This is a genomic window from Pseudanabaena cinerea FACHB-1277 (assembly GCF_014696345.1).
Taxonomy (GTDB): Bacteria; Cyanobacteriota; Cyanobacteriia; order Pseudanabaenales; family Pseudanabaenaceae; genus Pseudanabaena; species Pseudanabaena cinerea.
In genome coordinates, this window is the sequence record NZ_JACJPY010000009.1 from 1 (window position 1) to 56,277 (window position 56,277).

At 42.8% G+C, this 56,277-nt stretch carries 66 protein-coding genes (1 of these 66 only partly in view); 24 read left to right on the forward strand and 42 right to left on the reverse strand.

All coding sequences use genetic code 11. The features are described from left to right. Positions 1-33 precede the first annotated feature (33 nt). From H6F44_RS04765 to H6F44_RS04780, 4 genes are read right to left on the reverse strand one after another with little or no spacing between them, the layout of a single operon-like run. Positions 34-774, reverse strand: coding sequence for a hypothetical protein (locus H6F44_RS04765; RefSeq protein ID WP_190349816.1), 741 nt, complete (start codon positions 772-774; stop codon positions 34-36). Between the two features lie 34 nt (positions 775-808). Beyond that, positions 809-1,207 carry a type II toxin-antitoxin system VapC family toxin gene (locus tag H6F44_RS04770; protein ID WP_190349817.1) on the reverse strand — a complete coding sequence of 133 codons (399 nt, stop codon included), beginning with the start codon at positions 1,205-1,207 and terminating at the stop codon, positions 809-811. After that, complete coding sequence (locus H6F44_RS04775; protein WP_190349818.1) at positions 1,195-1,416, reverse strand: hypothetical protein; 222 nt, start codon at positions 1,414-1,416, stop codon at positions 1,195-1,197. The genes H6F44_RS04770 and H6F44_RS04775 overlap by 13 nt, the downstream gene beginning before the upstream one ends. Positions 1,417-1,422: 6 nt before the next feature. Next, positions 1,423-3,945, reverse strand: coding sequence for a dynamin family protein (locus H6F44_RS04780; RefSeq protein ID WP_190349819.1), 2,523 nt, complete (start codon positions 3,943-3,945; stop codon positions 1,423-1,425). A gap of 130 nt (positions 3,946-4,075) precedes the next feature. Here H6F44_RS04780 and H6F44_RS04785 point away from each other — a divergent pair, with 130 nt between their 5' ends. Continuing rightward, on the forward strand, positions 4,076-5,482 hold the full coding sequence (locus H6F44_RS04785; protein ID WP_199301992.1) for a hypothetical protein: 1,407 nt from the start codon (positions 4,076-4,078) through the stop codon (positions 5,480-5,482). On the opposite strand, the gene H6F44_RS04790 is transcribed toward H6F44_RS04785, so the two are convergent. The 8 genes from H6F44_RS04790 to H6F44_RS04820 all read right to left on the reverse strand — a co-directional run bounded on the left by H6F44_RS04790 (position 5,483) and on the right by H6F44_RS04820 (position 11,726). Beyond that, on the reverse strand, positions 5,483-5,908 hold the full coding sequence (locus tag H6F44_RS04790; protein ID WP_190349820.1) for a hypothetical protein: 426 nt from the start codon (positions 5,906-5,908) through the stop codon (positions 5,483-5,485). Then, positions 5,908-6,243 carry a DUF5674 family protein gene (locus H6F44_RS04795; RefSeq protein ID WP_190349821.1) on the reverse strand — a complete coding sequence of 112 codons (336 nt, stop codon included), beginning with the start codon at positions 6,241-6,243 and terminating at the stop codon, positions 5,908-5,910. Before H6F44_RS04795 ends, H6F44_RS04790 begins: the two co-directional genes overlap by 1 nt. Before the next feature lie 110 nt (positions 6,244-6,353). After that, positions 6,354-6,473 carry a hypothetical protein gene (locus tag H6F44_RS23920; RefSeq protein ID WP_407681861.1) on the reverse strand — a complete coding sequence of 40 codons (120 nt, stop codon included), beginning with the start codon at positions 6,471-6,473 and terminating at the stop codon, positions 6,354-6,356. 327 nt (positions 6,474-6,800) lie between these two features. Then, positions 6,801-7,289, reverse strand: coding sequence for a hypothetical protein (locus tag H6F44_RS04800; RefSeq protein WP_190349822.1), 489 nt, complete (start codon positions 7,287-7,289; stop codon positions 6,801-6,803). A gap of 3 nt (positions 7,290-7,292) precedes the next feature. Continuing rightward, entirely contained in the window at positions 7,293-8,669 is a 1,377-nt protein-coding gene (locus tag H6F44_RS04805; protein ID WP_190349823.1) for an AAA family ATPase, read from the reverse strand. A 10-nt stretch (positions 8,670-8,679) separates the two neighbouring features. Further along, positions 8,680-9,162, reverse strand: coding sequence for a CRR6 family NdhI maturation factor (locus tag H6F44_RS04810; RefSeq protein ID WP_190349824.1), 483 nt, complete (start codon positions 9,160-9,162; stop codon positions 8,680-8,682). Between the two features lie 72 nt (positions 9,163-9,234). After that, positions 9,235-10,200 carry a DnaJ C-terminal domain-containing protein gene (locus H6F44_RS04815; RefSeq protein ID WP_190349825.1) on the reverse strand — a complete coding sequence of 322 codons (966 nt, stop codon included), beginning with the start codon at positions 10,198-10,200 and terminating at the stop codon, positions 9,235-9,237. 62 nt (positions 10,201-10,262) lie between these two features. Continuing rightward, on the reverse strand, positions 10,263-11,726 hold the full coding sequence (locus tag H6F44_RS04820) for a phospholipid carrier-dependent glycosyltransferase (RefSeq protein ID WP_190349826.1): 1,464 nt from the start codon (positions 11,724-11,726) through the stop codon (positions 10,263-10,265). 233 nt (positions 11,727-11,959) lie between these two features. Here H6F44_RS04820 and argH point away from each other — a divergent pair, with 233 nt between their 5' ends. Together argH and H6F44_RS04830 are read left to right on the forward strand one after the other, a co-directional pair. Then, positions 11,960-13,351 (forward strand): argininosuccinate lyase, encoded by a 1,392-nt coding sequence (gene argH / locus H6F44_RS04825; RefSeq protein WP_190349827.1) that lies wholly within the window; start codon positions 11,960-11,962, stop codon positions 13,349-13,351. Positions 13,352-13,545: 194 nt separating this feature from the next. After that, a complete protein-coding gene (locus H6F44_RS04830; RefSeq protein WP_190349897.1) occupies positions 13,546-13,743 on the forward strand; it encodes a type II toxin-antitoxin system HicA family toxin in 198 nt (65 codons plus the stop codon). A gap of 282 nt (positions 13,744-14,025) precedes the next feature. Here the strand turns inward: H6F44_RS04830 and H6F44_RS04835 are convergent, their stop codons facing one another. The 4 genes from H6F44_RS04835 to H6F44_RS04850 form a co-directional block, all read right to left on the reverse strand. Then, complete coding sequence (locus H6F44_RS04835) at positions 14,026-15,066, reverse strand: hypothetical protein (RefSeq protein WP_190349828.1); 1,041 nt, start codon at positions 15,064-15,066, stop codon at positions 14,026-14,028. Positions 15,067-15,129: 63 nt separating this feature from the next. Then, positions 15,130-15,561, reverse strand: a complete 432-nt coding sequence (locus H6F44_RS04840) for a pepsin/retropepsin-like aspartic protease family protein (RefSeq protein WP_190349829.1) — start codon at positions 15,559-15,561, stop codon at positions 15,130-15,132. After that, positions 15,554-15,811, reverse strand: a complete 258-nt coding sequence (locus H6F44_RS04845) for a hypothetical protein (protein ID WP_190349830.1) — start codon at positions 15,809-15,811, stop codon at positions 15,554-15,556. Before H6F44_RS04845 ends, H6F44_RS04840 begins: the two co-directional genes overlap by 8 nt. 90 nt (positions 15,812-15,901) lie before the next feature. Continuing rightward, on the reverse strand, positions 15,902-16,102 hold the full coding sequence (locus H6F44_RS04850; protein ID WP_190349831.1) for a hypothetical protein: 201 nt from the start codon (positions 16,100-16,102) through the stop codon (positions 15,902-15,904). Positions 16,103-16,122: 20 nt separating this feature from the next. Between H6F44_RS04850 and H6F44_RS04855 the strand changes: the two genes are divergently transcribed. Both H6F44_RS04855 and H6F44_RS04860 read left to right on the forward strand, forming a co-directional pair. Beyond that, entirely contained in the window at positions 16,123-16,461 is a 339-nt protein-coding gene (locus H6F44_RS04855) for a DUF6883 domain-containing protein (protein WP_190349832.1), read from the forward strand. Beyond that, positions 16,461-16,721: a DUF4926 domain-containing protein gene (locus H6F44_RS04860; protein WP_190349833.1), complete on the forward strand. Its 261-nt coding sequence runs from the start codon at positions 16,461-16,463 to the stop codon at positions 16,719-16,721. The genes H6F44_RS04855 and H6F44_RS04860 overlap by 1 nt, the downstream gene beginning before the upstream one ends. Positions 16,722-16,907: 186 nt before the next feature. Here H6F44_RS04860 and H6F44_RS04865 read toward each other — a convergent pair whose 3' ends face one another. Beyond that, entirely contained in the window at positions 16,908-17,096 is a 189-nt protein-coding gene (locus H6F44_RS04865) for a hypothetical protein (RefSeq protein WP_190349834.1), read from the reverse strand. Between the two features lie 187 nt (positions 17,097-17,283). Between H6F44_RS04865 and H6F44_RS04870 the strand changes: the two genes are divergently transcribed. Next, positions 17,284-19,461 carry an IPT/TIG domain-containing protein gene (locus H6F44_RS04870; protein WP_190349835.1) on the forward strand — a complete coding sequence of 726 codons (2,178 nt, stop codon included), beginning with the start codon at positions 17,284-17,286 and terminating at the stop codon, positions 19,459-19,461. Positions 19,462-19,519: 58 nt separating this feature from the next. Next, positions 19,520-20,089, forward strand: coding sequence for a glycoside hydrolase family 19 protein (locus tag H6F44_RS04875; RefSeq protein ID WP_199301993.1), 570 nt, complete (start codon positions 19,520-19,522; stop codon positions 20,087-20,089). Here the strand turns inward: H6F44_RS04875 and H6F44_RS04880 are convergent. From H6F44_RS04880 to H6F44_RS04950, 15 genes are all read right to left on the reverse strand, one after another. Then, positions 20,086-20,355, reverse strand: coding sequence for a hypothetical protein (locus H6F44_RS04880; RefSeq protein ID WP_190349836.1), 270 nt, complete (start codon positions 20,353-20,355; stop codon positions 20,086-20,088). The two genes, H6F44_RS04875 and H6F44_RS04880, sit on opposite strands and share 4 nt — an antisense overlap. Before the next feature lie 30 nt (positions 20,356-20,385). Continuing rightward, positions 20,386-20,679, reverse strand: a complete 294-nt coding sequence (locus H6F44_RS04885) for a DUF2442 domain-containing protein (protein ID WP_199301994.1) — start codon at positions 20,677-20,679, stop codon at positions 20,386-20,388. Then, positions 20,669-20,947 carry a hypothetical protein gene (locus H6F44_RS04890; protein ID WP_190349838.1) on the reverse strand — a complete coding sequence of 93 codons (279 nt, stop codon included), beginning with the start codon at positions 20,945-20,947 and terminating at the stop codon, positions 20,669-20,671. The genes H6F44_RS04885 and H6F44_RS04890 overlap by 11 nt, the downstream gene beginning before the upstream one ends. Next, positions 20,937-21,233, reverse strand: coding sequence for a BrnT family toxin (locus tag H6F44_RS04895; protein WP_190349839.1), 297 nt, complete (start codon positions 21,231-21,233; stop codon positions 20,937-20,939). Before H6F44_RS04895 ends, H6F44_RS04890 begins: the two co-directional genes overlap by 11 nt. Before the next feature lie 109 nt (positions 21,234-21,342). After that, positions 21,343-25,347 carry a magnesium chelatase subunit H gene (locus H6F44_RS04900; RefSeq protein WP_190349840.1) on the reverse strand — a complete coding sequence of 1,335 codons (4,005 nt, stop codon included), beginning with the start codon at positions 25,345-25,347 and terminating at the stop codon, positions 21,343-21,345. 610 nt (positions 25,348-25,957) lie between these two features. Next, the gene (locus H6F44_RS04905; RefSeq protein ID WP_190349841.1) at positions 25,958-27,094 is read right to left on the reverse strand and encodes a hypothetical protein; all 1,137 of its coding nucleotides are present in this window, start codon (positions 27,092-27,094) and stop codon (positions 25,958-25,960) included. Positions 27,095-27,198: 104 nt separating this feature from the next. Next, positions 27,199-27,543 carry a hypothetical protein gene (locus H6F44_RS04910; RefSeq protein ID WP_190349842.1) on the reverse strand — a complete coding sequence of 115 codons (345 nt, stop codon included), beginning with the start codon at positions 27,541-27,543 and terminating at the stop codon, positions 27,199-27,201. A 127-nt stretch (positions 27,544-27,670) separates the two neighbouring features. Continuing rightward, positions 27,671-28,249 (reverse strand): hypothetical protein, encoded by a 579-nt coding sequence (locus H6F44_RS04915; protein ID WP_190349843.1) that lies wholly within the window; start codon positions 28,247-28,249, stop codon positions 27,671-27,673. Between the two features lie 21 nt (positions 28,250-28,270). Continuing rightward, positions 28,271-28,873, reverse strand: a complete 603-nt coding sequence (locus tag H6F44_RS04920) for a hypothetical protein (RefSeq protein WP_190349844.1) — start codon at positions 28,871-28,873, stop codon at positions 28,271-28,273. Between the two features lie 117 nt (positions 28,874-28,990). Beyond that, a complete protein-coding gene (locus tag H6F44_RS04925) occupies positions 28,991-29,377 on the reverse strand; it encodes an SH3 domain-containing protein (RefSeq protein ID WP_242016443.1) in 387 nt (128 codons plus the stop codon). Positions 29,378-29,592: 215 nt separating this feature from the next. Beyond that, complete coding sequence (locus H6F44_RS04930; protein WP_190349845.1) at positions 29,593-30,054, reverse strand: DUF6636 domain-containing protein; 462 nt, start codon at positions 30,052-30,054, stop codon at positions 29,593-29,595. Positions 30,055-30,343: 289 nt separating this feature from the next. Next, positions 30,344-30,718, reverse strand: a complete 375-nt coding sequence (locus H6F44_RS04935) for a HEPN domain-containing protein (RefSeq protein ID WP_190349846.1) — start codon at positions 30,716-30,718, stop codon at positions 30,344-30,346. Then, positions 30,715-31,053, reverse strand: a complete 339-nt coding sequence (locus H6F44_RS04940) for a nucleotidyltransferase domain-containing protein (protein WP_190349847.1) — start codon at positions 31,051-31,053, stop codon at positions 30,715-30,717. Before H6F44_RS04940 ends, H6F44_RS04935 begins: the two co-directional genes overlap by 4 nt. 112 nt (positions 31,054-31,165) lie before the next feature. Continuing rightward, positions 31,166-31,552 (reverse strand): hypothetical protein, encoded by a 387-nt coding sequence (locus H6F44_RS04945; RefSeq protein ID WP_190349848.1) that lies wholly within the window; start codon positions 31,550-31,552, stop codon positions 31,166-31,168. A 96-nt stretch (positions 31,553-31,648) separates the two neighbouring features. Beyond that, the gene (locus tag H6F44_RS04950; RefSeq protein ID WP_190349900.1) at positions 31,649-33,235 is read right to left on the reverse strand and encodes a glucose-6-phosphate isomerase; all 1,587 of its coding nucleotides are present in this window, start codon (positions 33,233-33,235) and stop codon (positions 31,649-31,651) included. A gap of 322 nt (positions 33,236-33,557) precedes the next feature. On the opposite strand from H6F44_RS04950, the gene hpf reads away from it, so the two are divergent. The 7 genes from hpf to H6F44_RS04985 all read left to right on the forward strand — a co-directional run bounded on the left by hpf (position 33,558) and on the right by H6F44_RS04985 (position 39,692). Beyond that, entirely contained in the window at positions 33,558-34,133 is a 576-nt protein-coding gene (hpf, locus tag H6F44_RS04955; protein ID WP_190349849.1) for a ribosome hibernation-promoting factor, HPF/YfiA family, read from the forward strand. Between the two features lie 251 nt (positions 34,134-34,384). Beyond that, the gene (queF, locus tag H6F44_RS04960; RefSeq protein WP_190349850.1) at positions 34,385-34,774 is read left to right on the forward strand and encodes a preQ(1) synthase; all 390 of its coding nucleotides are present in this window, start codon (positions 34,385-34,387) and stop codon (positions 34,772-34,774) included. 33 nt (positions 34,775-34,807) lie between these two features. Further along, positions 34,808-35,242, forward strand: a complete 435-nt coding sequence (locus tag H6F44_RS04965) for an ExbD/TolR family protein (RefSeq protein WP_190349851.1) — start codon at positions 34,808-34,810, stop codon at positions 35,240-35,242. A gap of 35 nt (positions 35,243-35,277) precedes the next feature. Next, on the forward strand, positions 35,278-36,510 hold the full coding sequence (locus tag H6F44_RS04970; protein WP_190349852.1) for a hypothetical protein: 1,233 nt from the start codon (positions 35,278-35,280) through the stop codon (positions 36,508-36,510). A gap of 581 nt (positions 36,511-37,091) precedes the next feature. Further along, a complete protein-coding gene (locus H6F44_RS04975; RefSeq protein ID WP_190349853.1) occupies positions 37,092-37,484 on the forward strand; it encodes an AbrB family transcriptional regulator in 393 nt (130 codons plus the stop codon). A 239-nt stretch (positions 37,485-37,723) separates the two neighbouring features. Further along, a complete protein-coding gene (locus tag H6F44_RS04980) occupies positions 37,724-38,515 on the forward strand; it encodes a TatD family hydrolase (RefSeq protein WP_190349901.1) in 792 nt (263 codons plus the stop codon). A gap of 19 nt (positions 38,516-38,534) precedes the next feature. Next, positions 38,535-39,692 carry a cysteine desulfurase family protein gene (locus H6F44_RS04985; protein ID WP_190349854.1) on the forward strand — a complete coding sequence of 386 codons (1,158 nt, stop codon included), beginning with the start codon at positions 38,535-38,537 and terminating at the stop codon, positions 39,690-39,692. Positions 39,693-40,227: 535 nt separating this feature from the next. Here the strand turns inward: H6F44_RS04985 and H6F44_RS04990 are convergent. After that, positions 40,228-40,476, reverse strand: a complete 249-nt coding sequence (locus tag H6F44_RS04990; RefSeq protein ID WP_242016444.1) for a hypothetical protein — start codon at positions 40,474-40,476, stop codon at positions 40,228-40,230. 159 nt (positions 40,477-40,635) lie between these two features. Continuing rightward, entirely contained in the window at positions 40,636-41,025 is a 390-nt protein-coding gene (locus H6F44_RS04995) for a universal stress protein (RefSeq protein WP_190349855.1), read from the reverse strand. 274 nt (positions 41,026-41,299) lie between these two features. On the opposite strand from H6F44_RS04995, the gene H6F44_RS05000 reads away from it, so the two are divergent. The 3 genes from H6F44_RS05000 (at position 41,300) to H6F44_RS05010 (ending at position 42,850) form a co-directional block, all read left to right on the forward strand. Continuing rightward, a complete protein-coding gene (locus H6F44_RS05000) occupies positions 41,300-41,692 on the forward strand; it encodes a Rid family detoxifying hydrolase (RefSeq protein ID WP_190349856.1) in 393 nt (130 codons plus the stop codon). Between the two features lie 108 nt (positions 41,693-41,800). Next, positions 41,801-41,929, forward strand: coding sequence for a hypothetical protein (locus tag H6F44_RS23495; protein ID WP_277874105.1), 129 nt, complete (start codon positions 41,801-41,803; stop codon positions 41,927-41,929). Positions 41,930-41,974: 45 nt separating this feature from the next. Then, positions 41,975-42,850: a M23 family metallopeptidase gene (locus tag H6F44_RS05010; protein ID WP_190349858.1), complete on the forward strand. Its 876-nt coding sequence runs from the start codon at positions 41,975-41,977 to the stop codon at positions 42,848-42,850. Position 42,851: 1 nt separating this feature from the next. On the opposite strand, the gene H6F44_RS23925 is transcribed toward H6F44_RS05010, so the two are convergent. After that, on the reverse strand, positions 42,852-43,148 hold the full coding sequence (locus H6F44_RS23925; RefSeq protein ID WP_199302000.1) for an ISAzo13-like element transposase-related protein: 297 nt from the start codon (positions 43,146-43,148) through the stop codon (positions 42,852-42,854). A 218-nt stretch (positions 43,149-43,366) separates the two neighbouring features. Between H6F44_RS23925 and H6F44_RS05020 the strand changes: the two genes are divergently transcribed. Continuing rightward, positions 43,367-44,218, forward strand: a complete 852-nt coding sequence (locus H6F44_RS05020; protein ID WP_190349859.1) for a M28 family peptidase — start codon at positions 43,367-43,369, stop codon at positions 44,216-44,218. A gap of 53 nt (positions 44,219-44,271) precedes the next feature. Then, positions 44,272-44,628, forward strand: a complete 357-nt coding sequence (locus tag H6F44_RS05025) for a DUF6464 family protein (RefSeq protein WP_190349860.1) — start codon at positions 44,272-44,274, stop codon at positions 44,626-44,628. A gap of 4 nt (positions 44,629-44,632) precedes the next feature. On the opposite strand, the gene H6F44_RS05030 is transcribed toward H6F44_RS05025, so the two are convergent. Next, entirely contained in the window at positions 44,633-46,018 is a 1,386-nt protein-coding gene (locus tag H6F44_RS05030) for a tetratricopeptide repeat protein (protein ID WP_190349861.1), read from the reverse strand. A gap of 423 nt (positions 46,019-46,441) precedes the next feature. Here H6F44_RS05030 and rpsU point away from each other — a divergent pair, with 423 nt between their 5' ends. Beyond that, a complete protein-coding gene (rpsU, locus tag H6F44_RS05035; protein WP_009628553.1) occupies positions 46,442-46,633 on the forward strand; it encodes a 30S ribosomal protein S21 in 192 nt (63 codons plus the stop codon). Positions 46,634-46,671: 38 nt separating this feature from the next. Here the strand turns inward: rpsU and bioU are convergent, their stop codons facing one another. Further along, on the reverse strand, positions 46,672-47,655 hold the full coding sequence (bioU, locus tag H6F44_RS05040) for a (S)-8-amino-7-oxononanoate synthase BioU (RefSeq protein WP_190349862.1): 984 nt from the start codon (positions 47,653-47,655) through the stop codon (positions 46,672-46,674). A gap of 395 nt (positions 47,656-48,050) precedes the next feature. On the opposite strand from bioU, the gene H6F44_RS05045 reads away from it, so the two are divergent. Beyond that, positions 48,051-49,136, forward strand: coding sequence for an ABC transporter permease (locus H6F44_RS05045; protein ID WP_190349863.1), 1,086 nt, complete (start codon positions 48,051-48,053; stop codon positions 49,134-49,136). A gap of 85 nt (positions 49,137-49,221) precedes the next feature. Beyond that, positions 49,222-49,869, forward strand: a complete 648-nt coding sequence (locus H6F44_RS05050; RefSeq protein ID WP_190349864.1) for a rhomboid family intramembrane serine protease — start codon at positions 49,222-49,224, stop codon at positions 49,867-49,869. 59 nt (positions 49,870-49,928) lie between these two features. On the opposite strand, the gene upp is transcribed toward H6F44_RS05050, so the two are convergent. The 5 genes from upp to H6F44_RS05075 form a co-directional block, all read right to left on the reverse strand. Further along, on the reverse strand, positions 49,929-50,579 hold the full coding sequence (gene upp, locus H6F44_RS05055) for a uracil phosphoribosyltransferase (RefSeq protein ID WP_190349865.1): 651 nt from the start codon (positions 50,577-50,579) through the stop codon (positions 49,929-49,931). Positions 50,580-50,695: 116 nt separating this feature from the next. After that, entirely contained in the window at positions 50,696-51,139 is a 444-nt protein-coding gene (locus H6F44_RS05060; RefSeq protein WP_190349866.1) for an NfeD family protein, read from the reverse strand. A gap of 13 nt (positions 51,140-51,152) precedes the next feature. Next, complete coding sequence (locus H6F44_RS05065) at positions 51,153-52,415, reverse strand: MlaD family protein (protein ID WP_190349867.1); 1,263 nt, start codon at positions 52,413-52,415, stop codon at positions 51,153-51,155. A gap of 5 nt (positions 52,416-52,420) precedes the next feature. After that, positions 52,421-53,224, reverse strand: a complete 804-nt coding sequence (locus tag H6F44_RS05070; RefSeq protein ID WP_190349868.1) for an ABC transporter ATP-binding protein — start codon at positions 53,222-53,224, stop codon at positions 52,421-52,423. 201 nt (positions 53,225-53,425) lie between these two features. Beyond that, complete coding sequence (locus H6F44_RS05075) at positions 53,426-53,950, reverse strand: hypothetical protein (protein ID WP_190349869.1); 525 nt, start codon at positions 53,948-53,950, stop codon at positions 53,426-53,428. A 274-nt stretch (positions 53,951-54,224) separates the two neighbouring features. Between H6F44_RS05075 and H6F44_RS05080 the strand changes: the two genes are divergently transcribed. Together H6F44_RS05080 and psaA are read left to right on the forward strand one after the other, a co-directional pair. Then, on the forward strand, positions 54,225-54,542 hold the full coding sequence (locus tag H6F44_RS05080; protein ID WP_190349870.1) for an RNA recognition motif domain-containing protein: 318 nt from the start codon (positions 54,225-54,227) through the stop codon (positions 54,540-54,542). Between the two features lie 554 nt (positions 54,543-55,096). Further along, positions 55,097-56,277, forward strand: partial view of a photosystem I core protein PsaA gene (gene psaA, locus H6F44_RS05085; protein WP_190349871.1) — the 5' portion only. It continues 1,072 nt past the right edge of the window; the window shows 1,181 of its 2,253 coding nt (coding positions 1-1,181); it begins with the start codon at positions 55,097-55,099; the stop codon falls past the right edge of the window.

Consider the following 56,277-nt stretch of genomic DNA (forward strand, 5'->3'; position numbering starts at 1 on the left):
TCCCTGTTAGATTTAGACCTTACTTCGATTAAATTACACCCTAATTTCCACAAGCTTTGCTCTTACGGCTCTATCTCTGACCAATTTTGTCCGTAGTATTGCTAGAGGATAGGCGATTAAATCTGAAGCATGGATAATATTCAGCCAAGTGAGAGCATTACAGCTTGTGGCAACAAAATCATCGACTGCGGAAAAGTCTATATTTTGCTTGAGGCGCATGAACAAGAGAGGTGATCCCATTGTCACAAGTCCGCGTAGTTTGTACTCAGAGTCACTTGAGTTAAATAATTTGCGAAATTCGTAAGCAGGATCGTTTTCGGGTAAATCTTTGGTGAATAACAGATCCCATAAAACTAATGTACCGAGAGAATGGGAGGCGATCGCTATTTCTTTGTCCTCGGGATGGTTATCAACAAAGTCTTGGAATTGATGCAAGATTTGTTTGCGAATTGATGCGCCTTTGTCATTGTTCAGATAGGTCAAAAATTCACCAAAAAATTTGGCTATAAAGTCTTCTCGGTGTTCTTGGTAACGATAAATGTCTTGTTCACTGCCGCGTAGTTCTTTACATTTTTCTGATAGTTCCTTCACATCGGAGCGAACCCAGTTAAAGAGTTGATCGGTTTTGCTTTTAAAGGAATGTCCCCAAAAGCTAGAGTAAAAAATTGGTGATTGGGCGTTTTTCTTACTCAGAATTTCTTTGACTTTTTTCTTGAATTGATCGCCGTAACCTGCGTCTTGAGTGGCGACACCATGAATGAGAAAGATTAGCATAAGTTAATTGTGTGATGTTTGGGTAAGATAAATTTTACATGAGATAATTTTCTAATTCAGGATATTTAGAAAATACGCTGTCAACACTAGCAAGTTTGGCTTCATATTCTAAGGCTGTGGCAATAATTAGGCGATCGAAGGGATCTTTGTGAATGGGCGATAGGTTTACGGCTCTGACTGCAATCTCTGTGGTCAATGGCAATAACTCGATTTTGGCAGGCGCTAATGCTCTGCTAAACCATTCTCTAGAAGAACAGGTTAGCTCTAATCTGCCTCGACTTTGGGCTAAGGCGATTTCATAGCAAGATAGAGGAGATACTGCTAGTATCTCGGCTAACTCAAAGCGTTCAAGCCAAGATGTGGGAAATCTATCAAAGTCTGAGTTGATTAGCCATAGCCAAATGTGGGTATCGAGTACAATTATTTCAGACATTCCCAGTCCTCTTCATCAACAATGGGGCTAACGATATCACCTAAGATTTTCACTTTGCCAGCCATGTCAGGGATGGGAAAACGGCGTTTTATTTGAGGTTTAGTTTCTTCTAGAATGGTCACGATAATTTTAGCTGAGGTGATTTCTGGTTGTTCAGAAAGCCATTTGATTTGCCCGTTCTCGTAGGTAGCTTCGTAACTTTTAAGCATGGTTGTTTATCTCCTTAAAGTGTTTTCAAATTCTTGTTTTTTGCTAGAGATTAGAGAGCGTAAGCGATCGCCTTCTTCCTGCTGTTTCCTCTCCTCAAGTTCTAACCGATTTTCACATTCAGAAATAACTTGCTTGATCAAAGCATCAACTGATTGAATACGGTTATCGAATAAAGTATCAATGAACTCACCAATTTTTTCTTTGATACTGTTCTCTGATTTTTCAAACTCTTTAAACCCAGAATCACAGACTTGTTTACCAATTTGATAGTAAGCATCTGACATTGAAGCAAATAAACCACCTCCTCCCAATAGAGCTGCCGCCGCAATACCTATGATAATCGCAGGACCTAATGCTAAAGCTGGAATCATGAAAAAAGCTGCTGCCGCGCCAGCACCGCCACCAACTACTCCGCCAGCAGTCCATGCTGCTACATAACTCGCATCAAAATTATTAAGAGCTAGGCTAAAATTATCGTCAAAGTTTGTGCCAATTTTTTTGTCAAGACCAGAAAAACTAGAATTAAGCGCTGTCAACTCTTCTTTTATTCCCCTGTCTAGCAGATTGAGTTTAGGGTCGATAATCTCATTGTTTAAGTGTAGCAATACCCATAGATTAATTTGGGCTTGTAAGTCCTTCCCAAATTGATCTATATAATCTTGTATAAGCTGATCTCTGCTAAATAGAGGGTTATGATCAGTTTTCCATAACTTGCTTCCTTGCATAATTGCGTCTTTAAATTCAGCGCTATACTTGATCCAAGATTCCAGAGCCATTTGCATAGTCTGTTTTCTCAGATAATCAACCATTTTACGGATAGTTACAAATCTTCCGCTTGCTTCACCAATACGTTCTAAGATTTCTTCTTTATAGGAAGCTTCCAAGTTTGTGTCAAGGCTCTCAGTTGCATTATTTAAATCGTTGACGCAATTTTGGGTAAGCTCATTCAGCTTTTGCGTAGTGGATTGCAAAATTACAGATCCGCGTTCATCAGTGAGAAAAGCTTCTAAAGTACGAGTAAAATTTTGAAAACTGACTAGATACTCATTCGATATATTGCTAAGAGTAGCTTTTAAAGCAGACTTAGCAGAAATAAAATGGATTCTATCTTTGCCAGTGATAGAGCCATCCTTAATAATGCTATTAGCAGCAATCTGAACATCTTCGCGATCTTCATCACTATCCAAATTGTCCATAAAATTGACAACTAGAAATAGATTTTCTAAGGGGCGATCACCTTCACGTTCCTTGATTTTGGTGATAATATCTCTTTCACCCTGAGTTAACAACTTATTCGCATTAGTCATAAATAGAATTGCATCAGTCTCTTTCAGCAACTCCTCCGTAACTCTAGTACGATCTGGATGCTCATTTAGCCCAGGGGAATCCACAATTTCTACACCATTACGGCATAGCAATAGATTGGGATGCTCAAAAACAATTTCGGCAATATTGGATTTAAACAATTCTTCACTACGGTTGTTTAGAGCCGCTTCCTTAGAAATAGCCGCTTTTTTCTGATAATCTTCAACTGCAATTTCTTGTTCATTGCCATCCCGATAACGACAAACTACCCGCTTGCGATCGCCATATTTCAAAACCGACAAAGTACCACTACAAGGAATCGCCCTCACAGGTTGAATCTCTTCACCTAGCAAAGCATTGAGCAAAGTCGATTTACCCTGACTAAAATCACCAATCACCGCCACCCGAAAACGTTGTGATTCCAATTTGTCTTTAATAGATTGAACCTCATCTCGAAAAGTGACAGGTAAAAGGCTCTCATTAATACCATCATCAATCAGTTGAGATAAATGATTAATCCGTTTAAGCAAAGACTGTTTCTGTAGTTGAAAACCTTGTAGCTTTTGATATTCGCCACTTACTGAATCTGTCGAACTGGTTACATTTTGAGGTTCTTTAATCTCAATTTTAACAAGCTGATTTAAAGCAGCCAATAAATCATCTGCTGCATTCACAAACACAGTCCCCAAATCATGAAAACGCGCAGGATCTACTAGATCGCATACCTCTTGAAAATCTTGATTGTTGTATGGCTTGCCAGCAAAACTAGACTCTAAAACATCAAGGTAACGCGATTCTATTTCTAAACGTTTGCCTAAATCCCGTAAATACTTACTCTCACTTGCATCTAGGCTAGAGTCCGCCATTGCCATTCTGTAACCCAAACCAAACAACAGCAATTTTTCAGATTCACTCAATGGCACTAGCAAAATCAAAAAATCATCTATTTCACTATGCAATTTATATTTCTGAACACCTGACAGCAAAAGCTTGGCAACTTCCACAGTTTGCTTACTGGTCAGCTTGAGCTTGGCAAGTGTCGCTTTAAACTGAGCAACCTCATCCTCACTAACTTTTGCATCGGCATAAATCACCCCTTTCAACAGCGCGATCAAGTCAGCCATAAACACCACTTGGGGCGTAATGTCATGTACCGTCAAATCTTGACCAGTCAACTTTGATAAGAGTTTGACCGCTTGGCTACCGATAAGTTGAGTCTTCATGCTTGAGTTAAAAATCGATTTACCTATAATTTATCAGAAAAGTAGCTCAAAAAAATTATTTACACAATAAAATCTGATAATATTTAACTAAATAAAGCTTTTAAAGAGCTTTTTCTATGATTTATATACTATGGATTACATTTTTTCTACTGCAACTCAAGCATTGATGCTTTCTGGTAAAGCCGTACAAGTCGCGCATAAAACAGGAGTATTGTTGCCAATCGCTAGATGTCTTGTCACAGGTAGATTTTTAGAAGTTGCAAAACCACCTTCTTCTACAAATCCTCTAATTTTTCCTACACAGTTAATATTTGGCGCACTGCAAGGTTATCAAACCTATCAAACTCATACAGGCTTTAAAAATGTCAGGTCTGATATTCAAGATACTCAAAACTCCATCAATACAGGTGTAGCCAATATTCGAGAAGATATTGGCATGGTCAGAGAAGACATAAAAAATGTCCAAATTGGAGTTGATACGGTCATAGATCAAGTTGCAAGTATTCAATTTGATATCAAGGGTATGAGTGATGGAATTACTGCAATTCAACAAAATTTAGGAGTTTTGCAAGCCACAACAGCATTAATCGGCGTAGGAACGATCGCCAATATAGCAATTTCCGCAGCAAGCTTACATCAAATCCTGAAACTACGCGAAGACGTTCGCCAAATGCGAGTTGAGATCAAAGATGGCTTTATCGATCTCAAAAAAGCACTTAAAGATCAAGGTGCTGAAATCTTAAATCACATTGATGAAGTCGCCGCAGACATCAAATTTGAACAGCATAGAGTCGTTCTTATTCGTGCCTATGGTCAATTTTTGCAAGCCCTTGAGCTAATCAAGTCCGCTTTAGCTTGTGATGATCCTAAAATCAAAGATCACGACTTAGCTAATGCCCGACAAATGCTATCTGTTGCCCTCGGTGACTACCGTAATCCTCAATTACTTTCCGAGCTATCAGCGATCGGTCAACTCAGAAGAAAAGAATGTGCTTGGGCGATCGAGCAAACGATCATCATGACCTACCAAATTCAAAAGCAATCGGGCGCAGTCTCCCATAGGCTGCAAAATTTACAAACTAGTATTCGTCAAGATATTTTAAATGTGAGCGATGCTGTCCAGTCCGAAGAAGAAATAGACTTACTCTATCCAGAAATCAGCCGTATTTGTACCCAAGATCTAGTAGTTCTATCATCTTGGCAAGAACAATCAGAATGGATTCAATCTTTACCCACTTCTGACCTAAAGTTATTAGAAAGCTCTGAACTAAGCCCAGTTCCTCAAGCAATGACTTCTGCACTTAGCAACTTTGAAGTTCCAGAACAAAAAGTTTATGAGGAGTTAAAGCCAAAATCTCATTTTGAGTCTCTACGAGATCAACTCAAATTAATGGCTTCACCAGACTTGCGCTCAAAGTATGAATATGAAGTGGTCGAAAAAGGTCAAGCTTCGGGACATAAAGCTCTAAAGGCAGATGTAGTTAAACAATCGTCTGATATGGCGATCGCTAATTTATACCATTACTTCCAATTCTAACTAAGCAGAAACAAGGGTTTCTTTTACAACTGAAATATCAACACTATGTAATCCGTTAGCTTCAGACACCACATCGATAGATTGCAAATCGCTATCCACACCCATCAATCCCGCCATCACCAATAAACGATCCGACTGATGACGAGTATGCAAAGCTAAAAGCGATCGCGGCTCCACAGGAAAAACTTGCCACCATGCTAACAACTCCCTATGCATCATCGCTAGATCTAGCAGAAACTGCTGTGGAACATTTGGCACACACCAATCAATAGCTAAAGCCGCCTCACGTAGAGAAAGCTTAGTGAGTTCATCATAAGCAGAAGAATCTGCATAGCGCGAGATATTAGCAAGAGTTGAAGCGATATTGCCGATCTGCTGCTGCCAACTTAGAAGTTTAAATCTTTCATACAGACTTTGACGTTCCATTACATCACCTCCAAAAGATAACGAACTATTTTTTCAATTCTCGCTTTGAGTTGTAAATCCCTGACTTCCATAGTCATATTTTGTTGACGAGGACGGATATTAATAATTGACTCAAACCCAACCTCTTTCGTTTGAGGATACCAATCCGCACCCCAAATATTTTCTTGTTGACTACCATCATCTAGCAATAGCTGCTCACAATCAAAATGAAGTTCACCACCACCAGCCAGAATTCCTCTAGCTACATCGACTGCAAGTTTAATTCTCAGACCAAAGAATGGTTCCGCCATTTCTCTGATTTTTTCTGAAGTAGTAGGTTCTAGAATGATAATCATGAAAATATCATTGGCTTGGGTTGATTGGTTGAATATTGCTTAGCTATTAGAATTATAACAAAACATTTAAAATTCAGATGTAGTTAAACGATCGCCTGATATGGCGATCGCTAATTTATACCATTACTTTCAAGAAAAGCGATCGCATCTTGAATGACCATAGCTAAACTTGGCTGATCGGAAGAAATTACGCGATCTGCCAAATGCTTGTGGTGAGGGAAACTCAACAAATTAGGGAAATGGGGCGGATTGTCATAGCCTCACTGATAGAAAGTAAATATTTAAAATAAAAACGCAATCGAAGTTTGAGATTAGCACGCTCACTAGATAGAATTGTGGCGTTATAATTGTCCACATAAACGTTAGGGCAAGCTTCCAGAAGTCGATCTCAAGATTTTCTGTGGAGGTAAGTGTATCTGATTTTTTCTTATCGAGTAGAGTTTGGAGGCGATCGCCTAGTTCATCGGTAAATTTAAAGAGCGGGAGATGGTTGATTTGCTGGATTCGCATTCCTTTTGGGAGAAGGGATGATGGTTTTAGCGATGTACTCATAATGATTAGATACGATCGCGCTCAAGTTGTACTGAACCATACGCAAAGTCTCCACCAAATTTTTTAAGCAACTTTCTCAGGGTGATCACTCTTGAATCTACTTCGATGGATTTGGGATCGGCAACTTTGCTCAAAACTACCCTAGCAAAGACTTTTCCAGTAAATTTATATTTTTCAGCTTGAAAATATGTGATTGTCTGAGTTAGCTGCTCAACAGCAGAAATCAAGTCTCGCCCCTTCAGTTCGATAAAGTATATATCCGCTTCTTGTTCATTCGCAGATTTAGACTCACAAACGATCATGAGATAGTCACATTTTCTTTGGCTTTGACTAGGAATTACGCAGCCATCAATTTTTACTTTACATACTTTCTTTTTGGAGGGATTCTGAAGAATATATTTTCTTTTATTCTCTTCTGCAACAATGAGCTTTCCTTCGGAACAATTGATACAGTCTCGATAATTTTCTTGAAAATCTTGGCAATTAAACTTCATGCCTCAATCCTCAAGATCAAAGAGTTGATTAAAGGTATCAACAATAATGTTTGAGGCTCTATCGATCTCGGCTGATTGAATTAGTCCCATTTCGCGATCGACTATAGTTCGAGCAGTACCATCTTCTAAAATATAAGAATTTAATCTATCTGGATTAATCCAGAATCGATGATCTATAATATCTAATACCTTATCACCTTTCTTTGATTTGTAACTTAGATTATGTGCATAAAGAAGATTATTAAATGATGAAAGAATATAAGGACTATGTGTAGTCAAAACAACTTGATTATCACGTTGATAGTCTAAGTTATTTTCTTGATTAACTATAATTGCAATTAAATCGATTATTTGCTTTTGTGCTACGGGAAAAAGATGGGCTTCAGGCTCTTCTATGACTAAAAATACTTTACGCTGATTAAGAATAAAAAGGAAAATAATTAATAATATCCAAACGACTTCCTGTTGTCCTGAAGAGGCAAAATTAATTAAAGTACTTTTGTCTTCTGTAAAAGCAATTTTTTCGATTCCATTAATAGAAGTATAAGATCCTTTCAAAATTGAATTGACTATATCTCTAGCAATAATAATAGTTTTTACTGTTTCAGGACTATTAAAGCTGTCAAAACAGTCTCCAATTAGATTATTAAGACCTTCCTCAAAAATTGGTTTTATTTGATCAATACGAGAGATAAAGTTTTGCATCAGATAATCTAGTTTAGGCAAGCTATTCACACCTGTATCTGCATTAGATAGCCTTTCATTACCCATATCAATATTATATCTTTGCTGAGATAGAGTAGTAATCAGGCTACGCCCAGCAGGTAAAAATACAATATCTCTATCATCACAAAATAGCCAATTAAGTTCATTTTCAATTTCTTTTAATAGCGCTGATTCTTTTGATTTAATAGCACTTATTTCTATTGAAGAATGAAAACTGGAAGATTTAGGATGTAGCTCACCATATAAACTATGAGCCTTATCCATTATTTTTCTAAATGTTTGTATGAAGTCGTTACTAAATTCGATAGTTATAGAATGATTATCTTGAGATAGATATGCGTATGCCTCAACTTCATCACGATATCTATACTCTAACTTCATGTTTGGAGATTGAAGTGTAGAGCCGTATATCTTTATGAATTTTTGTCTTGCTAATTTAGCAAAGTTAGAAATAGAGTTATCAAATTTATTTTGGTTATAGCAATCAAGGTAATATCTATATAAGTCATCCCTTAAAGATTTAAAAAAAAAGATTGCTTTACTGACAGTACTTTTTCCACTAGCTTGAGAACCAATAAATACAAGAATATCATCTATATCAATTTCGAGATCAGAAATTGGTCCAAATTGATGAATAGTTAGCTTTTGTTTCATAAGGTTTTATTTACAATAGATTAAAGAATGCTGCGTCGATTTCGTAACCTAAACTTTGAGTCATTTGCTGTAACTTTGCGGTGCTTTCAATACCGCGTGACTTGAGCCAGAGGGAAATGGCGAAAACCTTCTGCATCACAAAAAGCTCCAAGGCTTCAGGATTGTATTGCAACACATAGCCATCACCTTCGCGCTTGAACTCGTGGGGAACTAGCATCGCGGCATAGCGACTGAGTTCGGCACGCCAATCGAGGAGATAGCTAAACCAAGGATAAGTGGCATCAAGACGCACAAACCAGAGACGGACTTCGGAGATTTCTGATAGTTCTCGAGGGTCGCCATCTTCTTTGTCCCACACAAGTTCGATTTGAAAGGCGCGATCGCTTTCAGGTGTTTCATCCCAATTCGCTAACAGCTTCTCGATCGCAATCTTGGCAGGACTAATATCCAACGACTCAATACAAGCCTGACTCACATAAATTACAGCAGCCATATTTTCACTTTTTAATTCTTCAGTAAGTTTTAAAGAAATAAGCTAAAGGCAGCGCGAAGCGTTGCCTTTAGCTTACTTCTTGAGCAGGTTTTCGCGAGGGTCAAAGGATTGCACCTTTAGCAACTGTTCGTATAGTTCGCGCTCACGGTTACTAGGAGTCTTGGGAACTACAATCTGAATCTCCACATATTGATCGCCAAAGGTGCGGGCATCCTTGGGGAATCCTTTACCAGAGAGGCGCAATTGTTGCCCAGACTTAACCCCTGGGGGAATGGTTAATTTCACTAATCCGCTTAGGGTTGGTACTTCTACCTGCACACCCAAGACTGATTCGCTAGGGGATATGGGTAACTGACAGCGAATATCTGAACCTTCGAGACTAAAGAAGGGATGGGGCTTGAGGGTAATTTTGAGGTAAAGGTCGCCGCCCGATGTGCCTTGTCCTTTGAGGCGGATGCGTTGTCCCGACAGTACACCTGCGGGCATATTTACCTCCAGGGATCGCCCATCTTCGAGACGAATACGTTCGCGGCCACCCACATAGGCACGTTCGAGGGGCAGTTCTAGTAATGCTTCAGAATCGCGACGTGGTGAGGGGCGTGGGGGGGCTTGGGTGTTACTGCGATAGGAGGAGCCGCCTGTATCTTGAGTGCGATCGCTGGCGCGAAACTTGCCTAATAACTGATCGACAAATTCTTGGAAGTCGTTGTACTGGCTAAAGTCAACATCGCCACTGTAGTTGCCCTTCTCAAAGTCGGGAGTATATTGTTCGCGTGGTCTTGCTGCCCCGCCGCCACCTTGAAATCCGCCCTGTTTCCAATATTGCCCAAAGCGATCGTATTGCTGGCGCTTGGTGGTGTCAGCGAGAACTTCGTAAGCTTCACCGATGTCTTTGAAACGTTCTTCGGCTGCCTTGTCATTGGGATTGAGGTCGGGATGATATTTCCGCGCTAACCTACGATAGGAGCGCTTAATTTCGTCAGCCGTGGCGGTTTTTGGTACGCCAAGAATTTCATAATAATTGCGAAAGTTTTGCATATTTCCCGAACTGCAAACAAGGAGGTTACTTAGCTTAGCCTATCGCCGCATCGTGCAATTGACTAGATCCAGCTACGCAACCACATTAGCACGGGCAAATAACTAGAGGAGATCGGTAAACCGATATAGAGGGGTAGCCAAAATATAAAGCCGATCGCCACTAATATAAATAAACCCGAACCGATCGCCTGCATATTTGCCATAGATGATTGCCAGAGTTGGGAGATGATCAGGGCGAGGGCGGCAAAGGCAAACACCGAAGCGGGCATATAGTGATACAGAAATATACAGCGCCGACTCAAGCCCCAAGGCAACCAATGGGCGGCAAAGCTGACGATCACATACAAAATAAACCAAAACAGCGATCGCCATTGGCTATAAATTTCTGCCAGTAGCACCGCAGAGGGCTGAATATGACAGGGTAAGTTTATGCTGAATTTAGAATGATTTATTGTATTGACACCAAGGTTTGCCAATAACTGGGGAAGGAAGCCCAATCTGGAAATAATTAATTTTCCTATTAATAATCCTAAGCAAATTAGCAAAGCGATCGCACTAAGCCAGTATAAAAAGGGATTTCCCATCCCATGTACAAATTCCACCATGTCATTGGGGCGTTTTTCAAAAAAGTAAGCGATCGGGCGAATCAGTAAAATCCAACTCCACCAAGGCGAACAGTAAGGATGGATCGGTTCGGTTTTGCCTAGTCCTAGGTTTTGATGAAAACCAAAAATTTGACGGTGTAGCTCGGCAAGGTCGCGCTCAGGATTAATTTGTAAATGGGGAAGCCATTGCAAAATATAAAAATTGAACGGTAGGATCACCAATCCAAAAACTATTTGAGGAATACTCAGGTACTGCCCATAGCGTGACCATGCGTAAGCAGCGATCGCGATCAGTCCAGCAATATAGGCTAAGCCTGTCCACTTCACGCTTACCGCCGCACCGAGCATAATTCCTGTAGCGATCGCCCAAAACCATCTTTGCCGCGATCGCCTCAGCGCCAGCACCATACATAACTGGCTCAGCATTCCAAAAAATAAAATATAGATATTGATCAAGCCAAAGCGCGACTCCACCAATAGCAAGCCATCCATCGCCACAAACCACCCCGTCAGCCATGCCCAACTGCGGCGATCGCTCAATTGCCAGATCAATTCGTAGGTAATTAGGGGTAATAGCGCCCCTGCCAAGGCGGTCATGCAGCGATAGCCCCAAGGGGCATAGCCAAACATTTTGATACCTAGCGCAATAATATATTTGGCAAGGGGCGGATGGGCATCAAATAGGGGCTGACCCAGTAAATAATTTTGAGCAAATTTTGGATAATAAACTTCATCAAATACAATGTCAGCAGTGCCGCCCAAATTCCAAAATCTAGTGGCAAAGGCAACGAGGGCGATCGCCAGCACTCCATATACAGGCTGATTTGCTAGCCAAATCAGGCGATCAGATAGGCGACCGTATAGACGACCGTATAAACGCGCAAGGGCAGTAATGGTTAAGCGATCGCTCCAATTGCTCATTTAAAATTCTTGTCGAGAAAATTCTTAGCTGTATTACAACTTACGCATTATACGTTTTCTATAGGAATGGGCTTCCCAAATTAGGCGATCGCTGTCATTGGGATTGCTTCAGCATTGTTTGTACTGCACGGAAATAACTCAAAAAACCAAGTTAGATCTTGAACCTATGACAAAAAAGCGCAAAATCGCCTGTCAAAAAGTAAACTAAACTTTCAAATATTACAGTTTTTTGTATGAGCCAGACCACAGCCCCTCAACCTTGGAGTCAGCGTTTTGAGACAGCACTGCACCCAGCGATCGCCAGATTTAATGCCAGCATTAGCTTTGACATCAACTTAATCGAATATGACATCACAGGCTCACAGGCACACTCGCGGATGTTAGCCAAAGTTGGCATTATTAGCGATGCAGAAGGGGAAATGCTGGTCAATGGACTAGAGCAGATCCGCCAAGAATATCGCTCTGGTAATTTCAATCCTGGGATTGACGCGGAAGATGTGCATTTTGCGGTAGAACGGCGACTGACGGAGTTGATCGGCGATGTCGGCAAAAAAGTACATACGGCGCGATCGCGCAATGACCAAGTGGCAACCGATGTGCGGCTATATCTGCGCGATCAAATTCGCAAAATCCAAACCGATCTCAGGCTATGGCAGCAAACATTGGTCAAAAAAGCCGATCAATATGTGGAAACCTTCATCCCTGGTTATACGCACCTGCAACGCGCCCAGCCCATCAGCCTCGCTCACCATTTGCTCGCCTATTTCGAGATGGCACAACGCGACTGGACAAGACTCAATGAAATCTATGAACGGGTGAATGTTTGCCCCCTTGGTTCAGGTGCATTAGCAGGTACGCCCCACCCCATTGATCGCCACTACAGCGCTGAATTGCTAGATTTTGGCTCAGTGGGACGCAATAGCCTTGATGGGGTATCCGATCGCGACTTTGCTGTGGAATTTCTCTGTGCTGCTAGTTTGATCATGGCGCACCTCAGCCGCCTTTCGGAAGAAGTGATCCTGTGGTCATCGCAGGAATTTAGCTTTGTCAAACTCAGCGATCGTGTCAGCACTGGCTCTAGCATCATGCCCCAAAAGAAAAACCCCGATGTGCCTGAATTAGTACGTGGTAAAACTGGGCGCGTCTTTGGACATTTGCAAGGTTTATTGACCATTATTAAAGGTCTGCCCCTTGCCTATAACAAAGATATGCAGGAGGACAAGGAGGGCATTTTTGATGCCGTAGTGACGGTGCGAGCTTGTTTAGAGGCGATGACTATTCTCATTGAAGAAGGAATCGAGTTTCAGCCTAAACGTTTAGCGGAAGCGGTTGCGGAAGATTTCTCTAATGCCACCGATGTTGCCGATTATTTAGCCGCCAAGGGTGTTCCCTTTCGCGAAGCTTATCAACTGGTGGGCAAGCTAGTCAAAACCTGCACTAGCGAAGGAATCCTGCTCAAGGATTTATCAGTGGAACGCTGGCAAACCTTCCATCCTCAATTTGCGGCAGATATCATTGAGGCGATCGCCCCTGCCCAAGTGGTGAAGGTCAGAAATAGCTATGGTGGTACTGGGTTTGAGCAGGTCAGAAGCCAAATTGAAAGTGCCAAAAAGTTAATTGCTTAAAGCTTGCAATTCCAAAAGGTGTTAATACACCTTTTGGAACTATAGCTGTGCATCAATGTTGTTAGGACACAAAACCGAAAGGCGATCGCACTACCGAGAAGCAGTCAAATGACACGAGAAGATCAGATTTGAAAATAGGCGCAAAAAAGTTCGAGAAAGTACTAAATGAGAAAGAGAAAGCGCTTAAAAGCTTAATGGATAAAAGCTTTGCCTGTGAAGCTGAGAGACTGTATCGCCAAAAAGGGAGTCATGCTATTTACAAAAATATTCAGGGAAAAAGAGTTGTTGTTCCAATTGATTCTGGAAAAGATATCAAACAGGGTACTTTGATGGGAATGATTCAAGATATTGATGTTGACAAGGAGACTTTTTTCAAATTACTACAAGAATAAAGCGATCGCCCAATCATCGCCCACAAACCTGATCGCCTTTTTCTCCATCAATCAGCGATCGCCCCTCACCACCAAAACCTGATCGCCTATCCCCTCAAATCAAACAGCGATCTCTTCCCAAAAAACATAAAACTGGATCGCTAATTATCAATGCTAAAAATCAATGGAGATCTGGAGATCATTATTTATTATCTGGTTCACAAAATACTTTTTACTCTAGAGTGGATTCAATATTCACCTTTAAATTAGGCTAAGAATTTCACTAACATAACCCTAATTTTATTATTTTCGCAAATCACTAATAGCAAGAATAATTGATTTTTCGTGATCATAAATCTTTTTATTCATCTGAACAACCTGCGGAATAGTATTTTCGTGAAGCCACTTAATTGAGGAAAAGTCTCCTGTCTCTAAGAGAGATTTTGCATCTTGCTTTGTAATTTCTTGAAATAGTGATTTTCTCTCATTATCAGGTAAATCTAAGTTTAAGATGCACTCATATTCTGGTGTTTTCGAGTAACCAGGAAATAATAACGTCTTAGCCACAGCGAAATTACCTTCAAAAGCTAAAGGGCAATACCCAACTCGAAAATAAGGACTACCTTTTCCTAAAATTAGATTTTTCTTGCCAAAGACCTTATCAACATATTGGTAGTGCCAGAAACCCTTACCTCCACATTGATCATAAAAAGTTATAGCAGGACTGCCATCTCGCAGTTTACAGAATTCAAAGTATAGATTCTCTTCTAAATATGCGTAAACATCACCAAGTGCCGAATGAGTTTTCCAATTAGGGTGGATACGATCACAAATTCGTTCAATAGAATGTCTAGTAAATGTGACCACATATTTAACGCCATCTCGGTCAATAGTTGGTTCTTGAGTAGAATAATAGCAAGTCCCTTTACTACTACGAAATCTTTTTGCAGAACGACATTGCACAATAATCTCTCTATCTAGGGGTAAAAGTCGAAAATCATTAAAGGGGAAATATCTATTGAATTTATCTTTCGGAAATTTGCTGAAAACTAATTCACTAAGAAAATCAATTACTAAATAAGATCCCATATCTTCGCCAAATTTAAAGTTCTTTTTTACTGGTTCAATTGCTTTCCAATACCCAAGTTCTTTGATGTTTTTACAAATAGGTTTTAATTCATCGGGGATATCATTAAAATCGAATTTTTGAATTATCTCCTTGATTATTTGAGAGAAGTCTGGATCAGATCCTTCATTCTTAAAAATAAATTTAGGATATTTATTCCGTTCTTCTCTTTTTTCTTTAGATTGCCAGTAGGGATTAAATCCTCGATGTTTTTTCATGATTCAATTTTGTATCGATATAGTTTTAAAAATTTTTATCTCAGCACTCTATAGTTTCAATCACTAACTACCTAGTGATTTCAATCTTGGGCAAACCTCAAAAGCTAACTCATGGCGATAGAAACAAACATTGAACTCATTAAAGAAGTTCATATGTCCAAGGATTACAGGTGAATCATTTGATTTAGTCCAAGCAAAAGCAAATAAAGTGCTTGAGAAAGATCCAACAGTGCCATCCAAAACTAGACCTTTGGCTTCACTCCGAGAAAGATTGCCACTTAACGGAATTATTACTGTCTGTTCTTCCCAAACTGCTCCTAGATGTAAGCCCATATCATAAGGTAATACGTTTACACTTGCCCCTGTATCCAATAAAGCCATAACCTCTATAGATTTACTGCCATTAGTAAGCCGCAAAGGTAAATAGGGCATAATGACTGATCGCCCAGAGCTATCAATTTTCTCGATAAAATTAAAACGCTGTCCGTTAAGCATTTGCTTTTTCCTTTGCATCCCTCAAAAGATTTGACAATGCTGTGACCGCTTGAGTGTCTGCTTGAGGCGACCACACGACTGCATCAGTTGAGGCTAATTGATTGAGTAGATTTTGTTCTGGATTAACATTTGCTGTTTCCAAATTACAACCTTCTTCTTTCGCCACAGCAAGCAATAGAAAATGGATTAACCGTAGTTTATCCTCATGGGTTAATTGACTAACAGTTGATAAAAGCTCCGTGAGAGGCATAATTGCGATTAGGTTGGGTTGGTCTTAGATAATGCTGGTAATTGTTCCTGTGCTTCAGCGATCGCCGAATAATTAAGCATAGTGTTTTACCTAAGTTATTAAGATTATACGATATCCAGCCCAGCGATCGCCTATTTCCCAAACCAAACAGCGATCGCCCCTCACCCCCCACAAAACCCGATCGCCTATTTCCCAAACCAAACAGCGATCACCTCTCACCACCCACAAAACCCGATCGCCTATTTCCCAAACCAAATAGCGATCGCTTGAGATTAGATATACTAAAATCAATTTACTATTTATTCCTGCCTATGAAATTACCAAATGGCGATTGCCCAGAAATTTCTATGCAAAAGATTTTAGGGTATTGCTTAAACTTCAACCATGATAAGGGTAAAGATAAGGCGAGAGTCTTTCAATCTAGGCTCGGTATTACAGTGAAAAATGCTGATCGCTTGGTTGAGTTAATTCAAATTGCAGCAGTTGAAGGTAAAGTTGTACAAGAGGGTAATACGAAATTTGGCAAAGAATATAAAGTGGATTGGGAAATCCCTAATACAGGAGGTGTTGAACTTCGGACTATTTGGGAAGTTAGTATAGAGTCTGGTAATCCACGTTTGATCAGTGCTTTTTTGAAGAGAGAGAAATAATGAAAATTCCACAGTTACTTGATACGATCGCTATCCTAAAGCCAATTTCCGTAGATAGGCTTTCGCTGATGGAAGCGGAATATGAATTTAATTCAGCTTTGCCAGTGGGTTTGGTAGGTACAATTGTAGATATTCATCAGGATAAACAAGGAGTTGACTATCTGGTTGAGTTTGCTGATTCTGATGGGTGTGAGTTTGCGATCGCCTATTTAAAATCTAATGAATTTCTTACTTTGCAATACGAGCTTGTCGCGGCTTAAAGTTTTTACTTGATCGCCTCTCACCACCCCAAAACCCGATCGCCTAAATCCCAAAATCAAACAGCGATCGCCCCTCACCACCAAAAACCGATCGCCTAAATCTCAACATTAAACAGCGATCGCCTCACCACCCACAAGACCCGATCGCCTAATCTCTCACATCAAACAGCGATCGCCCCTCAACACCTAAAACCCGATCGCCCAAATCTCAACATCAAACAGCGATCGCCCCACCACCCAAAAACCCGATCGCCTATTTCCCACCACCAAACAGCTATCGCCCCTCATCACCCATAACCCCGATCGCCTATTCCCAAAATCAAACAGCGATCGCCTCTCATCACCCACAAAACCCGATCGCCTTCTCCCAATCAAACAGCGATCGCACCCTCACCACCCACAAAACCCGATCGCCTATTCCCTCAAATCAAACAGCGATCGCCCCACATCATCCACAAAACCCGATCACCTATTCCCTAGCATCAATCAGCGATCTGTAATTGGTTGAATTAGTGTAAATTAAAAAAAGTATATACTTGATAGTTCATTTCTTCTTAAAATCATGCAAACAGATGAAGTCATTAAAAATTTAGATAGCCCCAACCGTACTTTAGTAAAGGATGCCCTTATACAACTTAGAAGCTTGAGTTTAGAATCACCACCACGAAATATTATTGAAAAATTATGGGAAATAGCAGGAGAAAGCGAAGATGCTGAAAGTAGAAGAATTGCTTTAGATATTATCAAATTAATAGAAACTGATGTAAAAAAGCAACTTGCTGAGTTTGAATCAAATTTATTTGATGATTTAGCAGGATTTTATCTACCCTATGCCTTAAATCAGTTGGATCTATCAGTTGAATTGAAACATTTAGCTCTTGATATTCTTTGGTGTTTTGTTAGGGAAAAAGATAAAGGTCAGCCAATCAGTTGGAGCGTTTTTGAAACGATAGTCGATCTTTCTCAAAACTCTGGAAAGATAATCCAAAGGATTTTTAACGAAAAAGGTAAAAATAAAGAAGAAATACCGTGGAAGACTCGTGGAAGATTTCTTCTACTAACTAAAATTCGCAAAAGTGTAATAGGCGTTTGGCGAAGTAATGACCGTCAGCTTAGAGATTCTCTAATTCTTCCATCAATGTTAGCATCTCTTGATGACGAAGTTCCCCTCCCTCCTACTGAACTTCCTCCTGATGCCAAGCATATAATTGTAAAACTAGCAGCTTTTGATTTCTTGTATGAAGGTATTAAGGAGATCCCTATAAGTTTTCATGCTAGGATTGAGGAAATTATCAAAAAATCAGAAGTAAATAATAGCTTTAGGGAAAAAGTTGAAAAGTTCTTAATAGAACTAGCTGAAATTAGAAAAGTCAAGAAAGCTGAAGAGGAGAATCAGTTTGAGAGAAAGAATCTAGAAAAAATATTTGAAGGTTCAAATTTTGATGAAAAATTTAGTGAAATTGAAAAACTTGAGTTTAATCCCTCCGAATTTAGGGTGGAATTTTTTGTGAAAAATTGGGTTGACTGGATTAAGCCAAAAACAGAAACCAATGAAAATGAACAAGACAATGTAGAGAAACTTGCAGATAGAACTGAGACTCGTATTCGTACTTGCATTCATATCGTCCTACCGTTAATTCAACAGTTACGCATAGTTCAACATCCTGCTCCTGATAATGCTACAGATCTTTTCGTTAAAAAAAGGATCATTCAGTTGCTTGCTGATGTGAGTGATCCAAGGTTTTTCTATAGAGATCCAAAACTTCTTGACAATCACAAATATATAAAAGATGAATTACAGCGACACGCTGTCAGATTATTATCAAAATTATTAGGTAAAGAGCAGGATTTAGCTAATCGTGAAAATATTGCACGGACTTTGGGGAATATTGGAGATCCAGTTGCGGTAGACGCTTTAGCTCAAGCAGTTGTTGGTGAGGAGCGAACTCGTGATGCACGTCAAAAGTTATTAGCAGAATATTATCTAGATCCATCAAAGAAACAAAGTGAACAAGCTGCAACAATGTTAAAAGATGCTATTGAGGAAGCGAAGAAAACTCTTAGATTGCTACAAATTTTTAACGGTTCGGTTTTTGTAGTTGGTTTAGCTTTGGTTATTGCAGGTTCAGTTGTGAGCATTCAAAATGATAAACCTGAAACACGTCTTGCTGGTGGTTTAGCTGGATTAGGGGGATTAGCAGGAGTTGCTTATCAATTGGTTAAAGAACCACTAAATCGAATTCAGAACTCTATGGCTAATCTTGTACAACTAGAAACAGCATTTACTAGTTTTATTTGGGAATTGAATCTAAATGGTACTTACATTCAAAGTCAATACATAGCAAATGGTATTTTGGGAGATAAAGATATTGCCCAAACAGTCGAACGTATTGAAAAAGCCATGAATCTGACAATGAATTTAGTTGCTGTGTACGCTGAAGACGGCAATGAACAGTTAGCTGCTAGGATAAACAACATATCACCCAAAAGTGGAAAGAGTGGTGATGAAGTTATCATTTATGGTCAGCACCTTAACATTAAAAGTAGTTCGGACAGAAAACAGCAGGGGCTAATTGCCATTAACCATAAAACTATCTGTAGTCCAATATCGTGGGATGATAATGAAGTAAGGTTTCAACTGCCAGAGCTAGGTCAACAAGAACAACCAATATGGTTAAGCCTTATAGTTTGCGGACACGAAACTAACGCAGTTCCGATGTATATCTTTCAAGCAAAATAGATTTGCAGTACAATATTTTTGATGATAACAACACTATCTCTACGTATGATTGAAAATTATGACTGAAACAAAGAATATTTCTGAACTTACACCTAAATCATTGGAAGTTACTTTTGAGCAATTATGCTCTATAGTTCATCATGCACAACCATCTAGACTAAAAAAGTTACAACCTTGGTTAAATCAGGCAATGTCAAGATATGAGATTAATACTCGCTTACGACAAGCCCACTTTATTGCTCAAGTTGCATATGAATCAGGTGATTTCAACTATTTAGAAGAACTTGAAGATGGCGCTGACTATGAAGGGAGAGACGACCTTGGGAATACCACTGCTGGTGATGGTGCTAAATTTAAAGGTAGAGGCCTATTTCAAATTACTGGAAGATATAACTATACGCAAGTTGGCAATGCGTTGGGCGTAGATTTAATTTCTAATCCTGAACGCTTAGCTGACCATGATTTAGCCTGTCTAAGCGCAGCATGGTTGTGGAGTGCAAATCAACTCAATGAATTTGCGGATAAAGATGATATTCAACTTATATCAAGCCGAGCTAATAGTGGTTTTAATGGTCTTGATGCTAGAATAAGTTATCTTAATAGAGCCAAGCAAGTATTTGGGATTTAATAAGTTGGCTGAAACTGCAGCATTTCCGAGAAAATACTTATCTTTAACTGCTCTGTATATAACTGATTTCGCCGCCGCCATGTCTCATAAATCCCTTTCCACCGACTAAAATCAGTACGAGTTTCATCATACTCATCATATTCAGCCAAACTACCAGACATCAGCGCCGTATAAAAATCCTCACTCAACACGCCATATTTTTCCTCATAGAGTGTCAAACGGCGCTCTAGCAACTTCATTTCAATAACAAGTTCACGAACTGTCATGATAATTTCCCGATATTGTCTATTTCAAACCTACGATTTTACAGTGACATAGTGATTATCTGACCTAATATTTTCACCATGTTCAAGACTAACTCCATTTTTCCAGAGTTCGTACTCGCTGATATCAATATCCTCATTCCACACTAACCCATAGCCACCAGCCTCAATCCTAAAACTCTTAAAAAAGCTAGGATTTTTCAACGGTGCAAACATTGGTTTATTTAGCAAATTAGAGATATTGTATTGCTTGAACTCACGATCGCTAAACTCAATTAATAAAGTGCGATCGCCTATAACTTTAGCAGAAATAATTTTAGGCAACATCACTCAAAGCCTCACGAATCACATCCTCACTCACACCATGACGTTTCAAACTCTCAATAAACATAGACACAGTATCTCCATCTAACCTCTCAAGATCTGCACGAAGTCCTTGACCAATATAAGCACGCACCAAAGGCTGATATCCTGAAAACCCTAACAGTGGTGCAACTTTTTTCAAATCTTCAATCACATCTTCAGGAATGCGGATAGTCACCGTTGTCATCGGACGATTTTTATCCAATCTTTGTTTTAAAGTCTCAAGCTTCATAATATTCACGCTCCTTACGAGTTGCTTTCCTTGCTGAAATAATCCTAACTAAATCATTCTCACGTTCAACATAAACAACATATAGAAGATTCCATCGCTTATCTAAACCAATGACAGCAGCTCTTTCCTCATCATTACGGCTTGCATCAACTACTACTAAAAATGGGTCAAAAAAGGCTTCAGTAGCTTGCGGAAATGTCACACCATCATGATTAATAGGATTAATCCGAGCCTTCTCTTCATTCCAAATAAAGTTAATGCCATTTAATCGAAAAAATACGTCCATATTTATATCTTAAGCAAAACGTATTTACATTGTCAATACGAATACATTTAAGCAATATAGTAATTTTTCCTATAAAAAAGGCGGCGCAAGCGCCGCCTTTTTTTAGTTTTTACTCGACACCTTCAATGCGGTCTTCGAGTTCTTGATATAGCTCACGCAATCTATCCAGATTTTCTTCACTGGTTTCCCAATAGCCTCGACCATTGACTTCCAAGAGAGTACCAACAATCTTACGGAACGAGTTGGGGTTGAGATTTTTGAGCCGATCGCACATCTCTTTATCGTTCACATAGACATCATTGACATCCTCGTAAACCCAGTTATCCACTGCTCCAGCCGTTGCTGACCAGCCCATCGTGTTGACAAGGCGCTTGGAGATTTCGCGCACACCTTCGTAACCACTCTTGAGCATTCCCTCATACCATTTGGGATTGAGAATCTTGGTGCGGGTATCGAGGCGGACTGTCTCAGTCAGGGTGCGGACTTGAGCATTGGCGGTGGTGGTGTCGGCGACAAAAGAGGCGGGCTTTTTGCCATCTTTACGGAGACTGCCAACGAGCTTAGTGGGGTCAGAGTCGAAGTAATGGGAGACATCGGTGAGACTGATTTCTGAGGAATCCAAGTTTTGGAAGGTCATGTCAACGGTCTTCAGTGAGGCTTCGTAAAGCTGACGCTGTTGGGTGTTGCTGACATTGCCACCAAAGGCGAAGGACTTACGCGATAGATACATCTGTTGCAATTCTTCTTCGTTTTCCCATGTACTGTTTTCCACAGCAAGGTTAACGTTAGAAGAATAGGAACCCGATGAGTTACTGAATACGCGAGTTGCCGCTTGGCTGATGGTTAAGCCAAACTCTTCCGCTTGGGCGATCGCGTGTTTGCGGACAAAGTTCATTTCCAAAGGCTCATCGGCTTCGGCTGCCATTCTTACGGCGCGATCGATCAAGTCCATTTGATTCACGAATAAATCGCGGAATACACCTGAGCAGTTAACCACCACATCCACGCGAGGACGACCCAACTCCTCAAGGGGAATCAACTCCAAACGGTTGATGCGACCAAGGGCATCGGGCATGGGCTTCACGCCAATCATGCAAAGGACTTGGGCGAGGGATTCGCCGTAAGTTTTGATATTGTCGGTTCCCCACAGAACAACCGCGATCGTTTCGGGATAGACTCCATTGTTGTCTTGACGTTGACGCTCTAACAGGCGATCAACTACGGTTTTGGCTGCTTGGACTGCCGCACTTGTAGGAATCGAGTTGGGGTCGAGGGCGTGCATATTCTTGCCAGTAGGCAGCACAAGGGGATTGCGAATTGGATCGCCACCAGGACTAGGCAGAATGTAATCGCCTTCAAGGGCTTTAATCAATCCGCCCAGTTCATTATCAGCAACAATTTGCTTGAGACAAAACTCTAGGAATTCAAAGAGAGGCTTGATGTCGTCCTTATTGACATTGGCATAGCCAGCTTCTTGAAGAACTTCGATCCAAGGTTCCGTTTTACCCATTCTAAAGAAGTTGAGAACGGAGAGCTTAGAAACTCTGCCATCATCGTCGGCTTTTGCCTTGACCAATGCACCCACTGCTTGATTAGCGGCTTTGCGGATATTTGCTAAGAGTTCCACATCGGCGTAAATGCCCTTGTCGCTGGACTTGTAAAGCTGCTCAATATCACGCCCGATCGCATCACACATGATCCGCAATAGAGACTTCATATTGTCTTCGGGGCGATCAAAGCTGGCGATACTGGTCAAGACATCGGTGACATCTTCCACTTTCGGAGGTTCACCCACAACGTGTAGACCACAAGGGAGAACACGGGATTCGATTTCCATCAGCTTGTTATAGACCTGACCGATCACGTTATCGCGTTCCTCAAGGGACATATCCTTAGCATCTTGTTCAGGAAGTTCCACATCCTTATCCAGATTGACTAGGCGCACTTTGTCCATAATGGTATTGGTGATCTGCACACCACGACCACCGAGACGCAAATCCTTGTAAGAAGCAATCAATTCGCTCAGTTCTTGCAAATTGCGGCTCAAGCCTGCATTTTCAGGCGCAGGGGTAATGTAGCTGATGATGGTGGCGTAGCCGCGACGCTTAGCGATCGTGCCTTCCGATGGATTGTTGACAGCGTAGTAATAGATGTTGGGCAATGCGCCAATCAAGCTATCTGGGTAACAGTCGCCCGACATACCCACTTGCTTCCCTGGCATGAATTCCATTGAGCCATGAGTGCCAAAGTGAAGAACAGCATCGGCTCCCCAGATGTGATTGAGGTAAGTGTAGTAAGCAACGAAGCCGTGATGGGGCGATGCGGACTTGCTGAAGAGCAAGCGCATGGGATCGCCTTCATAACCGAAGGTGGGCTGTACACCTACAAATAGATTGCCGTACTGCTTGCCGTAAATCAGCAAGTTCTGTCCATCGGAGTTGAGATGTCCAGGGGCGGCTCCCCATTGCTCAGTAATGGCATCAACGTAGGGCGTATGTGCCTCATATTCGTTGACGGACATTTTGTAAGCGATATTCAGTTCAGGACTGCCCACCATTGCTTCGGGATCATGCAGGATTTCCGTCATCATGTCATGGGAAGTCTTCGGCAGATCGGTAATGTCATAACCGTTGTCACGCAGGGCTTCAGCAACTTTGTGAATGGAGGAGAATACATCTAAGTAGGCAGCCGTACCAATGTTGCCCTTGTCGGGAGGGAAACTGAAGATGGTGATTGCCAATTTCTTCTCATGGCGAGGCTTGCGGCGCAAGTTTGCCCATTTGATGGCACGGTTAGCAATGGTTTCAACGCGATCGCCTAATGCGTGAGATCTGCCTGTCATACTATCGCGACCCGACAGCACGATGGGATCGAGTCCGCCGTCAAGTTCGGGCAAGGCAACCTGAAGGGCAACTTGCACAGGGTGCAAACCAAGATCACTGTCCTGCCATTCTTCGGTGGTTTGGAAAACTAGGGGCAGCGCCACCATATAGGGACGGTTGAGCTTAGCAAGGGCTTCGATCGCCTTGGGATGATCCTGCTTAGCAGGACCGCCAACGAGGGCAAAGCCTGTGAGAGAAACCACGCTATCCACGATCGCCCGATCCTTCTGTCTAGGATCGTAGAAATATTCTTCAACGGCTTTGGAGAAGTCTAAACCGCCATTGAATACGGAAATCACCCTTGCGCCGAGGGACTCTAATTCCTGCACCATCGATACATAGTGCGCGTCATCCCCTGTGACCAAGTGCGTTCTTGCCATTAGCAATCCCACGCAAGGCGCAAGAGGATCTTTCATATCATCAGAAATATCGGTGCGACTGTTAAACCATGCCAAATATTCGGCAGTGGATTCAAACATTTTCGGTGCGAGAGGATGCCATAGCCCCATATCCAAATAGGTGACAGGATCTTTGATTTGCAAAGGTGCTGAGCCGTTTTCCTTTGCTTTTGCCTTGACCTCTGGCAAATAATTTTGGGCAAGCATCAATAGGAAGTTTTCAATATTTTCCGTTGATCCCCCTAGCCAATATTGAAAGCTCAACATGAAGTTACGCGCATCCTGCGCCTTGTCCATGGGCATATATTTGAGAATCTTGGGTAGGGTCTGTACGACCTTGAGCATACTGTCTTGAAAAGAACTGCCTGACTTCTCTTTGCGCTTTCGCATAAACTGGGCGATCGCACTCTTGGACTGCCCTAAATTCTCCATATTGAAACTGCCCATCTTGTTGAGGCGCATCACCTCTGGCATCGATGGGAAAACCACGCAAGCGGCTAGTCGATCTCGATGGGGTTGCACTGCTTGGGCGATCTTGGTCGCCATATCGTCAATAAAGATTAGTGAAGCAATGAATATATCGGCATCGGCAATATCATCCTTAAATGCTTCGTAATTTTCAGGGCTACGCAACTCCTCGATCAGATAGCCACTTACCTCGATCGCTAGGTTAGAGTTATTTTTATTAATAGACTTGACCGCCGCCGACATCGCGCTTTGGTACTGAGGCTCAAGTACCACATACACCAATTTCATTAAAACCCGCCCCTTTAAATCGTCGGGAGCAATACGTCTGTTAGATAATGCGGCGATCGGTGGCACAGAAGTGAACATGCAGTCTCCTTAAATTACTGTCCTGATTTTTTAGTGTTTTATAAACGGCGTTTTGTTATTTGTTACTAGAAGTGTTACCTAAAGTAACAATCCGCAACTAAAGATTTATACCTACTCACTATATTTAATAGCAAACAAGCATTGTTATGGCTGATTTTGAGTGATAAATGCAATAATTTGAAATCGATTTGTTTACATTTTGTTACACACCTTAAACTTCATGATAACAAAACGTCAACTTTTCTTGATTATCTTAACCTGCCGCCGATCTATCGCTGTATAGTCTGTTGAGGCTTTGATTAGTATAGAAAAACTCTGAGAAGCAGCGCTTTCCAGAGTTTTTCTAGGTTTTAAGTCAATACTTTGCAATGTATTTGCGTCTTCTTGCTAGTCAAGTATTAATCAGAGATTACAAGCTTGTTACCCCCAAGTTCGCTCATGTAGGTAATCAGGTGAAGCTTGATTTTACTCTAAAAATTCATTTGCTAGATATAAGGATCTCAGGTGCCCTTTTTTACTAACTTCACCTAATTACCCATATGAGCGGAAATTGATTTTAGGCTGATTACAGCTATTTGAGACTAAATTAGTTGATTTTGTTCAAAATAGCCTAATTAAACTTAGCGAGTATATCTGCACCTCTATTTTTAGCCTGTTCCTCAAGTCTGTTGCGCTGTTGTTCCGTAAACCCTTGTTTGGCACTTTTCCTTTGTGAATTCGCTCCTCCAGTCAATTCAGCGACTAGGCGATCGCCAGAAAAGAGAAAGAGTTCGTCTGTGTGAAAAAAGCGAATAGCTACCACTGCGCCATCTTCGGCAAACCAATAGCCAATGCCATCACCTGCTCCAATAAGTGATGAAGATGCTGAGATAACTTTAGGTCTATTATCAGTTCCTTGCACAGTGCAGATCGCATAGCGAGTCGATCCTTCATCCTTGGTCTGGCGATCGCAGGGTTGTTTCTCAATCTTCTCAAACTGCCTTTGCGCGTTTTCTTCCACTTCTTCTTGAGAAGGGGCTGAAGATACTGAAGATGTTGATTGCGTTGATTGCGGTAGCCAATCTAGGGACTCCACAATTTTGATAAACTCATTGGGAGTCATGAAGGCGGTTTCACTACAGGTATTCACAAAGTAGAAGGGTGAATTACCTGCGGGTAAAATCGAGATGTCCTTTTGTGGAGTATTAGCAATATCTTCCGTCATCGGCTCCATGATCCGATCGCGATTAATCATATCGACCGCGACCTTCACCTTGCCAAAAAGTTGGGTATTGATTTCGCGATTGTAGCGACCACCATCAGGACCACCAACACCACCACTAACCGCACTGACCGCAAAACAATGATTTTCACCATTGCGATATTTCACCTCATACTGTGGGTCAGAGCGGCAGAATTTCTTGTCGCTGGCAGTACATGGCTTAGTTGTGATTTCTGCCGTCTGGAAGCCCGCAGGAACATATTTGGGAAGGGCGATCTGGATGCCAAGGGAATTGAGAGATTCTTGTTGACTAGCGCTGAGTAAGCTATGACCATTCGCTGCCGCCTGTGTTTCTGGAGTTTTTTCAGCAACTGGGGTTTGAGGTGTAGTGGTTGTTTGGGCGATCGCGCTAGATGCGCCGCCAGATGTGGCAATAGGTGTTGCATTAGATGTGACAGTGGGTGCATTTGCTTGAGGCTGTCCACAGGAGATTAGTGAGCAGCTAAGAGCAAGAAAACCGAATAGCCTGAATTTGGAGAAGTTCATGGTTTTTTAGATTTGGAATTAGGAATAACTTCTTGCTCCCCTCTCCCTTTTTGGGAGAGGGGCTAGGGGTGAGGGTCTTAAAACCTTCTGCGTAACATAAGTTATTAACTTCCCCAGATATGAATAGAGCCATTTTCCATCTTCATGATTCTGATGGGTTTCCCATTGGCATCTTCGCCACGTTGCTGATAAACAATACCGCCGCGATCATCGGTATAGGTGAATGGGCGATCATCGCGAGTGGGAATAAAGCTGTCTTTAACACCATCTTGCCAAACGATATCAATAATTCCTCCCAGCATCGAAAATTTACAGGGCATGGAGACTTTTGGCTCAGATGCGCCATTAGGGAAATATTTACAGAATGCTCTACTAGTATCTGCTTGAGCAGCAAAGGGAACTGCGATCGCAGCGAGTAAGGGAATTGCCAAAAGTTGTGAGATTTTCATTGTTTAGTTTGAATAGAAGTATAGAGATTAGTTAGGAATTACCCAAAATAACTGATCGTAAGGGCAATTCCTGAATTGCCCTTACGACGCAATGCAGGTTTCAAGTCATGATGCCCTAACCAATTTGTTAGAGATCGCAAACTTGCTGACCCCAAGTTAGGGGCGATCTAGTGCGAGTGCGGCGATCAAAGTCTGCACCACAGGTAAATTCCTTGATGGAGCCATCAGGAAAAAGTCCTATAGTCGTGGCTTCACCTGTGCGATCGCGTCCAAAAGTAACCGCCGCCACACCTTCACAATTTTGGATAATCTGCTTCGCAATCTCATTCCTCACCTCTTTGCCAGATTCCCAAAAATCAGCAACCCCGCTACCACTGATGGTAACTGTATATCGGCGATTGAGATTGGCTGAGCGATCGGGGTAAGGCACTGATAAACCAGAAAAACGACTGTTATTGGTGACTTTCACATCAGGAATAGTTTCCAACACCTCCTTAACATTTGTGACCACCTGCTCACATACCGTTCCATTTTTGACTTTCGCCTCAGATATTGACGTATTAGTTGCGGTGGATGTTTGTGCGATCGCATTGGGTGTGACACTAGGCATCACGTTAGGCACAGTCAAGGCTTGAGCTTGTCCACAGGCAATTAGTGAATAGCCAAGGGCAAGAAAACTGAAAAATTTGATTTTTGAGAGTTTCATGTTAATTAATGTGATGTTGGTTTAGCGGAAAAATTCTAGGGACTGAGCAATTTTTATAAGCTCATTGGGAGTCATGAAAGCTGCTTTATTACAAGTAGTCGCGGATCTAGCCCGATTATCTATCGTGGTTCCCACAGAGTAGAAGGGTGACTTACCTGCGTAGGAAGTCCACACATTCTCATGTGGAGTATTGGCGATCGCTGCCGTCATCGGCTCACCGCTACCTGTACCAACATTGACATCCATCTTGCCCAAAATTTCGGAATTGAAATCGCGAGTGTAGCGACCACTAGGACCGCCAAGACCGCCGCCAGTCGCATTGACTGCAAAGCAATGATTTCGAGCATTGCCATATACGACTGTATACTGAGGACCAAAGCGACAGACCCCATTAGCATCTACTGACGAACCAACACGGCATGGCTCGGTTCTGACCGACACCACTCGAAAGCCTTGAGGGACATATTTGGGAATGGCAATGTTGATGCCAAGAGACTTTAGGGATCTTTGCTGACTGGCGCTGAGTAAACTAGGATTACTATTACTTTGAGAATAGACTGGAGCCGCAACAGCAGCAGTTAGGGTCAACAGGGAAAGTAGAGATAGACAAGTAGTAAATTTCATGGGTAAATTGGTGATTGTGTTCATTAGGAAAGCATTTAAGAATTACTTACTGTGGTCAAAAAACTGGCTGAATCCAGACCTAGACCATTTGCTGAATCCATATCAGGCTCCCATTCATCAAAAGGGGCTTTTCGTACTAGAGCATCTTTGATCAATTAAACGAGACGCAATCCAGCCTCTAGTTTGACTGGGCAGATACTCCACATAATCCCAATTCACCCCTTCACTGTCACTTTGACGCACGATGGGGGAATACCCGCTAATGCTGTAATACAGTTGGGCTACTCGTTGTCCTACTAAGACATAGCCAACGATCTCAGAATCAGATCCAGGAGCAGAGCGCATATTTACCCGTGATCCCTTTTCTTGACCAAGAATTTCAACAATGCAACGTCCTCGAAAAGCTCTCGGAGTATCGCTCTGAGCATTAGCGATCATCGTAAAATTAGGTGCAAACGAGATGAGAGGGGCAATGATTGCTGTCAGAATTTTAGTTGATTTCATAGGTTTGGACTTGGTTTTATGGATTTATCTTGATACTAATGACAGAAAAAGATTTACTTAGATTTAGGCAGAGTGTAAAAATAACTTAAGCAACTTGCTCATTAGACTTATTTTAGATATTGTTCATTTGCCATACCCAGTCTAATTTCAGATTTTCCATTGAAAAGGGTAGTTCTATCTCAAAATACTCAAGTTGTTTTTACAAAATGTCTTACTTAAAAAACCTTCCATTCTTCGCGATTTAAAAAGAAACCGTTGCCTCTTGGATTGGTGCAAGTCAGTCCATTGGTACGAGATTTGCAGATAAAGCCGCCTTTGCTCCAAGACTTGCCATACGCCAAGGTCTTGTAGTTCGGCGAAAATACGGTATCCCCTGCACAAGTTACAAATGGCTTACCAACTTTCAGCAAAGACAAACCATTACCCCAATCCAAATTACAGGATGCTGGCTGTGGTGGCATCGGGTTCAATTGGCTGACAATTTCACAACGCAGGCGATCGCCATAGATTACGCAGTAAATATTTTTACTAGGCATAATGAAACCGTTGCTACTAAAAGAATCCTCCGATGACTGGGCGATCGCAGGGGCATTTGCAGGCAATGCTTCAGCTTCAGGAGTTAGCAAGGGAACTAGAGAAGCGATCATCGCCAAAAATGGCAGGGTTAATACACGCATTCTTTACACTTTATTTATTTTTTGCTGTTAAGTCGAAAATATGCTGCAACGAAAACGACTAAAATCTTAGCAGACGATTATGGGTGTCGCAATAGATCGTCATCACGCTGTCGATAGACAATGCCGCTAATGTGGCGATCGCCGAAATGATGCTAACTGCTGCAAATTTCATGATTTCTGAGCCTTAAACGAATTTCACGGCTCGCATCATAACAGCGCTACCTAAATCTGATTGGTGATCACTATCACTAATATTTAGAGACAATTAGCCTTGTCTATGAAATTAGTCTTAGATTGCTAATATTTTTCTAACTTCAGCAATAAATGTCTTCGCATCGGCGATCGCCTGATCTGCCACCTCCTGATTTGCCACAAAGTCAGTCTCATAATCCCCTGACTGCCTAAGATCGTGAGTATCACCTAGCAATTTAGAAATGTCTGGAGCTAGACGACCTGTTTTGACAAAATGAAGATTAATCAGCTTAATCACCCCTCTATGGGTTGAGGTCTCGATACCTTCGGACAGTAGCAATGCTTGAGCTATGTAATACATTGCGTAGTAAGCACGAGATACACAGGGACGATAGAGATTGTTCTTATAAAGAAATTCTGCTGTATCCACATCTTCGGACGATAAAATCAATAGCCTACTCATCTCATTCATACTTTGATACCTTCGCGCTTAACTACTCTAATTAAGGAACTTGTCGAAGCTAAAAATTTTGATTTATTAGTTGGGATAATTGAAACTAATTCGCCATAGTCATTTAAAAATCGGTAACGAATATCAGACATTCGATAAATCTCTTCTGCCACATTCACAGGATCATTGAGAACTGCCATTACGTCAATATCCGAGTCAGGAGTCGCCTCGCCCCTTGCCTGAGAACCAAAGAGAATCATCGCAAACAGGCGATCGCCGTAGAGATTGACTAGACTAGCCTTTAGCTCCTTTAGTAGGATTGCCAACTGCTGCTGATTTTCTATAGTTTGCGGCATATGATTGTGATTTTGCTAGTAACACAGAATTTTAGTTGACTTCATAGATTTGGACTTTACCTCATGTATTTATCGCACGATCATTGCGAGTAGCAGCGAGTAGGAAAAAGATTTACAGATTTTGTGAGCGATCGCGACTGAGCCAAGGTAAGCCGACTGATTGATGGCGATAGAGGCGATACATCAAGTACATACAAAAGGCAAAATAGCCTGAACTCAGGGATGCCTTGACCAGTTCACCCACAACCTGCACCGATTCCCCCTCGGTGGGGACTCCGCCCATTGCGCCATAGGCGATCGCCCAAGTCAGCATCAGCGCGATCGCCACTTGACTAACATCGCGCACCTTACGGCTACTACGCTGCCTCACAAGGGCGATCGCCGCAGGTATTAGCCCAAATACAGGAATTAAACACAAGAACATCTGCACGCGCTCTTGGGCTGACTCGCGGGAAATAGTTTGATGGCGATCTTGAGGGCGCTTTATCTGCTTGCTCATTGAGGTCTACCGCATTATGTTATGACGCTTTGCGCTTAATTAAAACCTAGAGAAATTTCTGAAAGCATGGCAGAGTCATGCTTTCAAGAATCCTTCTTAAGCCACCAACATCAACTTCAATGATGCGGGTTTGGCTAGATCCCCTTCTAGAAGGAGTTTAGAATTGGCATGAAGATGGCGGGCGATCGCATAGAGAAACTCCACATCAGCAGGAGCATTGATTTTCGTAGCAACCTCCTCTAAGGATAGGGATATGGGCGAAGCTTTGAGAACGTCAACCAATTGCTTTTGCAGAGCTAAAATCTTTGCCCCTGCTTTTTTGCCAGCTTCTACCCCTGGTTGGTGATAGGCGTTGATATTGACCAGAGAAGCGTAGAAGCTCACTGCTCTTTCATAGAGGGCAATTAATGCGCCAACGGTCAATTCCGAAACAATGGGAATTGTCACCGTAATCGAGTCCCGTCCATTCTCATAAAGGGCGCTGCGAGTGCCTTGCAAGAAACCGAGCAAATAGTCCCCTGTAACGACTCCCTCTTCCATTTCAGGATGAGGTTTATCCGCATCTTGCAATACTTCAATAAATGTGGCAAAGAAATTGGGAACCCCTTCCCGCAATTGCTGCACATAGGCGTGTTGATCGGTTGATCCCTTATTGCCATAAACCGCAATCCCTTGATAAACAGTATTACCATCGAGATCTTTCTCTTTGCCAAGGGATTCCATTACTAGCTGTTGGAGATAACGGCTAAATAGGAGTAATCGATCTTTATAAGGCAGAATTACCATATCCTTTTCGCCCTTGCCATTACCTGCAAAGTACCAAGACATGGCTAGGAGGGCAGCAGGATTTTTGCGAATATCTTCAACACGGGTGGCGGCATCCATCAGGCTTGCCCCCTTGAGCATTTGCCGAATATCAATACCCTGCAATGCCGCAGGCAATAGCCCCACCGCCGATAATTCGGAGGTGCGCCCGCCGATCCAGTCATACATCGGGAAGGTGTTGAGCCAACCATTAGCGATCGCATATTTTTCTAAAGCACTGCCAACCCCAGTGATGGCGATCGCCTGCTTAGCAAAGTTCAGCCCCGCCGCCCCAAAGGCAAATTCCACTTCTTTCATGCCATTGGCAGCTTCGGGTGTACCACCAGATTTAGAGATCACTAGTACAAGCGTCGTACTGAGGCGATCGCCTAATAAGTCCAACACCAAATCAATACCATCGGGATCAGCATTATCAATAAAGCTAATTTTTAAAGGTACATCAGCCCTAGCAAAGCACTGAGCCACAAATTGCGGCCCTAGCGCCGATCCGCCAATACCTATCGAGAGAATATCCGTAAACTTGGGGGCAGATGGGGGATGAATGCCGCCCTCGTGAATTTGTTTCGTAAAATCTTCAATGCGATCGAGGGTCTTGGTAATATCTTCACGCAACTCGGCAGTAGGGGCAATTTCAGGCGATCGCAACCAATAATGTCCGACCATACGCTGTTCGTCAGGATTGGCGATCGCCCCAGCTTCGAGATCCTTCATGTCCGCAAAAGCCTTCGCAAATTTAGGCTCGATCTGGCTTACAAAGTCTGGTGTAAACCCAATCCGACTGATATCAACATATATACCTAGCTCTGCATGGTAATACAGCCAGTCTTGATAACGTTGCCATAGCTCCACAGCCGACATCATACAAACCTCACTTCATGGTATCTCATTTAGATTACAGCGCTTTGAGATCGGTTATAGCGATCGTTAATTACATTACAGCGCTTTGGGCTGAATTGAAACCAAGACAGGATTTTGAAGGTGCTGCTAAGCCGCGCTGGCAAAATTTCAGAGATAAGTTAAGTTGTTGTTAAGAAGTGCATCAAACCTTAACCAATGACACCAGCTAAGTGATAAGGTGATCCCATAGCTAAATCAGCTATTCGGCGCAGTGAGGTCATAAACAATATTGCCCGTTTTAGAATAATTCGCTGATTTAGGAATCAGAAGCGAGGACATGGATATGAAACTTGTAATTCAAGGCAAGAATATTGAGGTTACGGAAGCAATTCGCGAATATGTCGAGCAGAAAATTGACAAAGCGGTTAGCCACTTCCAAGCATTGACCACTGAAGTAGATGTACACCTATCGGTGGCGCGTAATCCTCGCATTGCCTCTAGCCAAGCGGCAGAGGTGACAGTATATGCCAATGGCTCAGTGATTCGGGCTGAGGAAAAGAGCGAGAATTTGTACGCAAGTATCGATCTAGTCGCTGACAAAATTGCTAGGAAATTGCGGAAATTTAAGGAGCGCAAGAGCGATCGCACTGCTGCTAAAACCAGCGTTGCGGTAGTTGAGCAACCACCGATCGCCATTCCCAACAGTAATCGCGTTGTCGAACTACCCACACAGGTAGTGCGAAACAAATATTTTGCCATGCCTGCAATGAATGTCGATGAAGCTCTAGAGCATTTGGAATTGATCGATCATGATTTTTATGTATTTCGTAATGCTGACACGGGGGAAATCAACGTTGTTTACGAACGCAATCACGGTGGCTATGGGGTGATCCAACCCCATGATGTCAAGAAGCACTAGCCCCAAGTAGTTGATTGACACAGATTCTTAAATCACAAAAAATAGAGTTAGTAACCCTAAGTGCTGCTAACTCTATTTTTTGCGTCTATTATAAAGATATATTATAGGCATTTAGTATTAAGTAAGCCTAAAAAAACAATATATGCGTCACCTGCTACCGCAGGTAGCCCATGTTCTGGTTTTAGATTTTAACTATATCCATAACCCTAAAAACAAACAAAAAGTAAATACAAAGTAAACAAAAAGCAAACATGACTGTTAAGTACGGCGAACAGGCGATCTCAGAAGCCACCCTGACCACATTTCCCAACCCTCGCATCGGTAGAGACTATACTGTGCAAATCACCTTGCCAGAATTTACCTGCAAATGTCCGTTTTCTGGCTATCCCGACTTCGCCACAATTTATATTACCTATACCCCAAATTTAGTCTTAGTCGAGCTCAAAGCGATCAAACTTTACATTAATAGTTACCGCGATCGCTTTATTTCCCATGAAGAAACAGTTAATCAAGTTCTGGATGATTTCGTTAAAGCAGGCGATCCGCTCCGAGTCAATGTCAAGGGAGACTTTAGCCCCCGTGGCAATGTGCATACAGTGGTAGAGGTAAACTACGTCAAGCCCCAAGCAACTATCTCGTAATCACTACGTCATGACCAAGAACGCTGTAAATTTATGAAAATACGCAAAAAGTATCAAACATCAAACAACGCCCAAATCGATTTAACTGCTTTGTTAGATGTGGTATTTTCAGTTTTGGCGTTTTTTATCCTCGTGTCGGCCGCATTAACTGTTCCTAGCAGCATTGGTGTGGATCTGCCCATTCGCGATCGCAACCCTCAAACAGGGAATACCGATGATGGCATTAAACCAGAAAATATATTTATGATTACGCTTAATAATTCTGGACAAATGTTAGCCGATGGCAAACCCATTACCAATCAAAAGCTAGAGCAGGACATTCGCAACTTTTTGTCGAGATCTGATCAAGGTGTAGTGGTATTAACTGCCGATAATACTGAGGTGTCTTACCAGATCGTAATTGAGCGTTTGGCACAGCTACGGGCGATCGCTGGTAATCGTGTAGCGATCGCCACATCCCGTTCTTAATTCTGACTAAGTTCACTAGTTCAGCAATCAAAACCATGAGCAACTCCTCACATCCATCTCTGTTGAACAAACTACCGAATAAGTCGATGCGTCAATTTGCTAATCAGTTTGGCAAATTGATGATCAAACACCCATTTTGGGTATTGGTAATTGGTTCGGTTGGGCTACACATTGCCTTTGCCCTCCTTGCTCCTAGTCCCCTCAAAAAAAGCGAAACCCCGCGCAATGAAAATATTCTCAAAAATACGCCCATTCCCCTCATCAAATTACCCACTAATCTGCCAGCTCCAAAGCTAAAAGGTGATAACCCACTCCTAAAAAATCTATTCATCAAGCCCCCTACTAATACCCAATCATCTAACCCAAAAAACACTTTAGAAAATCCTCTCACTTCCTTTGATGCCAATGAATTAGATGGATTTCCGCCCCTCTTGGGTGGAGAATTGCCTTTGGGCGTGCCACCCTTATTCAGTAATCCGATTACGCCGCCACAGTTTGTAAAACCACAGCCATTGTTTGCCAACATTCAAGCAGCATTAGGTCAAATTGATAACTCCAAGCCGCCTCAAAATTCCAATAACTTGCGATCGGAGCTAAAAAATGGACTAAGGCAGCAGTTTCCAGCCCAACCAACGCCATCGCCAACCCAAAATCCAAATTCATCTCCTGACAATAAAATTCCTCCCAGCAATCTTAAAAATACAGATTCTGTTGCTAATAGTAAACCCCCAGTAAACAAGGCTCCTGTAACTCGACCGACAACTAATGGCAATACTAGTGATCCTAGACCCACCAACGATAGTAACTCAGAGGACTCAACAAAAAACAACAGCCCTTCCACCAATACGACTAACACACCAATACCAGTTACAGGCACACAAATTCTTTCTTTCCTCGCCACCGATAGGCGTATTCAAAACTTAATCGATAATAATCGCCTAATTACAACCCAGATTGCACCTGAAGAAGCATTAATTCCCAACCCTGAGCAGAGTCGCGAGAAAGGCGTAGCATGGATTCCGCCTAAGGTAAAAAATGTTGCTGGTAAACGCGGGGTAATTTTGTATTACTGGATTGTTGCTCCTAGTGGCGAGATTCAACTAGCAGGTTATACTAGCGGCGATCGCGAACTGGTTGATGCTGATCAAGAATTAGTCAACATCGTATTAGATACAGTAAAAGACTATCGGTTTCAACCAGTAGTCGAGTCAAAGGCGGGGATGTATCGCCTAGTAACTGCCAGATATACCTTTCCTTATCCTTATTGACCTGATTGACTGTCAAGGATTTCAAACATGTTTGCCAGTCAATTTGTTTATTGACACAAGCTTAGTACCGCAAACTTTTGGAAAATCCTTGGAAAATCCTTGATAAATTCTTGGGAGATGTTGGCAAATTTTGGGATGCGCCGCATCCCAAAATTTCTTTGTGTTTTCAGTCATAGCAAAGGGCGACACAATGTGCTGAGTTGATTGGTAGTACAGAAATATTTTTGAAGGTGTTGCTCCGTGACGCTTTCAAAAATATTTCTGTGTTTTCAGTCAGCACAAAGCGCTGTAATATCAATTGACAACAGTGCTACTACACCCTTACCAATTGATAGCAGTCGTTAAAGATTAAGATGGCAACATCAAAAGTATTTCTAGAATATTTGTAAGACATTTGCCAACAAGCAATCAAAAATCATCAAAAAAAGCAATATCTTTTACTTATTTTGGTTTAATATATTTAAGACTGTATAACAATAAAAAAGTAATCTAATTAACTAAGATTTAGATTAAGAATTACAGATTTCTCTTTACTTGACAGAGAAAAACCAACCTCAAAACCTTCAAACTTTGATAAATCTATGATAGATAATGTGGCTACACCCTTAACAGGAAAGGCGCTCTTACAAAAGGCGAAAGAGCTAAGTAACCTACCCAAGCGCGAACAAGCTAAAAAATGTGGGTATTTTACTCGTGGCAAAGATGGCATTGATCGGGTGAATTTGACGGAATTTTATGAAGCACTGCTTGCATCTAGGGGATTTGCGATTAATCCAGATCAAAATAAAGATGGGCGCGGGCGGGAACCAACTTTCCGTGTAAGTGTGCATAAAAATGGTCAAATTGTCATTGGTTCGACCTATACACGCTCTATGGGGTTAAGTGAAGGGGATGAATTTGAAATCAAGTTGGGTTACAAACATATTCACCTGATCCAACTATCTAATGATGCTGATCATGAAGATGAGGACTAATAGATCTCTGTATTAATTTATAAGGAGAGCTTGATTATAGCCCTCCTTATAAATTGAGGATAAGCTAGAATTGCCTGACCGAGAAATCTACAAATAGTTGAAAACTGTTGTTTGGTTTAGTTGGTTTGTGTTTGGTTGCATTTTATCAAATATGTGGTTTTACTGAGATAGTGCCTGAGCCTTGACATTGAGCCTTGACATTGTTAATAGCCTAGTTAATAACCTAGATTTTTATGGCCATACAGCTAGTTGATACCCACGTCCATATTAATTTTCAAGATTTTCAAAATGACTTAACCTTAGTGCGCGATCGCTGGCTGGCAAATGGGATCACAAAATTGGTACATTCCTGCGTGACTCCTGATGAGTTTGAGCAAATTCAAGCGATCGCCGATCAATTTCCAGAGGTCAGCTTTGCGGTGGGGTTACATCCTTTGGATAAGCAATTGAATAATTCAGGATGGCAGCCCGAAATTGGCGACCGCATCAAGGAACTAGCGATTAGCGATCAGCGCGTGGTGGCGATCGGGGAAACAGGATTAGATTTCTTTAAATCTGACAGTAAAGAGGCGCAAATCGCTGCGTTTAAATCACAGTTACGCACCGCTAGGGCGCTGAATTTGCCCGTGATTATCCACTCGCGAGAGGCAGCGATCGCCACAAGGGAAGTATTACAATCCGTGAATCAGGAAGCACCAGCGCAACCCATACGCGGCGTGATGCACTGTTGGGCGGGTAATCCTGAAGAAACCCAATGGTTTATTGATTTGGGGATGTACATCAGTTTTAGTGGGGTGGTCACTTTCAAAAATGCCCATGACCTTCATGAGTCTGCCAAAATTGTGCCTAGCGATCGCCTATTAGTGGAAACCGACTGCCCCTTCTTAGCGCCAGTACCAAAACGTGGCAAGCGCAATGAACCCGCCTATGTACTGCACGTTGCTGAGGGTGTGGCAAAGCTGCGCGGTGAAGAGCTATCGAGTCTCGCGGCGCAAACCACCGACAATGCTTATAAATTGTTCAATCTCTAGAATGCTCTAGAATTTATCTATGCAAATTTATCTAGATCATGGTGCAACGACACCACCTCGCCCCGAAGTGATTGACACCATGACGGCGGTGATGCAGAGCCAATGGGGTAATCCCTCTAGTCTACATTGGTGGGGAGAGCGTTCGACTATGATCATTGAGCGATCGCGGTTGCAGGTCGCTAGTTTAATTAATGCCGATCCTGAAGGCATTATTTTTACATCGGGCGGTTCGGAATCGGACAATATGGCGATGATCGGCATTGCCCGTCAATACGCCCAACCGCAACATATGATTATCTCCGCAATTGAGCATTCGGCGGTACGGATACCAGCGCTATTTTTAGAACAAAATGGCTGGGCAATTACGCGATTGCCTGTTAATCAACAGGGACAGGTTAATCCAGAGGATCTAGCCAAATCAATCCGACCTAACACTGTCCTCGTATCAATTATCGCCGCACAAAATGAAATTGGCACGATTCAACCCATCGAAAAATTAGGACAGATTTGCCGCAATGCCAATGTCCTTTTTCATACAGATGCTGTCCAAGCGATCGGTAAACTGCCCATAGATGTGCAAGCGATGCCCATTGACTTACTATCAATCTCTGCCCACAAGTTTTATGGCACACAGGGGATTGGCGCTCTTTATTTAAATCCGATCGCGCACCAGCGATCGCCAGTTACCCTAATTCTCGGCGGCGGACAAGAGCGCGGCTATCGCTCTGGCACTGAGTCTGTGGCAGCGATCGCGGGTTTTGGCATTGCCGCCGAACTAGCAGAAAAGGAATTATATTCTGAGTCCATACGACTCACCCAACTGCGCGATCGCCTATTTACATTGCTTGCCGATATTCCAGAACTAGTCCCCACGGGCGCAACAGGCGGCGATCGCCTCCCCCATCACCTTAGTTTTTATCATCAAAACTACAACGGTCGGCAATTAGTACGCGAGTTAAACTATGCAGGTATTGGCATTAGTTCAGGTTCAGCCTGTAGTAGTGGGGCGATCGAGCCAAGCAGTACCCTCCTCGCGCTGGGCTATAGCGAAGATCAAGCTAAAAACAGTATTCGCATCACCCTAGGCAAATCCACCACCACCGTCGACATCGATTGGACAGCCCAAGCCATCCATCAAATTTTGCAACGTCTCGATTCCTGTCCAGCCAAGAATTAGCGATGTGTGACTTTGCCGCACACCGCTAATTCTTGAGTTAGAAGGGAGTAGCTTTAGGGCAAATCAAAATTTGTATTAACCCTAATTTGACATCCTCTCAGCGCTGAAGCGACTGAGATTCCTAAGACTCGCGACTTAGGTTTCTGTTTCTTCCCATTGCTGGGGTTTCGCAACCGCCTCTACCCTCAAGGAGTTTTTCGGTCTTATGTTCGCTCCACAGACTTCAGGCTTTAGCCTTCCCGCAAGCCCTGCGGTATTCAAGTTAATTTGGTGGCTAAAAGCTTGGTTATCGCTCTAAAGCAGTTGCTGATTATACCATAAAAAGACTAAAGGCAATAAATTGCCTCGCTCGTTTCCCTCTCAGTGCTTTAGCGCTGAGTTTCCCACTTACCGTATTATTTTTATGAGAATGGCTATAAAGGTCGGATATGATTGGCTTAGGGGAACCAGACTTATCCCAAGGGTGCAGATCTGAGTCTAATTCACAAAAATAAATTTCCTGATTACTAACCGCAAACAATTCTTCTGCACGGTTTTACGATTCACTAGACTGACCTGTTAGCCACCTATAGCCAGCCGCTCGAATTTCTCCCCAGTTAAGCAGAAAAATAACTGGCTCATTCAATAAATTTCTTAAGTCGGTAGGCAATTTCTCAACATTAGCTTGTATTTTTAAACCTTCGAGCCAATTCTGCACCCTTGACTCAAACTCAATCCCAGCCTGTCCTTTCCACTGAGGATCTGCTGGTGGCAATAGATCTAATGGTAATCGTGATTCTCCCACTACATATATTGCGAACCATCTGAGGTTGATTTCTAGTTTTAACCTCTACCACCAGCAAATATTCGCCATCAGGACTCTTAACTAAAATGTCAGCACCACTATCTTTTGGGGCTATGGGTGAGATTGTTTGCATAGGAAATACAAGTGTTAAACCCTAGATTAAGGAACCAGTAAAACGGGACAGGGTGAGAGATTGATTACTTTTTGGCTGACGCTGTGTTCTTCGGGATGTTCATCGGTGAGGCTGATGCCCCGCGAACCCATAATAATCAGATCGGCATTAATTTCATCGGCAAAATCACAAATTACAAAGGCGGCTTTACCTTCAGAGATTTGGGTTTTCGCCGCAATACCCACCTCTGCAAAGTATGCTTCCACCTCGCTGACCAATTCCTGACAAGATGGGCGATCGCTGCCGTTTGCTTCGGGGTCAATCACGGACAAGATATACAAAACCGCTTGATATTTTTGTACCAAGTCGATCGCTATAGCGACAGCTTGGCGGGTTTCTTGGCTTCTGTTTAGGGGAAACAAAACAGTCTTAAACATAATTCCTACCTAGCGTGACATGAGATATCAATGTCTATATTTTACGGATCTTTAGTACTCTCTGTGAGTAAAGCGATCAAGATTCTTTGCACTACGGTACTAAAATATTGATATAGCTGTCGCCAAATGTATTAGGACATGAAACCCAAGAATTGGCTGGTGACGCAGAGTATTGCTAGCCAATTCTTGGGTTTTGATTTGACCTAGGACGAATGACTATAGTTATACTGACATTCGCGATTTGGTATCACACATTAAGAGAATCAGTCAAAAAATGAGTCAAAAAGAAGTAATTTGTAGCGCTAATGCCCCTGAACCCGTTGGTCCTTATAATCAGGCGATCGCCGTGCCTGCAACTAGCAAGTTAATATTCATGGCGGGGCAGATCGCGATCGATCCTGCGGTCGGCAAAATTGTGGCAACCACAGTCGAAGCGCAGGCGGAACAGGTAATTAAGAATATTCAGGCGGTTTTGACTGAAGCAGGTGCAGATATTACCAATGTGATTAAAACCACTGTGTTTCTGGCGGATATGGCAGATTTCCCCAAGGTCAATGCCATTTACGGTAAGTATTTTCTTGCGCCGTTTCCTGCTCGCTCCACAGTGCAGGTAGCACGTCTGCCCCTTGATGCCCTTGTCGAAATTGAGTGCATTGTGGCGATCTAAAATTTCTCCGTATTACGCAAAACCTCAGATAGAAAATATGGATTTGATGGTTTGCAAGTTGTCCTTGACAACTTGCAAACTGCGATAGAAATTAATTTTGAGCCATTGATGTCTAATCCTCTTTTGGGAAGGATTTGGGCGATCGCTGGTCGATTGATTTTTGAGAAGACGATCGCTATATCCTGCTATACTTTTGCGAATCGTGGGACTTGGCGTTATGCTTGGATTACTAGGTAGCGATCGCTATCCTGACACCAAAAAACTACCTAAAAACAAAAATATATGGCTGTTCGTCCTTTGAAGTGGTGGCTCCTGATTGGTTTAACCTTATTTTCAGCGATCGCGGCAATGATGTTTGGTGTATCCCGTGCTGATGCCTTGCAGGTAATGCTCAAACCAAGTACACCGAAATTGGGCGATACAGTCTCAGTCTGGATTGCTAGTAAGTCGCAAAATTCGCCATCGGTGGAGATTTCGGGGCAGCAATATCCTGTATTTGCGATCGCGCCCAATCGTTGGCGAGCATTTATCCCCACTACCCCCTTAGATAAACCAGGAACGCGACAGGTAATAGTTAGTGCCGATGGACAACAGCAAACCCTAGCTATGCCCTTGGCAAGTCGTCAGTTTCCCACCCAAAGCCTCTGGATCGATGAATCAGGAGGAGGTTTAGAACCAACAGATTATGAATGGGATACCGTTTCTGCTTTCAAAAAGTTGGTGACACCGCAGAAGTTTTGGCAAGGTGCATTCCTCAGACCCAATGATGGCGAAATCACCACCATATTCGGGGTACAGCGTTATTACAATGGCGTTTTTGCCGAAGACTATTACCATCGCGGCGTTGACTATGCAGGAGCCTACGGTTCTCCCGTAATCTCCCCTGCCGATGGTTATGTGCGGCTAGTTGGCACGGTTGCACAAGGCTTTCGCTTGCATGGCAATACTGTCGGCGTTGATCATGGTCAAGGGGTATTAAGTATTTTCCTGCATCTCAGCAAAATCTATGTCAAGGATGGTGATTTTGTGAAAGCAGGTCAGGTAGTAGGCGCGTTAGGTTCCACTGGTGCTTCCACTGGACCACATTTGCATTGGGGGCTATATGTCAATGGTCAAGCTGTTGATCCTGTGCCTTGGCGCTACGAAAGTATTGAGTAAATTAGGGATAAGAAATAAATAACTTATGCATTGAGAGGAATGGCTCTATAGTTCCATTTAGGAAGATATTCGTCAAAAATAATTGATGCATTCCTTCACAGGCTCTGGTGACATGGGGCAATAGGCGATGTTCGATGGGATTGTATTTTGATGTATAGGGATGGTAATGCGCGATCCTAATTTCAATACCGATGTCTTTGGCAAATTTCTGTAAATCTTCCTTGAAGATGTAATAGTTTGCACTATTGCTGCCTCCACCATCACATAAAAATAAGATTGATGTAGCAAAGGCATACAGCCTGTTTAGCTATCAAGGGGTACAATTTTAGCCTGTAACGGTTGCGTGGCCTATTCTACTGTGTTCCATATTGCCTCACCAGGCTGTATGTTATTTATTTTTCATTCCTTAGGACTTATATTTACTATATTTGCTAATCGCAAAACAGAGATGTAACCGTCTAGATGTAATGATAAATACTCTCGATAAAATTTAGATTGGGAAGAACAGATTTAAAAATGCAGTTATTACAAACTCGCTTAACTGACTATCTCGAAAAACTGGTCATTGAACGCAATCCTTATTATTCGTCAGCAGGACATCTGTTTGCCCGTGAATATATCCGATCGCATTTTGCTAGATTTGGTGAAGTGATAACCCATGAGTTTGAAGTCAATGGCAATCAACACCAGAATTTGATTTTGCATATTCCCGCCAATTCACAACAGTTAGGAGGAAAGAGGCGATCGCCGATTATCATTGGCGCACATTACGATACGGTAGCAGGTTGTGTGGGAGCCGATGATAATGCTTCTGGATTGTCTGTCCTGCTCGAACTCGCCGCCCATCTATCGGCAAATCCGATCAACTATCCTGTTCAATTGATTGCCTTTGATATGGAAGAATTTGGACTGTGTGGTAGTGCGGCCTATGCCCATAAACTGAAATCTGAGGGGCAGAGATTACGGCTCATGATTTCCTTGGAAATGTTGGGCTATTGTGATCGCACACCCTATTCACAGCAATATCCCAGGGGTTTAGATAGGTTCTATCCCAATACTGGCGATTTTATTGCTTTGATTGGCAGTATTCCCACAATTCCCGAATTACTACATTTTCAACGCCACATGAAGCCGAGCGTAGCCTGTGAGTGGCTACCCGCAGGTTGGCGCGGCTTGGCGATTCCTGATACCCGCCGCAGTGATCATGCACCTTTTTGGGATGAGGGTTACAAAGCGCTAATGATTACTGATACTGCGAATATGCGAAACCCGCACTATCATAAAAGTAGCGATCGCTTAGAAACCTTAGACTTAGAGTTTCTTGCCCATGTATGTCATGGCTTAATCTTGGGTTTGGCGAAGCTCTAGAAACCGCCCCAAAGAACTTTACACTATCTGTACCATTGGCTAGCAAATTTTAAATGGAAATATCCGCCATACCAACGGAGGTACTGACCCTCAATCCTGATCGCCTCTTAGCGAAACTATACTTAGACTGGATGCCACAACCAGGCAACTATATCGATGTGGAAGGCAACACTTATACCATCCTAGAACGCCGTCATAGATATCAGTTTCGCCGTGGTAAATATAATTTATTTAGAATCTTGGTCTATGTGCAGCCTGCACCAGCCAACTTAGAACGCAGCATAATCGATGGGCGTTGGGTAATTGGCGATGTGAAATGTCTCTATAACGCTCATTCAGAGATATTGCGTTGTGCCGTTAATCCTGATGGTCCCTGTCGGGACTGCCGCTTTTGGGAAAGCGTTGTATAACTGGCTATTGCCGATCGCTTTCCAAATCAAAAATCACCTTTTGCCAATACCAAACTTCGGGCATATTTGGATGTTCTTGCTTGGCAATATCAATCAAACGCTGGGCGATCGCCATATTGCCACCAACGAGGGCTAAGAGTGTTTGTTGTAGTTCTAAACTGGGCATTTTTACCAAATCCACAGCAGCAGCAGCCTCTGTCTGTTTACGTCTGTCAGATTGCGACTGTTTGGCTAATTCTGATCGCCAGAGATTGACCCGATCAATGGCATAACGGTAAAGTTCCATTTTGGCGCGATTAAACCAAATATTGGCAGCAGTTTGATAGTCAGCGATCGCCCCCTCCAAGTCGCCAAAGTCATATCTAGCATCAGCGCGATCGCCATATAGTTTGGGGGTATCCGCATCTGCATCTTTAATCAGCGAGATCGCCCGTGACAAGTCTTCAATGGCAGAGCGATAATCCTTGAGTTTTAGCCTAGCCCTAGCTCGAAATTCATAAATTCGGTAACTATTTGGATATTCACGCGCCAGCTCATCAAAATCAGCAATTGCGCCTTGAGCATCACCGATCTCAGAGCGAATTGTGCCGCGCCCAATGCGTACCTCCAGATTGTGTGGTTCTAAAAACAGGGCTTGATTGAGATCTTTGATTGCTTGTTGCGGGTCGCCCAATTTGGCTAGGGTTAGACCACGCAAGCAATAGGCTTGGACATTTTTAGGCTCAACTTTGAGTAACCAATTGAGATCACTAAGGGCATCAGCATAGTCACTTTTATCAATTTTTTGCTGCACAATTGCCAAAACATCGCTGATCGAAGGTGGCAAACTTGCCTCCAAAGCTTTGTAATTTTCAATGCAACTACGGCAATTTACTTCATCGCGCAATTCTATAAATAAATTAGCTGCCTGTTTGTAAGCTGCGATCGCCTGCTCAATTTGATTTTGTTTCTTACAAATCAAGCCTAATAACTGATAGGCGGTTGCTGACTTAGGTGCAAATTTTAACGCCTGAACAATATCCGTTTGGGCAGCAATAATATCGGCGATCGCGATTTTGGCAATGCTACGAGCAATATAAACTTCGGGAGCCTCTGGACTGAAGATTAGGGCTTGATCGTAGTCAGCGATCGCCCCCTGTTGATCGCCAAGATCGTATAGCAATAAGCCTCTTTGGTAATAGGCCGCAGGTAGCTGAGGCTGTGACGCGATCGCCGCACTAAAAACCTGCACAGCACCATAGCGATCGCCTGCTTTTACCTTAGCTAGCCCCTGATTATAAAATTCCAGATAAATTTTGACATCCCCCCTACCTTGATCATCGAAATTGGCTAAATTGTCAGATAGCGAATCATCGGGAGTAAAGTTAGAGGAAGCAAGTTCTTCAATCATATTCAACCGTATTATTCAACTTTATTTTAACTTTATTTTAACTTTATTTTACAGGCTCCTGTCTGGGCATCTGCAACCAAAATTTATCTCCCGTAAGGCAATCGTTAGGGAATGTCGTAACTTCAACCTCAATAAAATTTTGCTGCTAAAATTAGATAATTAGTAGATAATCAGTAGATTATTATAACCACATCTGCTTTTAGATCCTTCTGTAAGGAAGGTTACGTCTTTCCAAAAAATCATGCCATGACGGAAACCATTTCCATTATTATTCTTTATTTCCCAAAAGGTCTAATTTAAAAATTCACATATCAGCTTTACAAATACAGCGTAAATTTGCTAACCTAGTAGATCGCCGCCTAAATCATAGATGCGCTCAAAATACAGCATAATTAAGAACAACACTTTGCTACCCAAATAAGCATGACTCAAATAATCGTTGGTGAAAATGAAGGGATTGAATCGGCATTACGTCGATTTAAGAAAAAAATCCAAAAAGCTGGTTTACTAGCAGATATCCGTCGCTGTCAGTATCACGAAACCGCAGGTGAAAAACGTAAGCGCAAGGCTGAAAATGCTAAGCGGCGTGGACGTTTCCGCCGCCGCGATGTGTAAATAAAAAAGGGATGTGCTTTGCATATCCCTTTTTTTGTTTAGCGCACAAACGCTGGCATAACTTCGGCGGCGGTCATCAATCCATAGATACCACGTTCATGAAATTGTTTACCTGATTTGAGATAGCCAAAGGCGGGTCCACAGACATTTGCTGCCATACTGGTTTCATCGCCAAGGGTGAAGGTATGGGTGGAGATTTTGCCCTCAAAGGTGCGCCCTGTTAGTTTCATGTTGGTGCTGAGAGGCTTTTTAGGATTGCGGGTATCAACTACGCCCCCAACAGTGACACGATCGCGATCGCAGATCCCAACCCGTTCGAGCATGATGTCATCGGCATGTTCCATGTTTTCGAGAGTAATTAAACCGTTGGTCTTTTCTAGCAATGCTTCCACCTCAGCATCAGTCATAGCTTGGGCGATATCCACACTATAACCAGACATATGGGCAATGTCTTCGCGGATAGTGGCACGGTAAGCATTCCAGTTGGCAATGCCCACACCGAAAGTGATCTCGACCCGATGGACTTCAGCAAAGCTTTGGGCGGCGATCGCGGCGGCGGCGGTCAATAGTCCGGGGGTTGCGCCACAGCCCGACATATAGGTAATGCCTGCGGCGGTGAGTTCGGGGGCAAGGGCGATCATCTGCTCAACGGCGCTGGTGCGCTTGATCGCATCGACTAGCACGCCCTGCCAACCTGACGAGATGAATTGCTTGGCAACACTTGCCATGAAGGTATTGGGCAGGTTGGGCAATGCTAAGAAATAGCCATCGACATCTTGGGCGGTGGCGATCGCCTCAGCAATACTTTCTTGACTCAAACGCCCCGCATTTGCGAGATAGCCCAATGAGCCTTGGTTCTGATAGGTGGCGATCGCCTCATTAGCATTGAGTCCTTGAGGGGCATAGGCAAAACCTTCTTTATCTGCCGCCACGACCAATTGCATTTCCTGCTTAGCGCTAAGTAGCTTAGCGGCGGCCTGTCCTAAGCCACCAAATCCTAAAATTCCAATTTTTAATGTCATTAAATTTAACTGCGTTTATTGTGATATTAAGTAAAAGCTGAAGATACAAAGTCTAAGATCCCCGACTTTTTCTTTGCAATCATAGATCAGTTCTGCTAGTCACACATAAAGTCTGAGATCTGGGGTAGCGATTGCAGGAACTAAGATAATGGTCAGGTTGAGCCGATGAAATCGTTGAAGACTTAATGTATCGTCTGGAAAGCATTCTTCCCTTAGTTATTGATGAAATTGAAGAGGAGATAAACCTATTTGAGAGGTTCAGCAATTTTTATGGATATACGTTCTATGTGCTACAAGTAAGGCAGTGATTAGATTTGTTACATTCTGCCCTCAATAATTGACCTGCATCGCTGCTGCAACCCTGATTACCCCTAATAAACTTGCCAACAAAGTCTATGACAACCAATCAACAGCCAAATTCTGGACAGCCCTCGCCTAATTTTCCTGTCAATATACCACCCAACTCTCCTCAAAAGACCTCTTGGGGGCGCTGGCTCATCAATGATTGGACGATGTTTGTATTGAAGCGATTGGGGCAGTCGGTGGTAGTGATTTTGGGTGTATCGATCCTCAGCTTTTTTGCAATTACCAAGTCACCTGGCAACTGTTTTGCCGAGCTTCGCAATAATCCTAGTACCCCCAAACAAACGATCGCCCAATTAGAAAAGCAACTCAATTACGATAAGCCTGAAGTGGTGCAGTATTTGCTATGGTTGCAAAATACCCTCAGTGGCAATCTGGGCGTGCGTTGCCAAGGGCTAGCCCCCGTAACCCCCTTGATTGTAGAACGGGCGGGTAATACGCTAATTATGTCGATCGCCTCATTATTAACGACATGGCTAATCGCTATTCCTTTGGGTGTCTATAGCGCCGTTAAGCAAAATACATGGAGCGATCGCCTCATTCAAATTGTCAGCTATGGCACACAGGGATTTCCTAGTTTTGTGTTGGCGATTTTGTTACTAATGTTGGCGCAAAATACGGGCTGGTTTCCTGTGGGGGGCATGACCAGTATCGATTTTGCTGAACTTTCCCCCTTGGGACAGTTTTTTGATATTAGCCGCCATCTGATTTTGCCGACCCTCACCCTCACTCTCGTTAGCTTTGCAGGCTTGCAAAGAATCATGCGGGGCAGCCTTTTAGATGTATTGCGCCAAGACTATATCAAAACTGCCCGTGCTAAAGGTTTACCCGAAAGCCAAGTAATTTATGTCCATGCCCTCCGCAATGCCATTAATCCCTTGGTGACATTGCTAGGATTTGAGTTTGGGGGCTTGTTAGGTGGCGCATTTGTAACCGAATTCTTTTTTAACTGGCCAGGTCTAGGCAAATTGTTACTAGATGCTACGAGGGAGAAGGATACTAATTTGGTGATGGCGGGGCTAATGTTGGGTACGGTGATGTTGGTAATCGGCAATTTAATTGGTGATATTTTGCTCAAGGCTGTTGACCCCCGCATTAAGCTCGATGATATGGAATAGTTACAGCGCGTTGCGCTTAAACCAAAATCAAGATATTTTTTAAGTTGTTGCCTTGCGACAGTTTGAAAAATATCTTGAGGTTTCTATGTTCCCTTTGCATGACGACAATCCGACTCAAGATACTTCTGTCGTTGTCTATGCTTTGATTGTGATCAACATCTTGATCTTTGGCTATCAAATGAGTTTGGCAAATTATCAGCTTGACGAATGGTTGCGGGCTTGGGCGATCATTCCCAGAGAGTTGACCACCAATTCAGTTAAGGAACTAATTACGGTTTTTTCTTCCCAGTTTCTCCATGCGGGCATTCTCCACTTAGCAGGAAATATGTGGTTCCTCTATCTATTTGGTAACAATATTGAGGATTTATTAGGGCGCTGGAAATTTATTATTTTCTATTTATCTTGTGGTGCAGTGGCAGCGATCGTGCAGGTGATGACTGCTCCGATGTCGGCTGTGCCGATGGTGGGAGCTAGTGGGGCTATTTCTGGAGTGATGGGCGCATACATGGTGAAATATCCCCGTGCAAGGATATCTAGTCTGGTATTTTTTGGCTTCTTTGTGACGATTATTCCGATTCCTGCGGTGGTATTTTTGGGGCTATGGATTGCGGGACAAACAATTTATGCGGCAATGACGAATCCTAACCTGCCTGGTGTGGCTTATCTTGCCCATGTGAGCGGCTTTGTGATGGGCGCGATCGCGATCGCGATCCTTGCTAAAGCCAAAAGATAGAGACAGGCTAAATGATCGCTCACAACGTCCCATCCTCAATCATTAAATTTTGGGCTTTGTTAAGTACCAAAAGAGCGATCGCCAGCATCGCCCAGTCCTGGCACAATCCAACCCTTCTCATTCACCACTTCATCTATGCAGGCAGAATAGATCTGCACCGTGGGAAATTTTTGATTAATTAATTGCAAAGCAGGGGGCGCACAAAGAGCATTGATAATTCTGATCTTGCCAAGATCTGCCCCGCGATCGCTTAATAATTGCAGGGTGGTCATAATCGAGCCGCCCGTTGCCATCATCGGCTCCACGATCAAAATCAGCATTTGCGGATCGAACTGATGAGGTAAGCGATCTAGATAGCAACTCGCTTGCAGGGTTTCTTCATTACGCACTAGCCCTAAATGAAAGACATGGGCGGCGGGTAAAACCGATTGGCAGCCCTCCAACATCGCCAATCCTGCACGTAAAATCGGTACAAATGCGATCGGAATTTCTTGATCGATGACCTGACCTGCGGCGGTTGCCAAGGGCGTTTCCACATTCACCGCTTGCACTGGCAATAATTCTCGCACTGCTTCGTAGGTTAGCCATTTGCCCATTTCCTGCATCGCCGTGCGGAAAAGAGGTACTGGAGTATGTTGTTCTCTGGCGATGGTGAGCCAATGGCGGATCAGCGGATGGGGTGGTACATAAATTCGCAGTTGAGATGCCATTAGTTTGTTGAATATGGGTTAGGGAAATCAGCTTTCTGTAGCCGCTACGTGACTAGCAAAATCAATGTTACCTTATACCAAAACTAAAAATGTAGTCACATCTTTGTGAATTGTTATCAGACAAGGCGCTGCTCTAGCCAGCTTTCAGGAACAACAATCAGCGTAGTCCCTTGGCGACGCAAAATGATTACCTTTTGCTGTGGCGCGATCGCCAAGTTAGGATCATCACATATCGCTCGCCAAGATACACCCTCATGTTGCACCCGCCCCGCCTTACCTGCGGGTATCTCCGTGAGGGTGACACCCTGCCCAGACTCTTGGAGCTTGGCGGAATCTTTGGGAATAAAGCGGCGTGAAACAAAGGCAAAAATTAGGGCGATCGCCATCCAGATCGCGATCAAAAGTTCGGGTATGGGCAGAATCAGAGCGATCACCGCCACTAACAAAGCGGCTAAGCCCATTGCCCCTGCGATCAAAAATGTTGGTAATGGTACTAAAAGCTCAATCACACAGAGGGCGACACCGATGATCAACCAAACTTGGCTAGGCAATAAATTCATGGATTGCTACAGCCTATTTACTGACGATACTACTGGCGGGTTTAGGACTATTGATTTTAACTTTCCCATTGACATCTGAGCTGTCTTTAGGCGATTTAGCGGCTCCGCCAACGGATTTATTACGGGCAATTTCAGCAATGGGCTTGAAGCGATCACCGCCTGATTCTACCGCCAAGGCACTAGGGTTTGAGGTGCGTATGGGAGCATCTAAGTTAGGGGCGTTTGAGAGCAATCCGCCCAACCCATTGATCAAATTGCGAATATTACTACGCAATTGTGGATCGCCCGTGAGTTCATCAAGATCCGCCGTGATTTTCTTGGCATTAGCAAAGGTGGCTCTTGCAGAATCAAGGGTTTCTCTTAATGAGGCGATCGTGGCAGGATCATTAATATCGCCCGATAGCTTGCGTAGATTTGCCGAAGTTTCCGCCGCATTTGCTGATAATGTCTGAAGATTTGCTATAAATTTACCATCGCTAAGCAGAGGTTTGGCACTTGCCAACAGTGCTTGGGCTTCCCTTGATGTGGCGGCAATACCATCAAGGGTTTGTGCCAATTTTTCGCGATTTACCTCAATTAGATCCTGAGCGCTAGTCGCAACATCACCAACCTTAACCGCCGCGCCGCTAATCGCATCAGCAGTATCACCAAACTTCACCACCTGGCTTTCAAACGTACCAACGGCACGATTAGCCGAATCTGTCAGCTTTTGAATGCTTTTAGCGGTACTTTGAGCCGCAATGAGGGTATCATTGAGGTTATCAATTAAATTTTGATCATTGATCTTGCGTAATGCTGCGCTACTGTCTTTGAGTAAAGCGATAAAGCTAACCCCCCTGATTCCCTCGATTTCGCCGCCCTGACAAATAATCAATTGACTATTACAATCCCTGGCTAGAGGATTAAGATCAGCGCTCAGTTCTAATTTTTGCGATGGCGGAAAAATATCAATATTGGTGTTACCTAAAAAACCACTTTGATTAGTTTCCGCAATCGAGCTTTTAGGAATTATAAGATTAGGGTTTTCGATGCTAACTATGGCTTCGGCATGGTCAGCACTAGCAACTAGATTGGTGATCCGCCCCACTTCAACACCGCGAAATCTAACCACCGAGCCTGTATTCAGCCCACTGGCATCAGGCAATTTAATCTTAAATGTAAATTTAGAATTGTTAATCTGTACGCCGCGCAGCCATAGTAATGCGCCACCGATTGCCGCAATACCGCCAATTATAAATAAGCCAAGCGCACCATCCTTTAGGGTTTTTCGCTGCACAAGCCTCATACCTCCTTAGTTAAAAGTTGAATCGGACCCTCGATACTGCCACTAAAAAATTGTTTCACATAAGGGTTATCTGCTTGATCAATTGTACTCACCTTTCCTGCATAGCGCACCAATCCACGATACAGAACAATCAAGCGATCGGCGGTGCGGCGGATGGTGCTGTCTTGATGGGTGACAACGATATAACTGTCACAAACATCCTGCTGTCGGAGCGATCGCATCAAATCTTCGATGATTGTAGAAGCTACGGGATCAAGTCCTGCTGTGGGTTCATCGTATAGCAAAATCTTCTTAGTCACACTCTTGACCGTGGGATCATCCATAATCGCCCTCGCAAAACTGACCCGCTTTCGCATACCTCCCGATAGTTCACTAGGATAGCGATCACTAATATTTTCTAAACCCACCATTGTCAGCTTCTGCTCCACCTGCTGATAAATCTCGCGCCGCGATAGTCGAGAATGCTCAAACAGGGAAAAACCCACATTTTCAGCAACAGTCAGAGAGTCAAAGAGAGCCGCGTTCTGAAAAACCATACCAATGCTAACTCCATGACTATCCTCTTGAATCTCTTCTGTGGATACGCGGTTGCCATTGATATACAATTGCCCCGCATCAGGGGCAATCAACCCACAGATTAATCGTAAAATCGTGGACTTACCTGTCCCCGAAGGCCCTATCACAGCGATCGCTTCGCCACTATGCACCGATAGGTCAACACCATTTAGTACCTTATTTTCACCAAAGCTTTTTTGAACTCCGCGCAGCTCAAGTAGTGGTGCAACCGCAGTTTCTACCATAGTATTTTCTTATGTCTGCTGATAAGTATTATGGGATTATGGGCTGTGCAACGCTGTGCCTATAATACTACATCGCTTTGTACTTAACTTAAACCCAAAAAATTCCTAAAAATATCGCAAAGCAACGCTTAAAAAAATTTTATCTGTGTCACACCTGAACTTTAATAGGCTATAAGATTAATGGGCTGAGTGGGCTGTCAATTAAATTAATGGTGCAGCCGTTTCTTCGTTTGGGATAAATCGTAAATCGCGCTTTAGAAAAGTTTTCTCGCCAGTATCTGTTTCCACCGTTGCCCGAATTAAACTTGTGCGAGTCACTAGCAGTTTTGCCATGTAGTAGGGGCTGTCGGATTCTAAAATCAAGACGCGATCGCCAACCTGCAAAGGACGAATCGTGGGAATCGGCAATGGCTGACTATCTAGCGGTTGGTTTGCCAATGGCAATGCGGTAATATTTGCTAGAGCCTGCTCCTTTAATAAACCACGCTCTGACAATAGCTGGCTTAATCTCAGTTCAACATATTCCTTGAGCTTATTTTCTAAGGATATCTCGATTTGCTCTAGGCGATCGTTCACAATATCAGGCGATCGCAAAATATGCTCTATTCCCTTAACCGCCAAATCCGAAAGCACCTGTCCTGAACTTTGACTTTTTGCCAAAAGCTGAATATATAGACTATGGGGAATGTCTAATTTAATTTGAACAAAACCATCAGGTGATTGCATCGGTAATACCAAATCACAACAAAGCGTCAATAATGAATGGTCACATGGAAAGATTTACTAAAAAGTTCACCCATGCAGCCGTCATCAATATTAACAAAAATAAACATTTCCCTAAAATCAAAATATTTAAGGTAGAATAAAATTCGTAAAGTAAAAGTAGTTATCGGTTGTAGCAATTGTTTTCTGTATTGGCAGTTTTTTCTGTTTCATCGTGACAAGCTTATCTCCGACATCTCTATCTCTACACCCTCACTGAATTTTTGGAGAAAGCATAATGTCTATTTACGTTGGTAACTTGTCCTATGAAGTTACCCAAGATCATCTTAAGCCAGTTTTTGAAGACTACGGCAAGGTGACTCGTGTTCATTTTCCTACAGATCGCGAAACAGGTCGCGCTCGCGGATTTGCATTCGTGGAAATGAGCCAAGACGCTGAAGAAGATGCCGCTATCACTGCCTTAGATGGTGCTGAATGGATGGGTCGTGTACTCAAGGTCAATAAAGCCAAGCCTAGAGAGAACAGCAACTCTTTTGGTGGCGGTGGTGGAAACAGAAGTGGTGGTCGTGGTTTCAAAACCAACAACCGCTATTAATCTGTTGAATCCTATAGTCAATCTAGTTGTTCCAAGAATTTACATACTCCATGGATAAGCTAGCTCAAACTAGTTCTCCATGAAGTACTAATAAGTCTTATACAAAAGACCTTTAAGCCCTTATTCTATCGTAGGGGTGATTCATAAATTGCCCCTATTGCCCAAGTCTAGACTGGGAAAGGGAAAAATAGTCATAGAATTTCATTCCTCAAGGCTGAAATTCTATGGCTATTTTTTGCGTAAGCCCATAATTTTGTTAACTTTTGTAAACAAAAATCGATCTACCTAAACAAACAACAACTGGCTTTTCAAAGCAAAATTGTTGCCTGTTCAAGGATCTAGCAAAATATGCACATTCTAAACAATTGTTACAAAGTCCTTAGCATGAGACAAACCTAAACCTATAATTAGCTCAACTAAGCGCAGATAATCTTATAAAGCAGTACTTATCTCATTTATAGATTCAGCACTATAAGATGTCCCGCTTAGCTAATTTGTTTTAATTTGTTCATTTGTTCTACTTTGTCTTAACAGTCTGAGAGAGGAAAATCTACATGACAATGACTCCTCAAAAGCCAGACACAGAGGTAAAGGTAACGGTTGATCGTGACGTAGTACCGACTTCTTTCGAGAAGTGGGGACAGCCTGGTCACTTTGACCGCAACCTTAAGAAGGGACCCAAAACAACAACTTGGATTTGGAACCTTCATGCTGATGTGCATGACTTTGACAGTTTCACAACCGAAGAAGATACTGCCCGCAAAATCTTCTCTGCTCACTTTGGGCATCTGGGTATAATTTTTATCTGGCTTAGTGGTATGTATTACCACGGCGCAAAATTCTCCAACTACACCGCTTGGTTAACCGATCCTGTTGGTATCAAGCCCAGCGCCCAAGTGGTCTGGAATGTAGTTGGTCAAGATATTTTGAACGGCGATGTTGGCGGTGGTTTCCAAGGTATTCAAATTACTTCTGGTTTATTCCACCTTTGGAGAGCATCTGGTATCACCACCGAGTATCAACTCCTCTGCACCGCAATTGGCGGTCTGGTGATGGCAGGTTTGATGTTCTTCGCTGGTTGGTTTCACTACCACAAGGCAGCACCTAAACTTGAGTGGTTTAAAAATGCTGAATCGATGATGAACCACCATTTGGCTGGTCTTCTCGGTTTGGGTTCACTCTCTTGGGCTGGGCATCAAATCCATGTATCGATTCCAATCAATTACTACATGGACAAGGGTGTACCCCTTGATCAGATCCCTGCTCCCCATGAGTTCATCACCAACCCTCAGTTGATGGCTGATATCTTCCCTAGCTTTGCTCAAGGTTTAACTCCTTTCTTTACCTTGAACTGGGGCGCATATGCTGACTTCTTAACCTTTAAGGGTGGTTTGAATCCTCAAACTGGATCTTTATGGCTGACCGACCAAGCACACCATCACCTTGCGATCGCGACTCTTTTCATCATCGCTGGACATATGTACCGCACCAACTGGGGTATCGGTCACAGCATGAAGGAAATCCTTGAAGCTCACAAGGGACCTCTAACTGGTGAAGGTCACAAGGGTCTATACGAAATTTTGACCTCTTCTTGGCACGCACAGCTTGCGGTTAACTTGGCGATGTTGGGTTCTTTGACCATCATTGTTGCCCAGCATATGTACGCAATGCCTGCCTATCCTTATATTGCGATCGACTACGCCACTCAAGTTTCCCTATTCACACATCATATGTG

Coding starts and splice junctions, on each gene's coding strand:
- H6F44_RS04820 (WP_190349826.1), bottom strand. CDS start 11,726: ATGAGCAATTGGAGCGATCGCTTAACCATTACTGCCCTTGCGCGTTTA.
- H6F44_RS04790 (WP_190349820.1), bottom strand. CDS start 5,908: ATGGAACGTCAAAGTCTGTATGAAAGATTTAAACTTCTAAGTTGGCAG.
- H6F44_RS04835 (WP_190349828.1), bottom strand. CDS start 15,066: ATGAAAAAACATCGAGGATTTAATCCCTACTGGCAATCTAAAGAAAAA.
- H6F44_RS05020 (WP_190349859.1), top strand. CDS start 43,367: ATGCAGTTATTACAAACTCGCTTAACTGACTATCTCGAAAAACTGGTC.
- H6F44_RS04805 (WP_190349823.1), bottom strand. CDS start 8,669: ATGAAACAAAAGCTAACTATTCATCAATTTGGACCAATTTCTGATCTC.
- H6F44_RS04950 (WP_190349900.1), bottom strand. CDS start 33,235: ATGTCGGCTGTGGAGCTATGGCAACGTTATCAAGACTGGCTGTATTAC.
- H6F44_RS04845 (WP_190349830.1), bottom strand. CDS start 15,811: ATGCCTCTCACGGAGCTTTTATCAACTGTTAGTCAATTAACCCATGAG.
- H6F44_RS04915 (WP_190349843.1), bottom strand. CDS start 28,249: ATGAAACTCTCAAAAATCAAATTTTTCAGTTTTCTTGCCCTTGGCTAT.
- H6F44_RS04795 (WP_190349821.1), bottom strand. CDS start 6,243: ATGATTATCATTCTAGAACCTACTACTTCAGAAAAAATCAGAGAAATG.
- argH (WP_190349827.1), top strand. CDS start 11,960: ATGAGCCAGACCACAGCCCCTCAACCTTGGAGTCAGCGTTTTGAGACA.
- hpf (WP_190349849.1), top strand. CDS start 33,558: ATGAAACTTGTAATTCAAGGCAAGAATATTGAGGTTACGGAAGCAATT.
- H6F44_RS04935 (WP_190349846.1), bottom strand. CDS start 30,718: ATGAATGAGATGAGTAGGCTATTGATTTTATCGTCCGAAGATGTGGAT.
- H6F44_RS04855 (WP_190349832.1), top strand. CDS start 16,123: ATGAAATTACCAAATGGCGATTGCCCAGAAATTTCTATGCAAAAGATT.
- H6F44_RS23495 (WP_277874105.1), top strand. CDS start 41,801: ATGTCTAATCCTCTTTTGGGAAGGATTTGGGCGATCGCTGGTCGATTG.
- H6F44_RS04925 (WP_242016443.1), bottom strand. CDS start 29,377: ATGAAATCAACTAAAATTCTGACAGCAATCATTGCCCCTCTCATCTCG.
- H6F44_RS04870 (WP_190349835.1), top strand. CDS start 17,284: ATGCAAACAGATGAAGTCATTAAAAATTTAGATAGCCCCAACCGTACT.
- H6F44_RS05075 (WP_190349869.1), bottom strand. CDS start 53,950: ATGCAATCACCTGATGGTTTTGTTCAAATTAAATTAGACATTCCCCAT.
- H6F44_RS04985 (WP_190349854.1), top strand. CDS start 38,535: ATGCAAATTTATCTAGATCATGGTGCAACGACACCACCTCGCCCCGAA.
- H6F44_RS05060 (WP_190349866.1), bottom strand. CDS start 51,139: ATGAATTTATTGCCTAGCCAAGTTTGGTTGATCATCGGTGTCGCCCTC.
- H6F44_RS04875 (WP_199301993.1), top strand. CDS start 19,520: ATGACTGAAACAAAGAATATTTCTGAACTTACACCTAAATCATTGGAA.
- rpsU (WP_009628553.1), top strand. CDS start 46,442: ATGACTCAAATAATCGTTGGTGAAAATGAAGGGATTGAATCGGCATTA.
- upp (WP_190349865.1), bottom strand. CDS start 50,579: ATGGCATCTCAACTGCGAATTTATGTACCACCCCATCCGCTGATCCGC.
- H6F44_RS04920 (WP_190349844.1), bottom strand. CDS start 28,873: ATGAAATTTACTACTTGTCTATCTCTACTTTCCCTGTTGACCCTAACT.
- H6F44_RS04840 (WP_190349829.1), bottom strand. CDS start 15,561: ATGCTTAACGGACAGCGTTTTAATTTTATCGAGAAAATTGATAGCTCT.
- H6F44_RS04945 (WP_190349848.1), bottom strand. CDS start 31,552: ATGAGCAAGCAGATAAAGCGCCCTCAAGATCGCCATCAAACTATTTCC.
- H6F44_RS04775 (WP_190349818.1), bottom strand. CDS start 1,416: ATGCTTAAAAGTTACGAAGCTACCTACGAGAACGGGCAAATCAAATGG.
- H6F44_RS04830 (WP_190349897.1), top strand. CDS start 13,546: ATGGATAAAAGCTTTGCCTGTGAAGCTGAGAGACTGTATCGCCAAAAA.
- H6F44_RS04965 (WP_190349851.1), top strand. CDS start 34,808: ATGAAAATACGCAAAAAGTATCAAACATCAAACAACGCCCAAATCGAT.
- H6F44_RS05080 (WP_190349870.1), top strand. CDS start 54,225: ATGTCTATTTACGTTGGTAACTTGTCCTATGAAGTTACCCAAGATCAT.
- H6F44_RS04895 (WP_190349839.1), bottom strand. CDS start 21,233: ATGGACGTATTTTTTCGATTAAATGGCATTAACTTTATTTGGAATGAA.
- H6F44_RS04880 (WP_190349836.1), bottom strand. CDS start 20,355: ATGACAGTTCGTGAACTTGTTATTGAAATGAAGTTGCTAGAGCGCCGT.
- H6F44_RS05025 (WP_190349860.1), top strand. CDS start 44,272: ATGGAAATATCCGCCATACCAACGGAGGTACTGACCCTCAATCCTGAT.
- H6F44_RS04770 (WP_190349817.1), bottom strand. CDS start 1,207: ATGTCTGAAATAATTGTACTCGATACCCACATTTGGCTATGGCTAATC.
- H6F44_RS04910 (WP_190349842.1), bottom strand. CDS start 27,543: ATGAAAATCTCACAACTTTTGGCAATTCCCTTACTCGCTGCGATCGCA.
- H6F44_RS04970 (WP_190349852.1), top strand. CDS start 35,278: ATGAGCAACTCCTCACATCCATCTCTGTTGAACAAACTACCGAATAAG.
- H6F44_RS04810 (WP_190349824.1), bottom strand. CDS start 9,162: ATGGCTGCTGTAATTTATGTGAGTCAGGCTTGTATTGAGTCGTTGGAT.
- bioU (WP_190349862.1), bottom strand. CDS start 47,655: ATGACATTAAAAATTGGAATTTTAGGATTTGGTGGCTTAGGACAGGCC.
- queF (WP_190349850.1), top strand. CDS start 34,385: ATGACTGTTAAGTACGGCGAACAGGCGATCTCAGAAGCCACCCTGACC.
- H6F44_RS04940 (WP_190349847.1), bottom strand. CDS start 31,053: ATGCCGCAAACTATAGAAAATCAGCAGCAGTTGGCAATCCTACTAAAG.
- H6F44_RS04905 (WP_190349841.1), bottom strand. CDS start 27,094: ATGAACTTCTCCAAATTCAGGCTATTCGGTTTTCTTGCTCTTAGCTGC.
- H6F44_RS05030 (WP_190349861.1), bottom strand. CDS start 46,018: ATGATTGAAGAACTTGCTTCCTCTAACTTTACTCCCGATGATTCGCTA.
- H6F44_RS05045 (WP_190349863.1), top strand. CDS start 48,051: ATGACAACCAATCAACAGCCAAATTCTGGACAGCCCTCGCCTAATTTT.
- H6F44_RS04785 (WP_199301992.1), top strand. CDS start 4,076: ATGGATTACATTTTTTCTACTGCAACTCAAGCATTGATGCTTTCTGGT.
- H6F44_RS04765 (WP_190349816.1), bottom strand. CDS start 774: ATGCTAATCTTTCTCATTCATGGTGTCGCCACTCAAGACGCAGGTTAC.
- H6F44_RS04780 (WP_190349819.1), bottom strand. CDS start 3,945: ATGAAGACTCAACTTATCGGTAGCCAAGCGGTCAAACTCTTATCAAAG.
- H6F44_RS04975 (WP_190349853.1), top strand. CDS start 37,092: ATGATAGATAATGTGGCTACACCCTTAACAGGAAAGGCGCTCTTACAA.
- H6F44_RS04860 (WP_190349833.1), top strand. CDS start 16,461: ATGAAAATTCCACAGTTACTTGATACGATCGCTATCCTAAAGCCAATT.
- H6F44_RS04890 (WP_190349838.1), bottom strand. CDS start 20,947: ATGAAGCTTGAGACTTTAAAACAAAGATTGGATAAAAATCGTCCGATG.
- H6F44_RS05050 (WP_190349864.1), top strand. CDS start 49,222: ATGTTCCCTTTGCATGACGACAATCCGACTCAAGATACTTCTGTCGTT.
- H6F44_RS04900 (WP_190349840.1), bottom strand. CDS start 25,347: ATGTTCACTTCTGTGCCACCGATCGCCGCATTATCTAACAGACGTATT.
- H6F44_RS05000 (WP_190349856.1), top strand. CDS start 41,300: ATGAGTCAAAAAGAAGTAATTTGTAGCGCTAATGCCCCTGAACCCGTT.
- H6F44_RS04995 (WP_190349855.1), bottom strand. CDS start 41,025: ATGTTTAAGACTGTTTTGTTTCCCCTAAACAGAAGCCAAGAAACCCGC.
- H6F44_RS04800 (WP_190349822.1), bottom strand. CDS start 7,289: ATGAAGTTTAATTGCCAAGATTTTCAAGAAAATTATCGAGACTGTATC.
- H6F44_RS05010 (WP_190349858.1), top strand. CDS start 41,975: ATGGCTGTTCGTCCTTTGAAGTGGTGGCTCCTGATTGGTTTAACCTTA.
- H6F44_RS04815 (WP_190349825.1), bottom strand. CDS start 10,200: ATGCAAAACTTTCGCAATTATTATGAAATTCTTGGCGTACCAAAAACC.
- H6F44_RS04885 (WP_199301994.1), bottom strand. CDS start 20,679: ATGTTGCCTAAAATTATTTCTGCTAAAGTTATAGGCGATCGCACTTTA.
- H6F44_RS05070 (WP_190349868.1), bottom strand. CDS start 53,224: ATGGTAGAAACTGCGGTTGCACCACTACTTGAGCTGCGCGGAGTTCAA.
- H6F44_RS04930 (WP_190349845.1), bottom strand. CDS start 30,054: ATGCGTGTATTAACCCTGCCATTTTTGGCGATGATCGCTTCTCTAGTT.